Origin of the sequence: Lewinella sp. (assembly GCF_050633125.1) — a bacterium.
In the GTDB taxonomy this organism is placed as follows: domain Bacteria; phylum Bacteroidota; class Bacteroidia; order Chitinophagales; family Saprospiraceae; genus Lewinella.
This window is the reverse complement of the sequence record NZ_JBOEFX010000025.1, coordinates 57,672-115,342: the sequence shown is the minus strand read 5'-3', so window position 1 is coordinate 115,342 and position 57,671 is coordinate 57,672. Positions and strand designations below refer to the sequence as shown.

Here is a 57,671-nt window from a genome sequence, read left to right as displayed (position 1 = left end):
ACGAATTGATACTGTTATCACTTTCGATCCCGCTACCCTTACCGAAGATATGGCTATTGTAAAAACTAAAATTTACGAAAAAGTAGATCAGATGCCCGTTTTCGGTAAATGCGAAGGCTATACTGGGCGAGAGCTGAAGGACTGCTCTAGTAAGAATTTGCTCACTTTCATTTTTGAACATCTTAAATATCCCAAGGAGGCTATTGAAGCAAATCAAGAAGGGCTGGCTGTGACAAAATTTGTAGTAGACACCCAAGGCCGCGTAACTGATGTTCAACTTGTTACGGAAAAGACCACCGAACACGCCGCGCTGAACGAAGCGGCACTAGCTACCGTCCGACAATTACCTGATTTTACCCCTGGTCAACATAACGGAAAACCAGTGAGTGTACAAATAGTACTGCCCATCAAATTCAAATTTTGATCGTTTTAGAAATTGTTTGTAAATTTTCCAACATCAGCTTTTTTAATCGAAGTTGGGAATTAATTCCTAATCGTTCACTATCCCTCTACCCTTTACCTTGAGGGCGCGAAGCAGCCCGCATCTTCTCTACGGACTTTTGCCGAAAGTCCAGACTTATATTTAAATGAAATCACCTGACTAAGTTTTTAACGGAATAGATATGAACGAATCTATTCCGTTTTTTTATTTTTGATAATTAAATCTCTAACTTAAAAACAACATCATGAAACAATTATTCGCGCTCTTGCTTATTCTCTCCTCTTTCACCTTGACCGCTCAGAATTTTGCAGAGTTTATCCGTATTGGTGATCAACAATACAGCGAAGGTAACTTTGAAGCCTCGGCACAATCTTACGAACAGGCATTCGCCCTGGAGGAAGGTAATGCTTCGCAATATTACAACGCCGCCTGCTCCTGGGCACTGGCTGGTAACACCGACAAAGCCACCGTCAATCTGATCATTTCGGTAGACAAGGGCTGGATCAATCTAGCCCATCTGGAACGCGACACTGATCTGGAAAGCCTCCATGATCTACCCACTTGGGCGCCCATTCTCGCAACGGTAGCGGAAAAGAAAGCCGAATTCGAGAAAGATTTCGATTTCCCGCTCAAAGATCAACTGGAAGAAATTTCTATGAAAGACCAGACACTTCGTGGTATCTATGAAGAAATCACCAAGAAATATGGTTTCGATTCTCCTGAAAAGGAATATTTCAATACGCTCTGGGCCCAGGAAGACAGCCTCTTGTTGCTAGAGTGCATCGACATCATCGAAGAGCATGGCTGGGTAGGCCGAAGCAAGGTGGGCCGCAAAGCAAATACTGCTCTATTTTTGGTAATCCAGCATGCCCCACTAGAAGCGCAGGAGAAGTACATCTCACTTTTGCAAGCCTCCGTAGAAGCAGGCGAGTCGAGTGGTTCCCATTTGGCTTTGATGCAGGATCGCATCCTGATGCGCAAAGATCAACCCCAGATTTATGGTTCACAGGTGAGCTACAACCCAGAAACCGGTGAAGGCAGTGTGTTCGAAATCCAAGACCCCGAATACGTCAACCAGCGCCGCAAATCCATTGGTTTGGGGCCCATTGAGGATTACCTAAAAAACTGGGACATTGAGTGGACGGTGCCGCAGAAGGAGAAGTAGTGCCTGTTTTAGCAAAGAAAATTTGAACCATATAAGGAAATAGAAGGTCATATAAGTACCATCGCTCAATTGGACGCCAATCGAGCAAAATATAGTATTTTTACAAACACACATTTTTACACCAATAACACAACCATATTCAATGACTACTGATGATAACCTAAACATCCCAGCAGGATGGGTAGGAGGCTTCGCTGCCTCAGAGCCTGAGTTTGCCTATCCTGATCCTGACCTTTCATGTTTGGAGATTTGCGACAACCTCGACAATATTGATCTCCTCCAACGCCAGCAAAAAGTGATATGGCCCGAGTTTAGTTGGGCTACCAGGCAAGACAAACCCGACGAAAAGCGGTGTTACCAAATGTTTGCGCCCGATATTTCCAGAATCGGCTACACCGATACGGGGAAAGTATACTCCATTATTTGCCCACAGCAGGGTATGACGTCTCCTTCACTAGGCTCCATGAATGTAGAAGTCACCGTTACAGGGCAACGCGGCTGGGTAGACGAAACCAGTAGAACCTTAGCAGCCGACATGTCCGTTGAAGGAAAAATTTGGTTTAGCCCAAGCGCCATGCAAAAACCCAAGGTAAAAAAGCTCTGGGATCGGTTTGCCAATAGCAAGCTGCCTTTTCCATCCGATAAAGCCAATGCCATAAGGGTGAGAACTCACCTTCCGGGTGACCGGAACCAAGTGCTGTTTCCGTTAAAAACCGGCGAAAGTGATTCTTTTCCCATTCCCGATTTTGCCCGACACCCCGAAGCCTGGACGGTAGGTAACCTCAGTGTACAGATTGGTGAGATTTTCCCCACCGGGAACATTATTGTCGACAAATTCAATCAACTGATCCTGGGAATTTTCAACACCGGAGCCGGAAACATGCTCAAGTTTGGTAATATTCTCACATGGAATGTATGGTTCACCCCACCCGAACTGGTCGACACCCAAGAGTGGAGAGATCACGCCGAGGTTTGGAGAACCTCCATCAATGCCGATCACGGCAGCCCTGAAGGAGAGGGCTCCAGCGCACGATATTATGACGGTACCGTCTTCAATGCTGCCACTGATTTATTCAACAGAATCCGTGGAAGAGGCCTTGATGAAGAGTTCGTCAGCGACGAAGAAATGCTGGAACAAGAAGAACTTGCTGAAATTGATAACTTCTTAAACGAAAATGAGATTTAGATTTTATGAAAAATTTATTCGCGCTCTCTCTGTTTTTACTACTGATTAGTACTTGTCGTAATGAAGATGATGATGTTCCTAGTTGCCCGGGGGAGCACCCCTCGTTTGAAGTGAGCTATACTATACCCACTTCGGAGAATAATCATATCGACCGTACTGATTGGACTTTTGTTAGCGATGCTAATGGAACTGTTCTCAAAGATTACCGTGCTGACTGGGGAACGACCAAGCGCATGATTCTTACCGATCATTGCACCGAAGACTTGGATTTTTCCATCGTTTATGCCCGCGATGGATATGGTTTTGAAGGTCTTGAAACAATCGTTGAAATAAACACCCTTACTTCCGTAGAAACGGGTAAGGACTTTTCCACACCGAATAAACATGGTAGTAATCGAACATACTCTCCTCCGGGCCTTCGAATTATTATCAATAATACCCCTGAAGATTTAGAGGAAATTAGCTTTGTCCGTAACAGTCTAAATGCAACTCCTGTATCACTGGATCACGACAACCATATCGGCTACATAAGCATATCGGGAAGTATTCCCAATCAAAAACCCATTTTTGTCACAACCAAACGGAGCAGTGAAACGATACAGAGAGGGTTTATTATGCCTCCACCTCCCTATTTCTATAACAACGAGTTGACCTTAGACTACCAGGACTTCACCGTTATTAGTGAGCCCCAAACCGTCCGCTTTCCTTATCTCGAAAACTGGAGATATGAATTGTATGGTACATACGAAGAAGCCCCAATCAAGGATTTATACATTAGTCACGGTTTAATCAATGAGGATAGTACCCAACCAGCAGATGAGGTAACATTGATGGTTCCCAATGATTCAACGACGACTCCCATCATCTTCAAAGCCTTCACTTCGTATGGAAACGGGGTTGGCATGAGTACTACGACGCTACCTGAGCAAATTGAACTAGCGCCTTCCGGCCTTGATGGCAACCTTAATAGTCGGAGTTGCGATTTTTTCAATACAGAGGGTCTAGACTTGGTCGTTGCAAGCTGGTATTACTTTACCATCAATTACGAAGGGCGTAAATATCGCTGTACTTGGAATGTATACCTGGACCCAACGGCTACCTCATCATATACCCTACCTGAATTACCTGTAGCCCTTCTTGAGCGCTTACCTTTCCTTAGTGAACTTGATAATCCAACGGGGCTCCACTTGTGTGGCACGCAATTTTCAGGTCCTTCTACTTACCGCGAAGTGTCTCCTCAATATTTTTACAACGAAAGTGATCGCTTCTGGCAAGAAAGAATCGGTTATCAACGAGAATGTGTGAACATCGAATAAAAATAAGCTGGGTAAGTACGCTGCTCCTTATTATACTCTCAATGCATCTTTTAGAATTGATTAACAGTAACTTGAGCTTCAGTGCGAAGCTCAAGTTACTGTTCTCGAATAGAAAACACTCGTTACTCCACCACCACTGCTTTGGTCAATTGTCCTTCTCTGCTGATGTACTGCACATAGTACAACCCTGCTGGCAGAGAAGAGGTGGCTACTTCCAAGCGGTTTTGTGTGCATGAGAGCCACTGTTTTACCACTTGCCCCTGGGCATTGTGTAAGCGTACAGTGGCGCTGGCGGTGTTGTCTCGCTGGATGATTAGGTAATCCGTGGCGGGGTTGGGATAAAGCTGCAATGCGCTAGCTGGTAGCAGCCCTTCCCGCGTGCTTACCGAACCTCCTACCAGTCCGGCGCGCTCGTTATCCAGTACGCTCCGCATGATTTCTATTTGCCCGAAGGTGAAACTATTCTGGCAATCTTCCTGCGCATAATCCATGAAATTCTCCCACATATCGGGCAAGTCGCCGCTGCCTTCTTCGCAGGTATTATTGGTAGGGTCACAACTGAATTGGCTGTTCAAACCTTGGTTGGGCGTATCTTCTACGCCATCATCTGCACTACAATCCGGGATACCAAAAATTGAAAGGAGGCCATCGCCCCAAATATGGCGTAGGCCCAGGTAGTGCCCAACTTCGTGGGTGATGGTACGGCCACGTACTGGGACGGTTATATCTTCTAAGCCAAACAAGCCACTGGTGGTAAAGGTGCCGGTACGCCGAAAAACTTCGTAATGAATGACGACTCCATCCAACGCTGGACTCGGTGCAGAAGCATCTTCTGGCCAATGGCTCAGGTCTGCTGGTGGGTAGGCATAACCCAAGAGTGCCCCCCCTTCGATGTTGCACACCCAAATGTTGAGGTGATGCTCAGGGTCCCAGGCATCGGAGCCGCCGGTAACCGTCGTTTTTACATTGTCAGGCAAGGTGCCTCCCAATATATCCAGCTCAAAAGTAGCCGTAGTAGAAACGCGCTCTACTCCCGCCAATTCAAACTGAATAAAAGGATCATCCACTACAGGTAGGAAATCTTCGCGCACCTGTCCAGCATCAGCATTCAGACGGCGATAATCTTCATTAAGCACATCCAAGACCGCCTCAATGAGGCTATCAGGCAAATTTTGTTCTTCATTTTGGTATACCAAATGCACCACCACCGGAATAGTAACCAGCGTAAAGTCGCGGGCCTGCCCCTGGCCACGAACCCGATCATACACCTGCCGAGTAGCGGCTTCAAAGCCGGGGTGAGTAGCCTCTAAATGATTGAGGTAATGCGCTGCGGCACAAGGTTCCTGAATTTGTGCGCTAGCGATTTGCACACTGCTCAGCACTAATGATAAGCCTAAGAAAAATCTCCACATAAAATGATTGGTTTAAACAAGGTGAAATTATGGCTGACTCAGTAACCTCACTGAGTAACCGGCAAAAGTGCATTCCTCCTTTCTGGGCAATGGAAATAAATAGACGTTGCAACTCAAAGGTAAAAAGAAGTTTAGAAAAACAGTAATAAGCACAGCCAGCTGCCCGAATTCTTAAAAAAGCGCCTTTTGAAAATAGCAATCTCCTCTCATCGTTCTAAAAAAAAGCCAAATCATGCTCCATAGACTCGCTACTCTCTTTTTATGCTTGTTTGCGCCCTTATTCCTTTGGGGGCAGGACAGGAATTACCCGCCACGCCACGAGATAGGCTTTGACCTTTTGCCGATTATCGTCACTGGCAGTACCAATAACAATGTAGGATTGGGTATGGAACTATTCTTTACACAACAAGTGAAAGAGGGGAAATTACGTCTACGCTATCTTACCAACCGGCGGGGAGCCAACTACCGAGACAATGGGATTTTGCGCCGCTATGAGAAGATGCTTTCCAACAACTCCCTACGCACGGTAGAAAATCGCTACTGGCAGCGCCAAAACCACGGTCTACGGCTTGGGTACGAGCAAGTATTCCGCACCAAAGTGATAGAATACTATTGGAGTTTCGACCTGTTTGGCCAGTACAATCGTGCCCAAATTGCCTCGCTGGCATTACTAGACAACCCGAATTTACCCGACAGCGAACCGGAAGAAGAATTCAGTGCCGTCAACGACTTCAACAGCTATGAATTTGGCATCATCCCTACCTTGGGCTTAGGCTTTTACATTGATGAAAAAATTCAGATCAGGGTAGAAATCGGTCCTAAACTCAGTATCCTTCACGAAGACCTACCGCTGCTGGACGAGAACAATGAACTTTTTTACAACAGCTATACCATCAGCAGTTCGGAGCTGTTTCTTCTGAATGATATTTTGATAACTTATAAGTTTTAGTTGGGCTTTATAAAAATGAATTGAACCATATAAGTGATTATAAGGTCATAGAAGGGATTTTTTCTAAAACAGCTTAAATCATTCAAAAAACCTAATATTTCAAAAACTTAACGGTTTTAATCACTTCTCCCCTTTTGCCCATTAGCTGCACCCAATAGACGCCAGCCGGCAAACCATTCATATCATAATACTGATTGGGTGTTACCTTAAATTGCCGCACTTGCTGACCCAACACATCATAAACCTGGAGTTGTTGAATTGCTTGTGTTTCCGTTAACTGAAAGAAATCAGCCGATGGGTTGGGGTATATTTTAAAAACTTCATCGTCAATTTCGGAGGTACTGGTAATACAGTTAACATCTCCTGTTACTGTAAAATGATAGGTTACCAGCAAAGTATCTGCGGCGTCATTAAGGTTGGTGATTTTCAGTACGACCTCTGCTTCTCCGGCGGTAAGACCATCTCCTTGTGGATCAACAAAGGTCAAAACATCGATATGCTCCGTACGATTGGGGAGTAAATTGAATTCCAATGAATTAACTGTTGGTATAGCTTGAATCCAAACCCCAAAAACAGACGTCACCCAGCAGTCGGGTTTATCATTGACGATGCGATCCCATTTCATGTAGAGCGTATCCGCAGTATTGTTGGTGATGAATGATTCCGCAATAAGTCCGCCCGGAAAACTGAGTGTCTCAAGGCCTGCTTCAACCGCAACAGGGTTTGGGCTCAGCGTGAAACTCTGAGATTGCGCAAGCGTCTGGAAGACTAGCATTGGAGCAAGAAGGAGGTATTTGAGCATGGCTTGGGTGTCGTTTTATGGAAGGCACTACTCAAAAGTACGAATTTTGATTTATAGCGTACTGGGCTTATTCCTGGGTAAAAAGAATAGTGGTAACACAGATTTAGCTAACCTCAAGCTCACCAAATGTCGCGTAATTATTTCATTTCTATTGCCGTATGATGCTCTCGGGTATAACCTTTTATTCTTGACCTTCCACATTCATAATTCTTGCGCTCCTTTCGGAATCTATTAATGAACAGTGCAAAGCTCTTAATTCCATCTTGCAAAATACTCCTTCAACATCTCCTTTTAGTCGACCACACAATAGGCAAAAAACACTTTTAGGCTTCCTCTTACATTTGTGCTATCAGCGATAAAAGTAGCAGTAGTCGTACTTTTATATTGAGATAATAGCAAGCAGGATTGCTATCTATATACAGTATTACGATGAATGGCAAGTGAGGTGCATAACCCCACTTACCATTTTATACTTTTCCGTTATTTGAAATATTATTTCTTGGAGTATAGACCTATTGTATTGCCGTCTAAATCCAGAAACAAAGAAATATAACCAAATTCTCCTATCGGCATTTTAGGCCTAATTATTTTGCCTCCTGCTTTTTCTACTCTTACCTCTTCAGTAACACAATCTGCTGAGGCAAAATATATTACAGTATTATTTCCATTAGCACTTATATCACTTTTTTCAACTAAAGCACCTGTCGCATTAGGCCCTTGTTCATCAAATGGGAAAGTGGATTGTTTTCCCCACTCAGCTGGTAAATCAGTCAGCTTTATATCGAATACTGATTCATAAAATCCTTTTGACTCATTTAAGTTTGAAACATTAATATCAAACCAACATACTGGATTTAAACTTTTCATTTTTACTTACTTTAGGTTCTTATTGTAATATCACAACGCAAAGATGCGATGAGTCTAAAACCCAAAATTGTAAAAATGGGACAACCTCAATTCTCTTTATCAAAAATCAAAGACATCTTTAGGTGATCTCCGTAAAACTCTTTAGGAGAGAACCCTGTAAATTCTCTAAAATCTTTGATAAAGTGTGATTGGTCGTAGTATTCATTTTCGTATGCTAAATCAGTAAGTTTTAAAGTCTTTTCTGTTAGTAATTTTTTAAGAGCACTCTGTAATCTTATAGTTTTTGAAAGCTGTTTAGGGCTTAAACCTATCGCTGAGGAAAACTTACGAACCAATTGTCTTCGATGGATATGATTTTCCTTGGAAATATCGGCAACTGAAATCTGTCCATCTGCCGTTAAAATCGTATCGACTATAGATTTTACAATCTTATCAATTGTTTTCATATCAGTCAGACGGTCGAGCAAGAATTTTTCGACAATACTAATTCTTTCTGTCGTTGTATTAGCGCTAAGAATATTTTCCTCTAATGCTTGTCCGTTTTTTCCATACAACTGCTTTAACGGAATGGGCGTGTTTTCCATTTCTTTTAAAGGTATCGTCGCAAATGGCAAAAATCCATTAGGGTGAAATCGAACTACAAAAGTCCCTGTATCCCCAGCGGGCTCAACTATGTAAGGTCTAGTTAGCTGCCCTATTAAAAAGCACCTTGGTTGCAAAAAACTATCTCCATTTTCGGGATGATGCCAGTATAAATCTCCATAATGAAAAATCAACTTCATTGTGCCGTCAGGAATGATGGTATTCATTTGTGGGGTCTCCTCTCTTGGAAAATCCAATGTCCAATAACATTTGACAAAATCTTTTAATTCTTGGTTAGGTTCAAATATTTTCCCATTCATGAATATTACCTTTTATCGCTTTGTTTTTTCTGGTGACGCATAACTCAAGTCGAGTATTTACGGCGAGGCGTACCTGCGGTGATCGCCCTTTCAGTCCTCAGAGTTCAACGCAGCAAGGCGAACTCCGAGGAACTTACGACCAGCAAAAAAGAGCACCTCAGATTCCGCCAATCTACTCGATTTTCAGGACAATACGGTTCTATTTTTTGATTTTAAATACTCGTACTTTTCCGGCTACTATGTAGGCACGCAGCGAAGCATAGACGTAGAAGCAACGCTTTTGTCTGAAATGGACATCATTCCCAAAACAGAGAATAAACTTAGAGAACCTCAATACGCTAGAAGGATTAAGTCCCTTAATAGCAAATTGCCAAAGCCGCCCCCCTTAATTCATCTTATATTTCTCTCTATACTCCGATGGACTTACACCTTCCTTCTTTTTGAATAATCTTGAAAAATATTGTGGATATTCAAATCCTAGTTCATACGCTACTTCAGAAATACTTTTATCCGGTTTCAATAAAATATTCTTGGCTTCATCAATCAAGTATAATTGTAAGTGTTCTGTTGTTGTTTTTCCTGTTTCTTTTTTTAGTGTGTCACTAAGGTAGCGTTGCGAAACCGACATCTTATCGGCTAATTGCTCTATACTTGGAATACCCTTTTCTTGCAGTTGCCCCGACTCAAAATATGCTTCTAATTGCTGGTTGAATTGCGCTAACAAGTCATTCGACAGTTCTTTTCGATTTAAAAACTGTCTTTCATAAAAACGGTTGGCATATTTTAAAAGGGTACTTAATTGAGAGATGATGATGTCTTTGCTAAACTCATCTTGGTTGTTGTGATATTCTATTTCAATATTCTCTACGATGGATTCTATCTGCTTTTCTTCTCTTGGAGAAAGGTGCAAAGCTTCATTTGCGGAGTAGGAAAAGAACCCATATTTCTTAATCTGCTGCGCTAATTCAGTTCCTTTGAGGAAATCTTCATGGAAGTTTATCGAAAAGCCTTTTTGCTCAAAAACTACGCTACTATCCCATTGCAAAACTTGTCTTGGGGCGATGAAAATCAAGGCGCCATTCGTAAAATCATATTTTGTTCGTCCGTAGTTTAAGTCGCCTTTTACAACCTTCTTCAAGCTAATAGAATAGCAGTCGTTGGTGATGGGAGGCGAACTCTCTTTTGGGCACGGCAAAAAACCATCGTCTATCGCAGAAAACACGCTCAACATAGGGTGCTCCGGGCGCGGAAGCTCCAGGTAATCGATGTAAGCCGATAATGTTTTGAAATGTTGCATGTTGAATCACTTATTTTTTCAAGGTTGATTCTACCGACATTAACTGTTGATTATAATCGTCAATCCTGGCATGAGCAGTACCGTCAATCAACAGGATAACGACCAGCATAGCAATAGTTGTAATCATACTTGCCCGCCAAACAGGTTTGTCAACGAATACGATGACAAGCGCACAGACCGCGATAATTAAAGGGATGGCCTTAAAAACAACGGTTTGATATTCCTTTAGGGTAGCTTCCGCACGTACCAATTCTAATTCTACAAAAGCTAATTTATCACTATTATAGGCAGTTTCAAACTGTGTAACTCTTGCTTTATTGGTAAAGAACAATCCCAGTCCTATTATCAACAGTAAAGATCCTGCTACCAAGGTAGGAATGATGTATGCTTTTGCCATGTCGGTTTTCCCCAATTGCCAAAACCCTATACTTGCCAATACAAATAGAAATCCGAAAAGAATAAAAAACTGCGTTGAAAAAACTTCCGCTTTTGCCCAATCGGTGGCTGTTTTTAGTATATCCATATCTTTATGTTTTAGTCTTTCTTTTCTGATTTAGACATTCCACTCCATACCGGTTGCCTGCTCTGATACCTCCCAAAGCTTTTGCATTACCGCTTTATCTTTTGCATGCGGTTCTAATTTATGTTCTCCAACGGGACCAGTCCAATTATTTCGTCCTGTTGGGCCATAAAAACCAGTTTGATCAAGATTTGGTTCTGTAGCACACATCAACATTGGGTACGCACCTTTTTCAGCCGATTGCACCATTGGCGTCAGCTTCATGATTTGCCACACGAACCTCGTCAATAAACTACCGCTGGTTTTGATGAGAGAAGTAGCCGAAGCACCTGGGTGACAAGCATAAGCTTTGACATCGGTTTTGCCTGCTTTTTTCAGTCGGTCTTGTAGTTCATAGACCGTCATAATTTGTGCCAATTTGCTTTGGCTATATACATCATTAGCACCATAATTTTCATCCCAGTTCATATCGTCAAACTGTATGGTTTTAATACCTAAATTATACCCCATACTTCCTACCGTCACAATACGCCCTTTCGATTCTTCAATTCGTGGGTAAAGCAGTGCTTGCAGTAAAAAGTTACCATAGTGGTTAACCCCCATTTGACTTTCAAAACCATCGACAGTCATTACTTGCGTGGGCACTTGGGCAATGGCTGCGTTAAGTATCAATGCATCTATTTGAGGAATTGTGTCAAGCACTTCTGCTGCAGCTTTTTTCACAGAAGCTAATTCTGCGAGGTCCATACTTATATTAGATACATCTATATTATTGCCAAGTTCTTGTTTCAAAATTGCGATGGTATCTGCTGCTTTGTTCGTATTACGATTAAGCATCACCACCTTTGCCCCCTTGGATAACAGTATTTTTGCTGCTTCAAACCCTGTGCCGCTCGTGGTACCTGTGATAAGGTATATTTTACCACTTAAGCTTCCTAATCTTTCAGGAGTCCACCCTTGTTTGCCAAATTCTTTCGTATTCATCTTTAATTATTTCTAGCTATTGAAAAGAATATCACAAAGGTAGGCGTGAAGTTATCTTAACGTCTTATACTAAATTTCGAATCTTGTATATTTTTTTGGAGTTTAATTGATACTAATGATTGGCTACGCACCAGCCCGAAGGAAGCCAAAGAACCGAAGGATACCCTACGTTTTTATCTTTAAACCTTAATTGTTAGGAAAAACTACTGACACACTTTATGCAATATTGAGGTGCTCCGGGCTAGGAACGAGCATTGTCGCACTAGCTAAGTTAGCGGAAATTCTTATCTATACCTCCATTGTAGATCTTCCAGTATTGCAAAGACCACTAAGTTGCCAATCAAATCCCATCTAAAGTGTACTGTCTTTTAAAAATGATAGACTCTAACTTTCACCTCATGAAGTATCAATCATCATCGTAGTACCATCTTCCATTCCTTCCATACACTTTATACGTAATATTAAATGTTCTAAACTTAACTATGAAGTCATCATCATTTATGTATTCGTATTGTATTCTGGAATTAAATCTGTGCTTTAAATCTAGATCTTCAAACTCTTTGCCTTCGATATTTTCTGGGTATTTATTATTTACAACTCTATACTCCTCAAGTCTTTTTACTAGCAATTCTCCTTTCCGTTCACCCGATTTTTCAATCTGATGTTTAGCAATTCTTTGTGAGGAGTAGCTTACCCAAAATATTGAAAAAACAACCAGTAACACTTTTGCTCTTTGCTTCCTACCTTTTTTATAATTTACAAATGCAATAATTGGTAGGGCGACACTAATTATAATCAATACTATATTAATCAGCCATCCGATAAACCACATCAATGTCGTAAGTCCAAAAATCATATTGAATACTACAAAACACGAGAGATACAGTACCAATATGTTACGTTTTTGTTTATTCATTTTGGAAGTAATGGATATTATTCCATGATATCATAAGTACAGAAAGCAACTCTTGAATTCTACAGATTTCCGCTAACTCACCTCACCGGATACTCCACATAATTCCTCGGCGTTTCCCACAGGCGGATGGTCAGTTCGTAGCGGTCTTCCAGCCGGGCACGTATTATTTGCCAGATCACATAGCAGATGTTTTCTGCCGTCGGATTGAGATTGCGAAATTCTTCCGTATCCAGGTTGAGGTTTTTGTGATCAAAGCGCTGCTCTACTTCTTCGTAGATGATGTCTTTTAGAATCTTCAGGTCGATCAGATAGCCGGTTTCGGGGTCTACTTCTCCTACCACTTTTACTTCCAGTTCGTAATTATGCCCGTGGTAATTGGGGTTATTGCATACTCCGAAAACCTCCTGGTTTTTTTCTTCCGACCAAGAAGGGTTGTGCAAGCGGTGAGCAGCGTTGAAATGAGCCCGGCGAAAAGCGGCGATTCGCATAGTTTATTCTGGTTTGATAACTTTCAAATATTCCAACAAGAAAACGCTTTTTAAGTTCTTGGCTGCTTTTTTGGCAATTGTCAAAGGAAGCATTAAATTTGGTGTTATTATTTAACCAAGAAAAGTATCTAATCGTTGTTTTCGGGCAGGAGGTTGCCGTTTTTATCTCCATATCCGTTTTCAATATTTGCTACTTTCAATATATCCTGTACATTTCCGCTGGCCAGTCGTTTCGGCCAAGTTGAAAACTTCGGGAAAACGATTTGACTTATCATCGGCTCAAGCCCTTGTTATAAATATCACCCTCACCGGTGAGTCCATTTTGCAAAAAGAAACAGCCTTGATGGCTAATGCTATCACTTCACAAAGGCACTTTCTTCTTGATCGTTTTCTTTCCGGCCCGGTTCTGCGGCAGGGATGTACAGTCTAGAATAAAAGGGTATGCTATTCGATGACGTCATCGGGCAAGAACAGCCGAAGTCCCTCTTTCGGCAGATGATCCGTTCGGACAGGATGCCGCACGCTCTTTTATTATTGGCTGCTACAGGCAGCGGTGGTTTACCGCTGGCACTGGCCCTCGCCCAGTATTTGCTCTGTGAGAAAAACGAGGAACAGGAAGAATCCTGTGGCGTATGTAGCCACTGCCGAAAAGCCACGAAGTACGTTCACCCCGACCTCCACTTCTCTTTCCCTACCATTGGTACCAAAGCCCTCTCCGATCACTTCCTGCCCCAATGGCGCGAAGCACTCTTCGCCAATCCTTATCTGGAAATCAACGATTGGCTCCAGCATATCGGTGCCGAAAACAAGCAGGGTAACATCAATAAAGACGAGTGTCTCAACATCATTCGTAAACTTAGTCTCAAGAGCTTTGAAAGTCCACGTAAAGTGGTCATTCTCTGGTTACCGGAATACCTGGGCAACGAAGGTAACCGTCTTCTAAAAATCATCGAAGAGCCCCCCGAACAAACGGTCTTCATTCTGGTCGCCGAAAATCAGGAGTTGATTCTGAACACCATCCTTTCGCGTTGCCAGTTGGTAAAAATCAACCCGCTTTCCGACGAAGATATTACAGCAGCATTAAGCCAACAGAAAGGAATACCCAACGAAGATGCTATGGCCATTGCGCAGCTTGCCAGTGGTAATTTCAATGACGCCCTGAAAGCTGCACAGCACGAAGAAAGCGACCAAGCAGTGCGTTTTCTAGACTGGATGCGGCGCTGCTACAAAGGGCTGCCCAAAGAAATGGTCGAATGGGCCAACGATTTTGCCGGACAAGGACGAGAGAATCAAAAACACTTTTTACAGTATGCCTTACACTTCTGGCGAGAATTTCTCGTTTTGAAGACCAGAGGCGAAGAAGTCGTGCGGCTTCGGGAGCGAGAAAAACAAACGGCTATCGGAATGGCCAAAGTGATACAACTCCCCCAATTGGAAGCCATTATACAATTACTGGATGATTGTATGTTTTATGTGGAGCGCAATGCGCACCCAAAGCTTTTGTTTCTGGATGCCAGCATCCAGATTAATCACATTATTAAACACTGGTCGGCCTACCAAGAGCAACAGAAAGCCCGCCTGGCAAAAGGCCTGGCTTAGAGAAACTCTTATGTAGCTGGTTTGTTTCTTAGAAAACAACCACCCGACTTAGAATATATAACAGCATGGGATGTACAGGATGTAGTGTAGGTATAGAAAACGGGACGCCAAGTGGCTGTGGTAGCAAAGGAAATTGCGACACCGGCGGCTGTAACCGTATGAATACCTTTGATTGGCTGACTCAAATGGACATATCCGACGTTGACCAGTTTGGCACCGTCGAGGTGAGCTTCAAAAATGGTTCCCGGAAAAGCTTCTTTCACCTCCCTCCTCACCTGCATTTGCATACAGGTGACATGGTGGTGGTCGAATCCAAAAACGGCTATGATATCGGGCGCATAAGCCTCTCTGGAGAGCTTGTTCGCTTGCAGATGAAGAAAAAGAAAATCAAAGAAGACAGTGTGATTCCCGCTGTTATCCGCCAAGCCAACGAAAGAGACCTGGAACGCTTGGAAGAAGCTCGGCGACAAGAAAAGCCATCCCTGATCCAAGCCCGGGCTATTTCGCGTTCGCTAGGCCTTGACATGAAGATCGGTGACGTTGAATTTCAGGGTGACAAACGCAAAGCCACCTTTTTCTACACCGCCAACGGGCGCGTAGATTTCCGCGAACTGATTCGGCATTTTGCCCGCGAGTTTAGGGTCAAGATTGAGATGCGCCAAATTGGTGCCCGTCAGGAATCCGCGCGTATCGGTGGCTTAGGGTCTTGTGGCCGTGAATTGTGTTGCTCAACCTGGTTGACCGATTTCAAATCAGTATCTACAGCGGCGGCACGCTACCAAAATCTGGCTATCAATCAGGCCAAACTTTCAGGCCAATGTGGTCGACTAAAGTGTTGCTTGAATTACGAGCTAGACACTTATATGGAGGCCGTTCAAGCGTTTCCCAAAAAAGCAGATAAGCTGCAAACTGAATCGGGTGCAGCCGTACTGGTGAAAACCGATATTTTCAAGCAGTTGATGTTCTACGCCTACACCGAAGGCCGTAACCGAGGCAAACTGTACGCCCTGAAAATCGAGCAGGTCGCAGAAATACAAGCATTGAATAAAAAAGGTGAAAAACCTATCGATCTCGGACTTTTGGCAATGGCCGCTATTGACGAAGAAGATCAGGAACCAGACTACGAAGATGTAACCGGCTTCATTGAACTTCCTCCTGAACAGCGAAAGAAAAAATCGCGTAACAAGCGCCGTAAGCCTTCTAACAGGAGTAATAAACCCGACGATAGATCTCGCAGAGAAGATCCTAAGAAAAAACCTGACGAAAGACCTCGCAGAGACCGCCCTAAGAAAAAAGAGGAAGGTCCTAAAAAGGAAAAGCCACAAGTTAAAGGCGAAGAAAAATCAGGTGACCAGCCTAACCAAAAACGGAGACGAAATAATCGTCGCCGAAGTAAAAACCGCAAACCTGACAACAGAAATAACAATAACCAACAAGGAAATAACCCCACCAAAGACAATTAAGTATGAAATATGATCTTACGATAATCGGTTCCGGCCCTGGCGGGTATGTTGCGGCCATTAGAGCATCACAACTGGGGCTTAAGACAGCCATTATCGAACGTTACGCTACCCTGGGAGGTACCTGCCTCAATGTAGGCTGTATTCCATCCAAAGCACTACTCGATTCGTCCGAGCACTACCACAATGCCGCTGAAAAGTTTACAGCGCATGGTATTCAGCTAAAGGACCTGAAGGTAGATATGCCCCAAATGATCAAGCGCAAGGATGAAGTCGTTGAGCAGACCTGCAACGGGATCGCATTTCTGATGAAGAAAAATAAGATCGACGTTCACCACGGCCACGGATCGTTCAAGGATAAGAATACCATCATCGTTACCAAAGACGATGGCACCACGGAAGAAATTTCTACCGATAAAACGATCATCGCCACCGGATCGAAGCCGATTGTTCCCGCAGCCTTTAATTACGATAAGAAGCGGGTCATCACCTCTACCGAAGCGCTTAACATTGACAAAATCCCTAAGCGTATGGTTGTCATTGGTGGTGGCGTAATCGGTTTAGAATTAGGTTCCGTCTTCGCCCGCCTGGGTACAGAAGTAGAGGTGGTTGAATACGCCGACCGTATTATCGCTACCATGGACAAAGACTGTAGCAAAGAATTGATGCGGTCTCTCAAGAAAACCGGATTAAAATTCCACCTCAAGCACGCTGTTACTGAAGTTAAAGCTACCAGCCGTAGCGTTACCGTTAACGTTCAGAAACGCGACAGCGAAGAAACCTTTGAAATCAAGGCGGATTATTGCCTAGTGGCTATTGGCCGTAGAGCTTATACCGATAAACTTGGTTTGGAAAATGTTGGCATTGCCACCGATGATCGTGGTCGTGTAGAAGTAAACGCCCATCTGGAAACTGCGGTACCTGGCATCTATGCTATCGGTGATGTAATCAAAGGAGCGATGCTGGCCCACAAAGCCGAAGAAGAAGGCACCTTTGTCGCAGAAACCATCGTTGGCCAGAAGCCACACATCGACTACAACCTTATTCCTGGCGTCGTTTACACCTGGCCAGAGGTAGCTGCTGTAGGCAAAACGGAAGACGAGCTCAAAGAAGCAGGTATCCCGTTTAAAGCAGGTAAGTTCCCGTTCAAAGCATTGGGTCGTGCCCGTGCCAGTATGGACACTGAAGGAATGGTAAAAGTACTCGCTCACCAAGAGACCGACGAAATCCTGGGCGTACACATGGTAGGCCCACGAACCGCCGATATGATTGCAGAAGCAGTGGCTTTAATGGAGTTCCGCGCGTCAGCAGAAGATGCTTCTCGGATGAGCCATGCCCACCCGACGTATACAGAAGCTTTCAAAGAAGCTGCACTGGCTGCTACGGCAGATCGGGCCTTGCATATTTAAGCATACATGAGGTTTGCCTTTAGATGAGCATGTTTATTCAAACTCCACAAAGGCAAACCTCATAGTATTAGGTACTTTATACAAAGTACTTGGATTAGACGCTAATAAAGTATATCTACCTCCCCTCTACACTAAGAAACAGTACAAAAACACCCTCATGTCAGCTAGTGCAGAAATGCCTTACTTCATTAAGCCATCAGTGAATCTTTCGGCAACGGAAAAAGTAACGGCATACGAAGAGGCCCTCGCGGCCATTACTGCGAACCTCACCGGAGAAGAAGATCGCACCCTTAAAATGGTGACGATCAACTGCTTGCTAAAGACTTATCTGCCCTATTTTTATTGGGTAGGATTTTATGTAGTTAGCGGCCCAGAACGACTTTCTGTGGGGCCCTATCAGGGTACGCTCGGTTGTTTACACATCGCCTTTGGGCGGGGTGTTTGCGGCAAAGCTGCCCAGACAAAGGAAACACAGCTCATTCCCGATACGCATGCCCTCGCCCAAGGCAGTGAACACATTGCCTGCGATCCTAATTCACGCTCAGAGATTGTCGTACCAGTCTTTGATCCTCAAGGGGAGCTTATCGCCGTTTTTGATGTGGACAGCACCTTGGAAGCGTCTTTTGACGAGACGGATCAGCGGTATTTAGAACGATTATTGAAGGAGGTTTTCGGGGATTAGTAGTGCGGAGTGCGAAAGGGTGCGGATATGTGCGGGGTGCGCAGGTTAATTCCCTAGCAAAACTGTTATATGTCTGTTAACCCTTTAGTCCTAAGAGCAAAATCAAGAAAACACACCTCGGAGGGGTGGAACATTGGTAGCAACGAATAAACAAGCGACAAACCGACCTCGGCAGAGGTCGCACATAAGGAAGTATCGGCCTCCATTTTGATTCTTTCTATCCAGTCATCCAATAGGTATTAGTGTTCAACCTCATCCGAGGTCGTTCCAATTCCAATCAACATGGTTCTATCTATAAATGACCTCTACCGATATCAAAACACATAAATATGTCCCAACAGTACGCTGGTTTGGGAACCATCCCGACCACGAAATGTCTTTACTTCATGATCGGGATAGCAGGAGGAGAACAATGCGCCTTGGCGCTATCAAAAATCCTAATACCAAGTACCTCGTACCCTGTACCTTTTCTTAAATAACGCCCAACTCCTTCCCTACTTTCACAAAGGCTTGGATTGCTTTATCCAAATGGGCTCTTTCGTGCCCAGCAGACATCTGTACACGGATTCTCGCCTTGCCCTTAGGAACAACCGGATAGAAAAACCCAATCACATAAATACCCTCTTCCAGTAGCCTGTTGGCATAAGTCTGCGCCAATGGAGCCTCATACAACATCACAGGAACAATAGGGTGATCTCCTGGAACAATATCAAAGCCAGCAGCCGTCATTTCTGCCCTGAAATACTTGGTATTTTCTTCCAACTTATCCCTCAATGCAGTGGTAGAACTCAGCATATCCAAAGCCTTGATCGATGCTCCTACAATACTTGGCGCCAGCGTATTTGAGAATAAATAAGGTCGAGAACGCTGTCTAAGTATATCTACAATTTCCTTACGGGCAGCCGTAAAACCACCAGAGGCGCCCCCCAGTGCTTTACCATAAGTCCCGGTGATAATATCCACCTTTCCCATTACATTGCAGTATTCGTGTGTCCCCCTTCCTGTTTTACCAATGAAGCCCGTGGAGTGACATTCGTCTACCATTACCAGGGCGCCGTATTTTTCGGCAAGAGCACATATTTTATCCAACTGCGCGATGGTACCATCCATAGAAAAAGAGCCATCTGTAACAATCAGTACCCGGCGACAATCAGCCGCTGACTTGAGCTGTTCTTCCAGGGAAGCCATATCATTATGATCGTAGCGAAAGCGTTTTGCTTTACACAAACGGACGCCATCTATGATCGAAGCATGGTTCAACGCATCCGAAATAATGGCATCTTCTGCTCCTAAAAGGGGTTCAAACAAACCACCATTGGCATCAAAAGCGGCTGCATAAAGAATACAATCCTCCATGCCTAAAAATGCAGCAGTCTTCTCTTCCAGCTCTTTGTGAATATCTTGTGTTCCACAGATAAACCGCACGGATGATAGTCCGAAACCATGGGTATCAATGGTTTCTTTAGCTGCTTTGAGGAGTTCAGGGTGAGAAGAAAGTCCCAGGTAATTGTTTGCACAAAAATTGAGCACACTGTCCACTGCTACTGTGCTGATTTCCGCCCCCTGAGGGCTAGTAATTACTCGCTCAGACTTGTAGACACCACTTTCTTTCATCGCATCCAGCTCCTGCTGTAACGCTTCCTTGATATTATACATGCTTATTGTTTTTTTACAAAGATAAATTTAGCGGCGAAGCTTCTCTATCATCGTTGCCGTCATTTTTTTCAAATCGTATTCGGCTTGCCAGCCCCAGTCGTTGCGTGCAGCAGAATCGTCTATGCTATTGGGCCACTTGGCTGCAATCTCCTGCCGATGGTCAGGGGCATAAATGATTTCAAACCTTGGATAGATTTCTTTTATAGAGGCAGCCACTTCTTTCGGAGAAAAACTCGCACCTGCTAAATTATAAGAAGTTCTGATCTTTATCTTTTCCCTTGGTGCCTCCATCAACTCTATCGTTGCGCGAATAGCATCCTCCATGAAGATCATAGGCAAGGTCTCGTCTTCTTTAAGAAAACAGTTAAATGCCTCTTCTTTTACTGCGCTATGATAAATTTCTACCGCATAATCAGTGGTTCCTCCACCAGGAATAGACTGATAACCAATTACTCCTGGATACCTTAATGACCTTACGTCCAAATCGTACTTATGAAAATAATAGTTTGCCCACATTTCTCCGGCAGACTTACTAATACCATAGGCCGTCAACGGATCTAAAAAGGTATCGTTAGGTGTATTTTCTAAAGCGGCACTTTCTCCAAAAACAGCAATCGAACTTGGGTAAAATATTTTTTCTACGCCATTAAGCCGCGATGCTTCTAAAACATTCAGAAAGGCCATCATATTCACATTCCAACTCGCAAGAGGATTTTTCTCTCCGTTGGCAGACAAAATAGCAGCCAGGTGATAAATTTCTTTTATCCCGTATTTTTTTATGATCGTTGCAAGATCTTCTTCGTTGGTGGCATCAAGTGTTTCAAAAATTCCGTCATAGTTAGGTGATGGCCTTAAATCAGAGGCAATTACCTTGTCCTTCCCATATTTTTGCTGTAGAGATGTTCTTAAAACAGTCCCTAACTGGCCATTAGATCCAGTAATTAATATTGCATTGCTCATCTAATATTGATCTAGACACTAAGTTAATAACGCGACAGCCAGAGGTTACCCTCTCCATATCTCCCGTAAAGCAACGAAATATTAACGGTATATTTTGAAGTATTCATTTTTTTATTCTGAAAAAAGACACCATACTTACAAATACAGTGATTTATACGGAGGCAACTCAACTTCCCCTTTACCAAGATTGCAGTAGTTTTATCACCAAATTAAGTCGGTTACGAACAATGATCCTTCTACCGGTGCTCGCCAAATGCAGGATAGCATTAAAAAAATCATAGCCCAGGTCGATTTTTCCGGGCACATTTACGAACCCCAAAGGAAGCTCACTGTTATTGAACCTCAGGTATTAGCGATGCAACAGCAGGAGCAGCTCACCGTCCCAGCTTACATTGCCTACGGAGAAACCCTTTTGGAAGCTGGCCGTTCGCAAGATGCCATCAACGTTTTTGAAGACCTGCTGGAGCGCTACCCAGTCAACAAAACAATTGCTGTTCAGAATAAAGGGCTACACGAGGCACTCGCCTTGTGTTACCTGCGGCTGGGAGAGCAACGCAACTGCATCGAAAATCATACCGGCCAGTCTTGCATATTCCCCATTGCCGGTGATGGTATTCACACCAACACCACCGGTTCGGCCAAGGCCATCACTATTTACGAAAACATTCTCCGCGTATTTCCTGATGATCTGCGTTCTCGTTGGTTACTTAACTTGGCCTACATGACCTTAGGTAAATTTCCACAAGAAGTGCCTAAGCAATGGTTAATTGACCCCAAGCTTTTTGCGTCAAAAAACATCATCCCTACTTTTGAGAACACATCAATGCACCTGGGGTCGATGTCAATGACCTGGCTGGTGGTATTGTCCTCGACGACCTGAATGGCGACGGCAATTTAGATATACTGGCATCCTCTTGGGATATAGAAGGTACCCTCCAATATTTCGTCAATAACGGTGACGGTACCTTCACCGATCAAACCCAAGCCTCAGGATTAGGCGGCATAACCGGTGGTTTGAACCTGATACAAGCTGACTATAACAACGATGGGTTGCTGGACTTTTACATCTTACGCAGCCCGTGGTATGTTAGCAAAACACTCGGACAATTGCCCAATTCATTGATCAGAAATAATGGCGACGGTACTTTTTCAGACGTAACCATCGCGGCAGATGTCTACAGAGCAGGCCNNATCCTGGACCGACTTAAATGCCGATGGTTGGTTGGATTTGGTCGTCACTTATGAAACAAGCTCTGCTGCCGAACCTCACCCCTGCCAGGTGTATATCAACCAAAAGGATGGAACCTTTACCGATGTTGCCCCAAAAATAGGACTCAACCTTCTTGGCTTTTTCAAAGGCATCACCGTAGGGGATATAAACAATGATGGTTGGCCCGATCTCTATTTCTCGGATCTGAATGGCGCTAACAAGCTCTTCCTTCACACTGGCCTAGCGCCTAATGGTGATATCGCTTTCCGCAACGTCAGTCAAACCGCTGGCATAGAAGAGCCACACAGTAGTTTTCCAACCTGGTTTTTTGACTACAACAATGATGGATTTGAAGATATATTTGTGACCAGTTTCGATCAGTTTCTCCTCAAGCAGCAAACCATCGAAGTAGCCGCTGATTACCTCAACTTGCCCGTCAGGTCAGCTCCCTCCTGCTTGTATAAAAACAACGGTGATGGCACCTTCACTAACGTCAGCCAGGCCGTAGGCCTCAACCATGTACTCCCTGCAATGGGTTGCAATTTTGGTGACCTGGACAATGATGGCTTCCTCGATTTCTACCTGGGCAGTGGTGCACCTGACTTCAGGGCTATTGTACCCAACAGGATGTTCAAAAACCAGGGTGGCCAACAGTTCGTGGACGTAACCTACGACGGTGGCTTTGGCCATATCCAAAAAGGGCACGGCATCAGCTTTGCCGATGTTGATAACGATGGTGACCAGGATGTTTACGCCGTCATGGGAGGCTCCGTTTCCGGCGATTTTTTCCAGAATGCCTTCTTTGAGAACCCCGGCAATGACAATGGCTGGGTTACGCTGCGCCTGAAGGGTACTACCTCCAACCGGTCGGCCATCGGAGCACGGATAAAAATCATGGCCAGCTATAGCAATGGCAGTACTAAAGACATCTATCACACCGTCAATTCAGGTGGTAGCTTCGGGGCCAACAGCCTACAAGCAGAGATCGGGCTGGGTGCCAATGTGAGCAACATCTCCCTCAGCATCGACTGGCCCGATGGCAAGTCTGGCTATGCCGATTATGGCACCATCTCCACCAATACCATCTATCAAATAGAGGAAGGCAACCCGGAGGTAAAGGCGGTAACGCAAGCCAAGATTGACCTCGTACGTACTGGGGGCAGCCATGAGCATCATGGGCATTAGGGAGTTTGATGGTTGTTGGGAGATCCATTTGTATAAATACATTTATGCATTTATAATCTTCGTCCTTGGTTTACGATGAAAGACCGGAACCCCGCGCTCCGGCCTAGCGGCCTGCGCATTGATTTGGGGCTTAAACCAAAGCCAACAGAAACACCACACTAATAAATAACGACTTTGCCAGAAATAACCTTTTGACCACTTACTAGCCGTACGATGTAAGTACCAGGGTGTAAATCATCTTTGGTGAAAAACCGTGATTGTTGGCCTGGCAAAAAGTAAGCATTGTCGATAAGTTTCATGCGTACTCCATTCATGTTGAATAACTCAATGGTAGCAAAGTCGGCTTCTTCTTGGTTCCAGAAAACTTGAAAGGCGCAGCAACCAGGGTTTGGGGAAACGGTCAGTTGCTGCTTGACGGCTAAGATATCATAAGACTCAGGTAGCATCCGCTTAGAAGAATGAATGATGTAGATTCCTTCACTTGCATTTACCCATATACTGCCCTTTTTGTCCCGTACTAATGCGAAATAATCACCATACAAGTCGTTTTCCTCGTAATCAGGAAAGGTAGACCACGATTCGCCATCAAAATGAGCTAAACGAGTAGTCAAATCATTATTGAAAGTCACCCAAATATCATTGTCGGCATAAGCGAAAACTTTTTGAATTCCGTTATCAGGCGATTCTTCTGATCCATGTATATCGAAAGAAGGTAAGTGCAGAATACTTCCATTCGTCCATTTGATCATCTCAAAGCGATTACTCAAAAATAAATTCCCCTCAGAATCCAAGTCAGATGATAGATTATTATTACCATTACTTTCGCTGGTCAACTCTAATTCTTCCAAACTGTAACTTTCGTAATACCCGCCGTCCCGCACAACCAATTGAGCATCACCAGTAATAAATATTCGCCCTTGATGATCAACCTCTAAATTATTAACCCTAGTGGAAGATCGGGGAAAATAATCACTCAGAAAGTCGTGCCACCAACGCTCGTGCTCCCACCTACTGAAGCTACTGGGTGAAAGATGCCATATCCGATTAAAAGCATCAACATGTATTTTGATTCTGGAATTTAGCGGTGGTACTAAGATATCACTAGGAAGTCGTTGCCAATGATTGTTGATATACTGCTGAAAATTGTAACCATCCGGTCCGCCAACTAGAACAACAGGTATAAAAGGTTTACGAAACTTAAGATCCCACACCCAGGGAAAAGGATAGTCAGGAAAAAGTTGCTCAACAGGTTCCCATCGCCCTCCACTAAAAAACATAGTCCTAACTCCGGCACCCCATATTCTTCCCTGAGGATCATAGGACAATGACCTAAATGCTCCTTTTATAAAAGGTGATGTTACTATTGACTTCAATTCTCTATCATCAGAGAGACGAGATAACCGTGGTACTTTGTTATTGATGTAGTAGAGCATTCCGCTGCGAGAGATACCCAGCGCAGATTTGCAGCACTCCGCTCCTAGCCAATTAAGTGCTTCGATCTCTATCGCAGCGTTGTCCACAATTTGAAGTTTGTATATCTGTTGATCCGTAAAAAAATAGGCTTTATTTGGGGAGGAAGACAGGAATGTTGCTTGCAGTACATCTTCCGTTGTCAACTCTAAAGGCAAGCTCAACCAATATGTTTGCCACCCTTTATAAAATATCCCTTCTGGTCGACAAGCCCATATTTCGCCGTCTTGAGTAACGAGATTCCTTACTGGCGCCTGGTGGTCGCCCGGGATAATGAATGTATCCAGCCGTAGCGTTCGTTGTAAGAAAAGGGTATCATCGTAATTTGAAAATGCCCAAAGCCGGTCATCATTATCCAATAAATATTGACTACTTTCTATCAATACATCTTCTACCAATTGAAACCTAATGCTTGGATGATTAGGATTCCAACGGTAAATTTCGTTCCCCCCGCGGTCAACTAATAAACGACCATTGTTTTCTTTCCCTACAATGTTTCGCGGGTAATAAAAAGGGCCAAAACTAAACGGAATGTACTCCCATCCGTCACCATCTTGCCGCACAAACCCACGACCATCTGCCACAAAAGCACCTACTCGGTCATTATTATCTATCCATAATCCAATAAAACTGGATGGACGATCGAAAATAGACTTACCAAGCTCTTTTTTCATCGTCCCGTAGTGGTGAATTTTTACTTCCTCCGTTTGCAAATCAATTTCCAAAATGGCGTTATATGCATTGACCCAGAGTGTGGTTTCCGTTTCTAAGACTGCCTGCCCTCTATATAACTTAGGCATAAAATCCCATTCCCACTCCGTTTGGGCGTGGATAGTGAGGGCAAAAAAGAAAGAGAGAATAACTAAGGTAGCGCGTTTAATATTTTTCAAAAGCGTAGGGTTTTCAGAAAGATAGGCTTGTAAAATAGGTAATTAGAGGAAGGTTGCCAAATCCTGCGGCAAGAAGCTCAACGCCCTCCCAAGCGGAGCGAGCTGTGAGTCCGAAACCAAAGGTGACTCTGCGCTAGGGGTGGGAGCCAGCACCGGGCACCGGTGAGCCAGCAGGGCCAAGCGAATAGCGCGTGGCGGACGACCCGCCCCCAAAGGGGAGCGCCCAAAAAACTAATTCAACACACGACTTGATTAAATCTAAATCCGTCTACCCAGTACTAAGTACTTAATACTGTGTTGCTTGCCTGATACAAAAATCGCCTTTGGGCAATTCATAAAAGCAAGCCACACCTTTTACTTCAACTTCTCATTATTAGCGTGACGATCCTTGTCGCGGCTGGTTTTCTTTTCCAGGTTGTGCCGGAGGGCTTCGGTGAGGTCGATGCCGGTTTGGTTGGCCAAGCAGATGAGGACAAAGAGCACATCCGCCATTTCGTCGGCCAGCTGAGCCGGGGCACGCTTGGCGTCTTCGGGGCGTTTGAAGGATTGCTCGCCGTAGAGTCGCGACATGAGCCGGGCCACCTCGCCTACCTCTTCGGTGAGGATGGCGGTATTGGTGAGTTCACTGTAATAACGGATGCCGATGGTGTTGATCCACTCGTCGACAGTTTGTTGGGCGGTTTTTAAGGTCATTTTTTGATGGTTGTCCGTTGATGGTTGATTGTTGATGGTTTGGGGGCTAGAATGGGGACAAATTTCGGGATATTTTGGGAGATAAGACAAGGCAAGAAAACCCAGGAACAATAGCCAGATAAATGCTTGGTTATTAGTAGACAAAAGGCTACCTTTGCGCCGCAATTTAATTTATTCACAAGGGTTAATGGTGAAAAAACTTATAAGCTTTTCATTTTGAAGAACTTATTTGCCCCATTCCTAACTTAAAGCATTCTATTAGATGCTAGATGACAAGAACCTGGAAGAACAGGACAATCAGCAGGAAGAAGCCACTCCGGCAGAGGAGGTAGCTGAAACTGTAAATGACGCGGCAGAAGCCGTTGTTGAAAAGGTAGAAGAAGTAGCTGAAGCTGCTGCGGAAACTGTGGAAGAAACCGTTGAAGCGGTGACTGAGGCGGTAGAAGAAAAGGTAGAAGCTGCTGTAGAGGCTACGAAAGAAGTAGTAGCTGAAGCGACGGCGGATGCTTCTGACGAAGACGAAGACGAAGACGTAGAGATTGAAGTAGAGGTACCAACTGGTGCTACTGGTGAAGCTCACGACGACTTTGATTGGTCTATTGACAAGCGTGCCGATAACAGCTACACAGAAGCCGAGCGTGAAACCATGCTGGCGCAGTTTGACGAGTCGATGTCTGCTATTCAAGAAATGGAAATCGTTTCTGGTTTAGTAACGGCTATCAACGATGGTGATGTTGTATTGGACATCAACTTCAAGTCAGACGGTCTGATTCCATTATCGGAATTCCGTGACACACCAGACCTTAAGGTAGGTGATCACGTACGTGTTTACGTTGAGCAGCAGGAAGATGCTCGTGGACAGTTGGTACTTTCTCGCCGTAAAGCGAAATTGTTGCTGGCTTGGGAGTCTATCAAAGACAGCTACGAGAACGGTACCGTTATCAAGGGTACAGTTATCAGCAAGACCAAAGGTGGTCTGATCGCCGATTGTGGTGGTTTGGAAACCTTCTTGCCTGGTTCACAAATTGATATCAAGCCAATCATCGATTATGATAGCTACGTAGGTAAGACTATGGAGTTCAAGGTAGTGAAGATCAACGAAGCGATCAAAAACGCAGTTGTATCTCACAAAGCCCTTATCGAAAGCGACTTGGCCGAGCAGCGTGAAGCTATCATTGCCAGCCTTGAGCGTGGTCAGGTACTGGAAGGTTTGGTTAAAAACCTTACCGACTTCGGTGCATTCCTTGACCTTGGTGGTGTAGATGGTCTGTTGTACATTACGGACATCAGCTGGGGACGTATTTCTCACCCAAGTGAGAAACTCGAATTGAACCAGAAGATCAACGTTGTTGTACTTGACTTTGACGAGAACAAGAAGCGTATTTCTTTGGGTCTTAAGCAGCTACAACCCCACCCATGGGAAGTATTGGCAGAAGACATCAACGAAGGCTCTACCGTTACTGGTAAGATCGTTAATATCGAAGACTACGGTGCATTCTTGGAAATTCAGCCTGGTGTAGAAGGTTTGATCCACGTTTCAGAAGTAAGCTGGAGCAATCAGCCAATCAACGCCCGCGAACACTTCAAGCTCGGACAAGAATACCAAGCCAAAGTGGTTACTATCGACCGCGAAGATCGTAAGATGTCGCTTTCGGTTAAGCAACTACAGGATGATCCATGGGATAACATTGAAGAAAGATTCCCTGAAAACAGCCGCCACAGCGGTGAGGTGAAGAACCTTACTCCTTACGGTGTATTCGTGGAACTGGAGAATGGTATCGGTGGTATGATCCACATTTCTGACCTTTCTTGGACTAAGCGCTACGGCCACCCAAGTGAGTTTACGAAAGTTGGTGCACAAATCGATGTGATGATTCTTGAAATTGACAAGAACAATCGCAAATTGTCACTGGGTCACAAGCAACTGGAAGAAAACCCATGGGATACTTTCGAAACGGTATTCCCACAAGGATCTTACCATGAAGCTACTATCCTACGTAAGGATGACCGCGGTGCAATCGTACAGTTACCTTACGGTCTGGAAGCATACGCTCCCCTCAAGCACATCCGCAAGGATGACGGCACTTACGCTGAAGCTGATGAGGTATTGACTGTAAAAGTAATCGAGTTTAACCGTGATGACAAGCGCATCATGGTGAGCCACTTGCGTTACCTTGACGATATTCGCCGTGAGGCGGATGAGCAAGTTCGTAAAGAGCGTGACGATGAGCGTCAGGAAACTCGCAAAGCCGTTAAGAAAACACAATCAAGTGTTGAGCGTGATACGCTTGGTGACTTGGACGTGTTCAGCCAGCTCAAAGAGCAGTTGTCTGACGACGGTGGAGATGATGAGTAAACAGCGATACGCTTAAGCGTGTTTCTAAAATAGTAACACCCGGATCACTTGTAGTGGTTCGGGTGTTTTTTTTATGTCCTTTTCTTATCACATGGGTAGTGTTTTTTATCACATAGGTACATAGGCGGGTACTTTTTATCACATAGACACATAGTGGGGCTTAGGTTCCTCTAGGAGAAGTGTAATGCTCTGTGTCTATCTTGTGAAGTGTGCATGGGGGTATCACATAGGCACATAGGCGGTACTTTTCATCAATAGATACATAGAGTGGGGCTGGGTTCCTAGTTACTTTCCCAACCGTACCATATTTGATTAAAATCGACGGTAGAGGGTGCTTCTGAAATGGACTTGTACAGCCAGTGAGCTACACCATAATCGCCCCATAGCAGGCCGATAGCAGGATCGGTGTCTAGCTGAAGGAGGAGTTCGAGGGTGTCTTCATCGTTTTCGCTTCGGGGGTCTTCCTGAGCGAAGGCGGCATAGCCACCGAGGCGGTGTCCGACGGTGCCAATGGCCTTGCGGTAAGCGCGTAGCACCTCCCATTTTTCGTCACCTAAATCGTGAAAAACGTCGCCTAATTCTTCATCGAAGCGGTAATCGTCCGGTGGTAAGAGCATCGTATCGGCTTGGCCCGTGATGGCAAAGCAGAGGTTCCGCTGCAAGGGCAGGTCTTCAAAAAGAGGAAGGAAGGAAAAGTCCTCCACCAAGGTCGTCGAAGCCGGATCAGGGTCATCATGATAGATGACTCGGAAATTATCCTGCCGATGTGGGTCCATGGGGTTGGCTCCCCAGAAAGCATCATCGTTTACAAAAAACTGAAGGATGCCATGGCTGGGGAATGGCTCCAAAGAAGGCAACTCGGCCAAATTCAACTGTACCAGACCAAACAAAGGTCGGCCATTTTCATCAACGGGCCATGTTTCGGCTACTGGCCAATACTGTAGACTGCCGATTGCGGACTGCCAGCGATGAGAAGGCGCGGTATCCTTTATTTGCAACCGAATACAAGCACGCTCCGTCGTGAGGAAACGGTCTATAAAAGGTAATAGTGGGGTAGGAAGTTCATTGGTCCAATTCATGAGCGAAATTTACACAAAAACCTTCACGGAGGAAAACCCAAGTCAGTTTTATGAAACCGATCCGCTACAAAGTGATTTTGGATATATTACATCGCTTCGAAAAATTAGGTGTTTTCCATTAAACCATTGTACGTTTGCACCGTTCGGTAAATAATTAAAAAGTACGTATGATTCGCTTCCGGGTTCCTATTCTCATTTTGTTTGCAATTCTGGCCGGTGCCAGTGCTTATTACTCCACACAACTGAAATTCAGCTTCGATTTCGAGCAGTTTTTCCCGGAAGGAGATGAAGACCTGGAGTTCTTTCGAGACTTTATCGAAAACTTTGAAGCTGACGACAACTTCATGCTCGTAGCGCTGGTGCGTGAAGAGGGCGTCTTTGACAGTACTTTCCTGAACGAGGTGCACGACTTTACCCTCGAAGCGCGCGAAATCCCCTTTGTGGAAGAAAGCCAGTCGCTAACCAAATTTAACTATCCGCTTAAGACACCTTTCCTTATCACCAATATCCCGGTCATTCACCGCAATGACCCTGCTCGTTACGCTGCTGACCGTGAGCGAGTACTCGGCGATGAACGCTTTGTACACAACTTCATCAACGACGACGCAACAACCCTGATGGTTTACCTCAAGACCACCAGTAGCATGAGTCTGGCAGACAGTGAACAGCACATGGATGCCCTTGCAGCACTGGTGGCAACGTATAATTTTCCAGAGGTTCACTACATGGGGCGGCCCTACTTTCAACGGGAGTTGGTGGATATGCAGAAACGAGAAATTACATTTTCGGCTATCGTTTCGGGCATACTGGTAAGCTTGATCATGTTTTTGCTCTTCCGCCGCCCTTGGGGGATTATCGTCTCGGTAGTGTCTATTGGGCTAGGGCTTTTGCTCTTTCTGGGCTTTCTTGGTGCTGCAGGGCGAGAATTGAATGCCATCTCGGCACTCTACCCGGTCTTGATGATTATCGTGGGCACATCGGATGTCATTCACATCATGTCGAAATACATTGATGAGCTCAAAGCTGGCGCCAGCCGAGAGGATGCTATCCGGACGAGTATCCGGGAAATTGGAATGGCGACCTTGTTGACTTCTTTAACTACAGCTATTGGTTTTGCTACCTTGCTGACCTCGAAGATCATCCCTATTCGTGATTTCGGTATCAATGCCGCTATTGGCGTTATCATCGCTTATGTGACCGTACTTTGTTTCACGACTGCCGCTCTTTCTTTTTTCCGAACAGAGCAGATCATCAAGCTCGGCAAAGGCCAGGCCTTTTGGGAAAAGCTGATGGAAAAAACCTACCAGTTTACCTTGAATCGTTCGCGCGCCATCACCGTAGGGACTTTCATTATTGCTGTGCTATGTGCTTGGGGTATTAGCCGTATCACCACCAACTACAATATTATCAACAATATGCCTTCCGGCGCACCAATTACTGCCGACTTTAATTTCTTCGAAAAAGAACTTTCTGGCTTCCGCCCACTTGAGTTTGCCATTTTTACGCAAGGAGATCATAAAGCCACTGACTACCCGGTATTACAAGAGATAGACAAGTTGGAGACTTATCTCCATAAGTTCCCTTACATCCAGGCCATTGGCTCGGTGACGGCAATATACAAGAGCCTGAATCAGATGCACGCGAACAATCGTGCCGATGCCTACCACCTCCCTGAAACAGAGGGAGAGTATCGACGCTACCGACGAATGGCAGACCAGGTGCCCAACCTGCAACTCAACGTATTGGTGAATGAAACGCAAGACAAGGCCCGTATCACCAGCCGTATCTTTGACATTGGTGCTGACACTATTAAAGCCTTCGGTCAACGTACCGATCAATGGATTCTAAACAACATCGACCAGGATATCATCAAGGTCAAGCGTACTGGAACGGGTCTTATCATTGATAAAAATGCGGAATACATCCGCCACAGTCTGTTAACGGGCCTGTGCATGGCCATTCTGATTGTCAGCCTCCTGATGGCCCTGCTCTTCCGCAATGGCCGAATGCTCTTCATCTCTATTGCGCCCAATCTCATTCCGCTTTTACTGGCGGGGGCCTTACTCGGCTACCTGGGCATTGAGCTAGAAGCTGGAGTAAGTATCGTCTTCGCTGTCATCTTTGGGATTGCCGTCGATGATTCTATTCACTTTTTGAGCAAGTTTAAGCTCGCTCGTATGAGAGGGTTACCCGTCGAAGAGGCCATCCACCTCACGTTTCAGGAAACAGGAAAAGCCATCGTTCTTACCAGTATCATTCTCTTCTTTGGCTTTATGGTCATGCTTTTCAGTTCGCACCCGCCGAGTGTTACCATTGGCCTACTCATTAGCTTGACGCTGCTTAGCGCGGTCGCATCTGACTTGTTGTTGCTGCCTTTGTTAATTCGGTGGTTGATCAAAGATTAGAGGTGGTTGATTGTTGATGGTTAGGTGGGGCCATGCCGTCTCCCATCCCGACTTTTCTAGTCGGGACGGGATCGGCACCGGGCTATCCACTGCTCCTTCATGCAGGGTATAAAACCCTGCCCTGCGGAGCAGTTACTATCCCTTGTCCTCCTCGTCCCTGCGGCGAGCTCCAGGCTACGCCTTGCGCGCCAATACAATTCTTACGCATCTATCACGACTAGGCCTACGGAGCACATCTAGCCTCTATTTGTGAAGAATACCCAAAAGAAAAACCCTCCTTAAGAGTCCCCGGTCTCCTCGTGTATCACAAACCTTTACACTTAGGTTGTACAATCTGATGTTAAAGGAGTGAGACGCTTTTAGGCCTATGCTCACGCCCCACCCTCTAACTCCCTCCCTAGTGATGGAGGGAGAACTTGAAGTATGTAAAGTCTTGATTATGGAATGGTTTACGTTCTATGCGGAAGCCCCTCGCCTGGCTAGGGAGGGGTTGGGGTGGGTCGTGAATTCAAGCTAAAAACCGTAACGCGTATATCACGCCAGATTGAACAGCCTACCTTTACACTTACCCAACTTTTACACCGAATTCCTTTTACTTCAATAGATACGCCTGAAAATCGCGGCATTCGCTGATGATACGCTGGTAAAACTGGGTGTCTTTGTAATCCGTTTCGATGATGCTGAAGTAGTCGTAGGTTCTTCTTTCATGCTGGGTGTAAAAGTCATTGCGTTCGCATTTGGCAGCCATATAAGCGGCGGCAACTTGTATCTCTTTACTCTTGGCCGTACGACGGGCTAGGTCAAAATAGCGAAGGGCGCGATCGGTATTAAAATTCTCATAATTCCCCAGTGGTAAGCCAATATGAGAGAAGTTTTCTTGCCCTTTGTTGCGATAAGCACGGTCAGCACTAGAGCTACTGCGAAATAGATCGGTCGCTTTCCAGGCCTGACCAAAGTAAGACATGTTATAGAACGCCTCGCCCAAATCAAAATAGATAGAGGCGGCTTGATCTGCAGACTCGGCTGCGCGAGCATCGAACTCCATTTCTAGCATCAATTCAATCAGCTCTACCCGGTTATAGGTCGTCACAGTATCAGGGAGAAGGCAATTGACACAATCCTTGAACCTGCGCACAAATGGATTAAACTGTCCAAAGTTATCCTGCTCCGCGAGGGTGACTTCCTGCATTGCTTTAAGGGCAGATTCCAAAAAGCCCTGTCCAAGCAGGTGAGCCGATTTAATGTTCAGTAATTCATTTTCGATAGTGGTACCATCTTGCAATTCCACTAATTCCTTCTCGAATCGAGTGCGCTCTTCTTTACGACACAAGGCAATCAATCTATCGACTATATCCAGGTCAGGATTTGCTTTTAATTGAGCCAAGCTATACTCCATCAAGTAGGCCTTTGCGTCGTCACCTTGTTCGCGGTAAAGTAGACGCAATTTATCATTGATCAGGCGGGGGAAATCCGGATAGTTTTTATAAAATTTATACTGCCGCCCTAAGCTGGCCAAGTACCGTTCTTCTTCGTCTCCTACTTCGTCGAGCGATAAAATCTCCAAAACCAGTCGAAAGACCGACAGCTGCTCCTTTAGGTGTTTGTCTTCAATCATCTCATCGGCCTCCTCCAGTGTACGTTCTGCAAAATAGTAATTGCCTGCCAACACTTCCAGATAGCCCTGGGCCAGTTTCCAAAGCGCTGGTTGCCGTAGTTTACCTTCTTTGAGCCAGCTGCGCACCTGATTTTGTAGTTCAATAACCCGTTCGCCGGCGTAAACCCTGGGAATACCATGTTGGCGGACATTGTTTGCTCGATAGGGATTAATACTCTCTGCAAGTAGGTCTTTCTCCAATTGTTGCAACTCTCTGACCAGTAGCATTTCCAGCGCATGATGCTGAGGATCGTAAGCGTAGATATTCTGCATTTCCTCAACCAGTAAAGCATTGTTGCTATTCGCGCGAAGCACATAAAGGTTAGCGCGCTCGTGGTCACTTTTACACAACAAGAGACTCTGTTCCCACTCTTCATTGGTATCTATCCGGAAACTCCGATAAGCACTCTCTCGTTTCCCTGGGCATTTTTCAAATATTCTGGAATAAAGGTAAGCAGCCTCCGGCCTTTGCCCCAATGCTTGCAGTGCTCCGGCCTTGTGCCCCCATATCCAATACTCCACAATAGAAGGATCATAATCGATTTTAGGAAGGTAATAATCTACTAACTCCAGGACCTTATCATATTGCTTACTGTAGTGTGCCAGGCGAATCGCCTGAAAAGCATAACGCAGCTTGATGTAGTCGGATTCTGTACGCAAAAAGCGATCGTGAGCCTCATCAATCAAGCGACTCATCGCTACCACATCGCGGTTGATTTCTCGCCAACTGTCGGCAGGTGCCACTGCATGAGGTTCACAAGTTTTGGCAAACATCAGATAATCGACGGTTTCCCGGCAATTGTTTTTCACCATGTACCTAGCCCATCCGTTGCTCGCTAAAGCCCCTCCTATACGTCGAGAAGCACTTCCTGTTTCGCTTTCCATAGCAATGAGCAAATCCTGTAATTGGAAACGGGAAGCCTTGTACACGATGTAGCGAATATCTGCAATGTTGGCGTTTTCACAATATCGTTCCTGCCATTCTTTGGCATTATCCAGCTGGTAAATTTCCTGCTGCGTCTTGAAAAATTCTTTGTGGATTTCCGAAAAGTTTAAAAAGAAAGGCGCTAGTTCACTGTCAAACTTTGTGATCTCGGGATTAATAAAGCTGTACCCATAAAACGGAACATAGCCAGCACCACAGTCACTGCTGATCGTTAGCGGAAAGCACACCAAACCTGCCAGTAATAGTCCTAGCAATGTATTCTTACCGTAGAATTGTGATTCGTTTTCATTCATTAGTTAAGCTCCTTAATGTCTTCAAACACTTTTGTAAATCAGCCACCGGGAAACTGGAAATCAAGGTGCTATCCAGGTGGTAAAAACTGAGATACGCTTTTTCCCCTGTGGCATGGTCTCGCAAAAGTTGAGCTGCTGCCTCCAGCTGCTGTGGACGGATTGTTTCTAACCGTAGTTGGTCGCCACGGTACAGATAATAGCCTTCAAGATACGTACTTTTGGTAATCTCAAAACGGTGGCCACCTTCCTGCTCTAGCGGTATTGCATCAATATCTAGCAGGGCTTTCGCTGTCAATCCAGGCATTAGCTTAATCATTTTTCCTTTTCGGAATAAAACACCCCAATTGAAAATAGGTAACGCAAAATCCAAGGGGAGTGGATAAGCAGCTGTCGTTTGTAAATAAGGCTTGGCCTTTTCCAGATTGAGGATAGAATTAGACTCTTGCCAATCCGTGAGGTCGCCCATATTATAGAACATGAGCATGGCGCGGTCAGCGGGAGGTATGCCCGTTTGCTCGGGGTAACGATATTGGTGCAAGCGCAGGGTCACCGATAGCTTGGTGGTAAGCGGTAAACGCTCGCGGACCAGCTCCAGCAATTGAAAATAAGCTTCCCGCGAACGTTCTGTCCAATCACAATCCAGCTGAATTTCGACAGGTTCCAGACCTGGCCACAGTTCCTTTATTTTCTGTAGGACACGATCGGCCAGGGCTGCCCTTTGAGTTGCCGGAAGCTCCAGCATCGTCTGATTGGTAATAAAAACCGTTGGCACAATTTCATAGTCGGCCCTCTCCCCTACCCGTTCCAAACTCGCTTGGGGAGTTGCTTCGTTATTGGCCTCATTCCAAGCGACATCGAAAAACTTGACGTATAGACGACGTGCATCCAGGGCTTTCAAGTACCCCTGCTCCGTACTGTCGATATTCAATTCCGTTTGCCAATGATAAAAAGCAGGTTCAATTTGTGTGGGTTCAGGCGTGCAGGCGGAGAGTACGCCGAGAAGGAAGAGTAGCATCAAAGTCGGAAGTGGGAAAGCGGAAGTCGGAGGTAGTGAGATTCGCGAAACCTCAGAGGGAACCACCCCACTAGATAGTCCTGATACTTCCGACTTCCGATTTCCGATTCCCCACTTTCGATAGGGAGTCGCAATGTATCTATTGGTTGGAGGAGTCGCGATGCATCGCGACTTTACGCCTTTAGTCAATTCCATCGGCCGGGTTGTTCCAAGCTGACCCAAGCGATTTCAGGTAGAAGTTCTTGCATTTTTTGGAAGAGCACTCTTTCTTCGAAGCGGACATTGGCCGACAGGGCACGGCCCAACAGGTCGAGTTCTTGCGCGAGGTCTGCCTCTGGAGTTAACGATAGTTGCTTGAAAGCTTTCCTGATAGCATCGTGTTCTGTGAGCACCCGGGCAGATAGTCGCAGGAGCTTATCCCCATACCGCTTTGCCAGCGGGAGGAGGACCTTTTCTTCCCAAGCGAAATGAGGTTCGATAAGTTCTGCATAACGTTCAAGTGCATAGGCTCTTTGCTCAATGGGCGTAACGGGCATATTTTTGTAAGCCGGCACATCCTGTTTGAGTACCTGGGCCAACACTAAAAGCTGGTGATGCTCTCGAGAAAGAGGGGTAAGCGCAGGATGTCGTTTCATAAATAAGGGCTAAAATAAGAGGCAGCACAAAAAAAATAGATAGGCAGCAATATAGCCTATAATCGGGAACTAATAGCTGTCTGCAGCTGTTCTAAAAATACAGTTTGGCTCAAGAAAAATATTTTTTCCTCAAAGCCTTGCATACAGCTATAATTCGTCTTATATTTGCGTCGCTTTAAGAAATTAGAGCTGGTTTTAAAGACCTATGGTGTAATTGGCAACACAGCAGATTTTGGTTCTGTCGTTCTAAGTTCGAGTCTTAGTAGGTCTACAAAAGGATCATCGTTAATACGGTGGTCCTTTTTTCTTTTGTAGACCTACTAAGACGAGAAGTCTATCCCGATGGAACGGAGTACTAGCAAAGGTTCGTCGGGAAGTCAGTAGGTCTACAAAAAAGGCTCTTCGCATAACGCGGAGAGCCTTTTGTCGTTTGAGGGTATACCTCCCGATGGAACGGAGCGTTAGTGGGATGGCCTTCAGGCGTTTTTATCACTCTATCTTAAAGCATGAATGAGTACATCTAAGATTGTAATTGCTGGCCTCGTCGGGGGGGTATTGTAGCCCTGATTCTTGGTTTTTAATCTACAGCATAGCGATGATGCTCGGCAGGGAGAGTAAGTAAAACAAAATACAAACTTAGAAAGTGTAGCAGGAGTCGCCTCGAATAGCGACCTCATTGGAGGGCTAAAATCCGGGGTTATTCCTGTTTTCGTTAGTTAAAGATTCATTAAAACACCAACCTCACCCCACCAAACACCGCTCTATAGAGTTATTAGAAGTTAGTATAACTCATACCACAAAAAATATACCAATGAACTGGAAAAGAACAATGATGCTCCTGATCGTAGTCGCGCTGACGCTACCTGCTTTCGCACAAGTAAGAGGAGCGCTCGGCAAGCTCAAGCAGCAAGCGCAAGATGTCATCAGTGGCGATGCGGCACTCTCGCAAGATGAGGTGGGCGCAGGACTCAAAGAAGCACTAGACCTTGGTGTTGGAGAAGCCGTAAGCTTTCTCTCTGCCGAAAATGGTTACCTAGGTAGCTCCTACAAAATTATGGTACCGGAAGAAGCGCAAAATGTGATAAGCCGCCTCAAAAATGTACCTGGCTTTGGCGACGTAGAGCAAAAACTGGAAGAGAAAATGAATCGTGCGGCAGAACTGGCGGTAGCCAAAGCCAAGCCTATCTTTGTCGATGCTATCAAGCAACTCAGTTTCCAGGATGCTATGAGCTTACTCATGGGCGACAAAGATGCTGCTACCCGCTACTTGGAGCGTACGACTACCCAATCCTTGACCGATGCGTTCCTCCCAATAATTCAGCAAAGCCTCGATGAAGTCGGCGCGCGCGAGTACTGGCGTACAGCCGTCACGGCTTACAATCGTATTCCACTCGTCCAAAAAACGAATCCCGAACTCGACCAACACGTTACCGGAAAGGCCCTGACAGGCCTCTTTGGACTTGTAGAAGTTAAGGAGCTCGAAATTCGCGATAACCCGGCCTTGCGCACCAGCGAATTACTGCGCAAGGTGTTTTCGAAGCAGGATTAAATATTACTAAATTGGACTTTCGATATTCCGGGTAGCAATCCCTTCAGGCTTACCGAAAGTCCAATTTACATTATTGTTTTCTGCCTTGGCTTTGTACCTTTATCTTCTTCAAATGCAAGGCTACTTCATGAAGAATACAGGACATACAATTATCCATACTCTCTGTGTAACTATTGATGACAAGTACTATGATTACGAAGTAACGATTAGTCTTATCGGAGAAGTTCTTGCGGTAAACAGCCTGATTGAGCGTTTGCCTGAAGCGGCCCAAAAACTCACCTTGGGTGCTGATTACAAAAAGCATTTACAAGAAATTCATCTTTACAGTGAATACCTAAAATACGCCATTCCTGTTGAGTTAAATCCTATCAAGGAAAATGAAACTTACGCCTTTTTCAACCAACCATTAGTCATCGACCCAGCCGATCTTCTTTTTTCTCATGAAAGCTTGGCGGATATAAAAATAAAGCTAGCGGCGCTACGGGAAGAGCTGGGGATACAGAACAAAGAAGATACGACCACTCTGCCTCAGTCAGCATGGATGAAAAGTTATTGCCAACTCCTCCATAAATATGAGCAATCAACACTTAGTAAAGAAGAGTTTCTGGCTATACAAGGCCTAAGAATGTTGTTCTTGAAGGATATTAACAAATACCACACGGCATTTTATTATTTAACACCCTTAGTGCCCGAAAATGCCGACGGGTACTTTAAATTATTTTGGGAGCTAATCCCTCGGTTATACGCTCTCCACTCTCCTAAAGGTGATTCTAGCCATCTGCGTCGAAAACTCTTTGAGGTGATCATAAAATACGAGAGGAATTCAACGAAAGAATGGTTGTTAAGTATTTTTCAATCTCCTGAACATAAAGTTTATCACACCATAGCATTAAACGCCTTGGCCGTGTACCAAGAACCAGAACACTATCAATTAATCATTGATTACTGCAATGAGAATTTGAAGGCCAACTCCAAGGGAAATGGCATCCCACAAGCCTTAGAAGGCATTTTAAAACTAGCTCCTTTTATTGATCGCTGGGCAATTGAGTTAGCCCGGCATTTTATCGGTCAAAAATCGGAGTATGAAATTAGCTATATCGCCTATTGTGTCTTACGAAAAGGGGGGCTTAGCGAAGAAGCTATTATGGCTGAAGTACTTCCTTCTTTTTTAAACAAAACACGAACAAATGCTTTATTGAGTAATATGTGTGTATTTGCGTTCTTGATTAAAAATGAAGACTTACTTCCTGATGCAAGTCAATTACTGGACATTACTATTCATCATCTTGAACAAATCAACAACAAGATTACCGCAGCTAGTTTAGCTATAATGCACTTTACCCACCTGATCCTTGAGAAAAAATGTACGTCCGAGCTATCAGACAGGCTATACCAACTTACCTTTCACGAGGTTGCTAAAGTAAGAGAGCTGGCTCTTGCATGGCAGGCTTACCTGACAAGAAGCAAAAAATGCGACTTTCTGCCACATAAGCAACTGAAAAACCGGTGCATTGAACTCTTAAAAGATGAAGATGATTACGTCATTACCAAAGCCATCAAATGGTGTGCTTATTACGGGCTTAAAGAGGAGGATAATACTTATATCACCAAACTGCTCCCCTTTGTAAACCACAAATACTGTTGTCTTCAAAAATACTCGCTACTGGGCATTAATACGCTCCTCAAAAAAGTGGAATTTGATCCGGTAATTCATGATGCTTATCTTGCTTTAGCCAATGAAAAATTTGGCTATTGTTATGATGGACAAGCCACCGTCATCCATGCTTTACAACTGTCTCCTTCGGAGACAATTCAGGGTAAGATTAAGGGAATAAAATTTGCCCCACAGGATCGTTTCCCTATGATTTATCCCGATGAACATGACACAAGTAAAGATGACTTAAAATTCTTACAGGAAATCAGGAAATATGCACAGTACTAAACGGTATCGCCCCCAAATCAACACCCCAGAAAGAGAATCTTAAAGCGCCAACAATAGCTACCATAAACCCTCAAAATTTCACCATACGAGTCCCCATCTTCAACCACTCCCCCTCATTCTCCGTTTATTAGCTAGCTCAATGTCTATAAAGATGATAAAGCAGGGCATTCTACCCTTTCTTTGTGCATCAACAAGCCAGACACGAGCATTTCTTTTCCAGCTACCTTTTCGCTTCATTTTTAGAAGCTAAATCGTCCATACTATGTTAAAAGTAACTACCCAAACCCCACCTACTCGTGACGAGGAATGCGCGCAGTATCTCCCGATAAAAGCGTTTTTCGAAAAAATGTCCCTTTCGAAAGAGGTCAATCCTTATTCGTCTACTTTTAGTTTTATGCCCTTTATTGAAAAAATGAGGGAGAAAAGAATTGGGATACACGAGACTATAGGCGTAGCCGATACTAGTGTTATGGAAGAGGCTGAACGAAATTTAATTGCTTTTTCCGATCCCGAAAAACTGGATACACTCGAAAAAAGGCAAGCGGTAATAAGTATGTTGTTCCCTGCGCTATTTTTTGAAGGCCAGATGGGTTTTGTATCGAAGCCATTCACAAAAGAGTTCTTTTACACAACACCTGCACTGCAAGAACTTTTTTCTTCAGATGATTGGGAAGTTGAAATATCTGGCGACTTAATCAAAGGAAAAATGGGGAGCCCTGCTATTGAAGCAGGAAAACTGATTCTTCATGATTTTCACGGACAACAAATTGAATCGAATTCCTATCAGACATTGACCTTCCGGCATCGGCAGACAAAGTTGGAAAGACACTTCAAAATAAATGTGATCTTGGATTATGTCAAAACTACACCGTTGAATACGCTTAAGCCTCTGGACCAGGTGCAAATCCACCAGCTTTTCGAGGAGTGGGGTAACGAACAATACTGGCTAGAAAACTTTCCACCAGAAGACTTTTCTTTTGAAGGCCTGGTCATTGGTTACATCCAGGACGTCACCGAGGTAGAGGTCCTTTCCAGGATGAAAGAGATGATGGTTACAGAAGTAGACCAAGATGTTGACAACGCGGATAACATTCGCCAGCAGCTCAGTGGCATGATCTGTTCTTACCTACAGATGCCTGATGTTGTTTTTGGCAGTGTACTCAATCGCGATTTCAAGTACGCGACCTTAGCCTCCTGGAGTATTCTTGGCGGTCTCCCTACTTTGGCTCAGTTTACCAAAGGAGATTTTTGCAACGACAGTACCTACGGTAAAACTATGAATGATGGCCAAACCATTATCATCGGTGATTTGCAACAAATAAAACAGCCGGGCAAAGTAACCTCACACCTGATTAAGCAAGGGTACCGAAGCCTGTTGCTTGCGCCACAAAGAAATAGAAATGGCCAAATATTTGGTGTCATGGAGCTTGCATCCAAACAGCCTTATCGCCTTAACAACCAACTCTTGGGTAAACTGGGGGAGATCATCTCTTTGTATTCATTGGGCAGCAATCGCTGGATACAAGAAATGGATAACACGATCAGTTTTTTCATTCAAAAGCAATTTACCTATATCCATCCTTCTGTGGAATGGAAGTTTCAGGAAGTGACCCAGCAGTTTCTCTTGTCGCCCCACGAGAACGGTAAAGCTCCAATCCTGGAACCTATCGCTTTCAAAAATGTATATCCACTTTACGGGCAAGCCGACATTGTTGGTTCCTCTAAAATCCGCAACCGTTCTATTGAGGCTGATATGCTCGATAACTTGCAACGGGTACAAAAGGTGATCAAAGCCTTTAGAAAGCTATTGGAATTTCAATTATTAGATATTTACCTGGCCAAAACCGAAGCCTTCATTCATCGGCTTGAGAATGACGGCTATGTATCCAGTGATGAATCGCAAATTGTAGAATTGCTCACAGAAGAGATTCACCCGCTACTGCGAGAACTCTGTGAAAGGTATGATCAACTCCCTAAAGAAGTGTTGAAAGAATATTTCGATTACCTCGACCCAAAATTGAACGTTGTTTACCGCAAGCGGAAAGATTATGAAGACAGCGTACATGAACTCAATGATCTTATCTCCAGATATATTGATCAGGAGGTTACTAAAAAGCAGGAATTGTTGCCGCACTTTTTTGAAAAATACGTTACCGATGGCGTAGAATACAATATCTATCTCGGGCAATCTCTTTTACCTGAAGGTAATTTCAGCCACTACTTTCTCAAGGATTTTCGCTTATGGCAACTCATGCTCATGTGTGAAGTCACCCGTTTGGTAGAAAAGAATAAACAAAACTTGCGGGTGCCGCTCTCGACAGCCCAACTGGTATTTGTTTACAACAATGCGCTAAGTATCCGCTTCAACATGGATGAGAAGCAGTTTGATGTAGACGGTGCCTATAATGTACGTTACGAAATCCTGAAGAAGAGAATCGACAAAGCAGTTATCAAAGGAACCAAAGAACGGCTTACCCTCAAGGGCAAACTGGCCATCGTATGGCTCCAGGAAAAAGACAGGACGGAATACCTGGAATACATTCATCACCTCCTTCAGCAGGGCTACATTACAGATGAAATTGAAGAACTGGAACTGGAGCGCTTACAGGGTGCCGATGGATTGAAGGCCCTGCGGGTAACGGTGGCGGTTTAACGTACGTAATGAAGGCATTAAAAAGCTGCCCCATCAAAGCGCTTGCGCTAAACTTCTTCTTTAAAACCGAGTGCCTCAAACGCAGCACTACTGGCCCTCCCATCGTTTAACGATCATGCCGACTTTTTCTTTATTTGATGCACTTTTGATCCTTGGCGGAACACAGGGCTTGTTCCTGGCCATCCTTTTGCAGCAACGGAAAGTAGCCAACCGGCCAGCGGCTAATTATTTGGTAGCGCTCGTTTTATTGGTTTCCTTTTTGTTGTTTGCTCGCCTGAGCTATCGTTCAGCGTGGCTTTACAGCTATGCAGAAGTCATCTTGTTGCCCGATGTGATCTTGTTTGTGCTCGGGCCTTGCTTATGGCTATTTACACGTCATTTGTTGCACTTGCCGATGTTACCCAAAAGCCAGTTGTGGTGGCATGCTATTCCTGCGTTTGTTCATGTTGTGGTGGCCAATACCGTTTTGGGGCAGCACCTCAATGGGCATTGGCATTTTATGGATGGGCAGGCCGTCTACCTTAGCTTTTTACTTATTGAGGGCGGGGCTATCGTTAGTTTGATCGCCTACCTCTTGGTCAGTTTTCGGTCAGCTAAACATGCTTTCCTGACGGGACAATTACAGGCTAGTGAAGCAGCCCGCCGATTTTTGCCGACATTTTTCCAGGTGGGCTTGGTGCTAGCAGCCTGCTGGACCTTTTCTTTTGGGTACAGAATTTTTGTTCACGATCCTATCTATCTCATGTATCGCGTTTTTTGGTTCCTGATCGTTGGTTACACCTTTTGGTTGGCCTATACGGTATTGCTCCAAGATGAACTTTTCACCCTTCCCTCCCCTGTCAATGACAAAACACTGAGCCCCGAAGAAGAAGCAACCCTTAACCACATCATGGAGTACCTGGAAGAAGAAAAACCTTACCTGGAACCTCAGCTCAAACTCGCTGATCTGGCCCAAGCTACCGATTTGCCCCGCCACGAGTTATCACGCATCATCAACACCGGTACCGGCCAGAGCTTCTTTGACCTGATCAACACTTTGCGGATTGGTACTTTTATCCAAGCTTACGAGGCTGCTGCCGAACACGAAAGATCCATCTTGCAACTGGCTTACCAATCGGGCTTCAATTCCAAATCGGCTTTCAATCGCGCTTTTCGCAAGGTTACGGGATCTAGCCCCAGTGAATATTTTAGAGAGGTAGTTACATCTTAGCTTTGTACTCATCCAGTATCAAGAAAACCGCGCAAGGCGGAGCCTGAAGCGCGAGGCCCGGAGGGAGCCTGCCTGCTCGGCCGCGCCTCGCGGGCAGGCAGGTAAGGATGAGCTGGTTCCGATCTTTCATCGGAATGGTAGTGCGCGCCTTGGCAAGCACTAGGAATGGAACAAGCGGTAGCCAGCGAAGCGCCGCTACAGCCCCTATAAACAGCGAAGCCCTTGATTTTTATTAAAAAAAGCGTCCCACTTTGTAAAAGAGGTCGATATTTTGTGGGTTTTGCGGGTATTTGCGAGTGATTTTCAATTTTATCACTCGAATTCAAAGACCTCCAAAAATGTTTACAAAGTACTTCTCGCTTGCGCTGCTGATCTTTTTCTCGCTTGCGCTTAACGCCCAGCAAGTCACCACCGTCGTTACCAATTCTGGCATTGACGATGCGCTGGTTATCGACGCCACAGGGCAGCTTTTTGGTGTTCGCTACCAAGGTTCTGCCATTTCGCGGTGGGTCCCCTTCGAAGCCAGCACGACGGTCTTCTCTGATGGTTTTAACACCCCCAACGGCATGGCCTTTGGTAATGACGGCACCCTCTATATGGCCGACAATGAGGGCAACAAGATTTATAAAATTGACACGGAAGGGAATGCCACCATTTTTGTTGATGACTTCAACAATCCCTCCGGCTTGATTTTCGAACTGGACAGCGACACGCTTATTGCCACCAGTTATACCGGCAACCGTATTGCAAAAATCGCCCCCAACGGCGAGTGGTTTCCCTGGAGCACCGGCGACCAGCTCAACGGCCCTGTGGGCCTCTGCTACGACGATGAGGGTCGCTTGTATACCGGCAACTTCAACAACCGCAAGATTATCCGACTTGGAGACAATGGCGAACAAACACTCATTGGGCAAGCCCCAGGAAACAGTAACCAATGGCTGGGCTTTATAGCTTATGCCAAAGGCTATATTTATGGCACGCTCTTTACTCAACACGAAATTTACCGCATGGACCTCGATGGCAATGGCACCATCATCTTGGGCTCCACTGCTGGCACGGTAGATGGCGATGCCAGTACGGCCAAATTTAATGGCCCCAATGGCATTGTGGCTACCCCTTCACAAGACACCCTTTTTGTATCCGATTACAATACCAGGGCGCTACGCATGATTACGGGCCTCGAAGATGGTACCACTTCAGCGTCGACAGCACTGGCCGCTTCTCTCCACTGGTCTTTATCCCCCAACCCCGCTACTGATACGAGTACACTGCGTTTTGAACTACAAAAGAGCAGCAGCGTATCTATTCAGGTCTTTGATCAGCAAGGGCAGTTATTGCTTCAAGTGCTGGACCGTCAAAATCTGCTGGCAGGCCCTCATCAGGTGCATATCCCAATGGCGAAGCTGCCCAAAGGAAGTTATACCATTCAGTTGTCGGTGGACGGGGGAAGACCAGTGAGCAGAGGGCTGGTGAAGCAGTAAGGGGTGCTATATAGTCCTCCAAGACAGACTATAGGTTGGCATCCAGCAACACCTGCCAAACCCCAGACGTTTGTTCCTGCCAAACAATAAGGTATTTACCACCGTAGCTGCCGCTGCATTGTCCCAGCTCCAGCACCAAGTGCTCCGATACCGGCTCCACGAAGAGTGGCGTCAGCGTGAGCTGGTAATCGGGGTTTTTCATATAAGCATATTCCTTTTCCAGCGCGGCACGGCTACGCAACAAAGGGCGATGATTGTAGTAGAGGGTGTTCGGCGTATACATCTCCTGTATCAGTTTCGCGACCTCATGGGCATTACAGTATTCCATCCATCGGGCACGTGCCGTATCAATGACGTCAGTGTCCGTCAATAGCTTGTTATAAGCAGCAGTAAATTGAAGGGCTCGGAGGGGTTCCGTGCCTTGGTTGTCCCAAATAATGACTTGTGCAAAAGCTTGATCATCCGCGGTTTCAAAGCGGCTAATTTCGTAGACGTACTGACCATCGCTACCTACAGGAACACTGCCTACCAACTGTCGGCCCGAACTCTTCGCGACCGACTCCCAATGCGCAGCTATTGCAGCAGAGCCTTCCTGTACAGTGCCGTCGGCCAAAATACTTACTGCAGCAGATGTATACTGCTCCGCACTCATGTCTTGCGAAAGTAGGTGCTTGCTGCTGTTTACTCCGCCACAACTTGTTAGAATGACGGCCGTAGCGATCAGGATAAATAGGTTTTTAAGCATAGAATAGACTTTAACTTCCACTTAGCGCCGTACCAAAAATACCAACGGCCAGCTCGGCCCAAACCAACAAAAACACAGCTAAGATAGCCAAACAAAGAAGAACTCGCTGACGGGGCTCGGTGACTTTACGCAATACCAACTCTATGGTTAAACCAGCGGTAAGCAGCAGGAAACCTGCAACCATAAAGTCGAGTAAACCCCACTGAACTTCGGCAGAAAATTGCATCGCAACTAACGGGATGAGCAATAGCAGCGGGATACTCATCAAAATCCGAACAAGCCTTGTGATTTGAATAGTCATAGCTAAATTGTGTTTTTAAAAGTACTTTGCTATTCAAAGTTATTGGCAATTACCATACAATGCAAGTATTCGCTGACTATTATACCCATAAAAATCAGTTAAATCTTCATGGATGTGCTTAAACTCGACGTTATACCATGTACCGTGAGATTTTAATTTCTCTCTACTCGCTTGTTATAGCAAGGCGGCAATCCGCTCCCTTTCTGCGGGTCTTTTTTTACACACAGGCAAGGTAATCGACGGCCTTTGATGATGTTCGACTCGCGCCCGATAGTTTTGGTTTGGGTATCAAAGTAGAACGTCCATGCAGTGGCGTCATTGGCTTCGGTGCCTGTCCAGAAGTCGATGCGCTCGTTGGGAGCTTGGGCGGGATTCATGAGATAGCACTCGCCGCTACCCGTCAGCATTTGGTAGGCGCGACTGGTTTGCCCACGGTAGATGTTGTCGATTAGATAATCAACTTCGCCGATACAAGGCAAGCGCCAGCCTTTGGCCTGACAAGCATCCAGAGCTTCCTCCCAGGCGTAGGGGCCACCTGCCAGCGGATCAGTCATAAACCACAGTGGGCCTACCTGTTTGAAGTTGGTGCCGTTAAAATCCTGGCAGGGCGGGTTGCTGCCGGTTCGGCTCACGCCTCCGGTTCCTGTGGGTAGTCGGCCTCCTGTTGTATTAAATCCATTGGGGGTTCCACTGTAGATGGTATCATGAACAGGGACCTCTACGGTATCGCGCACCATTGGGCATTGCCATTCCAGTAGGTAGCGTTGCACCCGTTCGGTAGAGACGGCTGTGTTGCGGTACTTGCGGAAAAAATCCTGGTAAGCACCGCAGGTTTTTGTGGTTTGTAACATTTGGTAATCCTGCCAGAGGGTGCCACATTGCCTGGTGGCGAGCAGCTCGCGAAATTCGGCAGCACAAGTAGCATCTTCGCCGTATTTGCTGAGGTAATTGACGTAAGCTTCGCAGGTATCTGCTTGCTTGGCTGCGTAGCAGGGATCTTGCTTTTGGGACCAGTTGCTGAGCAGCCAATAGGCCAAAGCACCAAAGAGGAGGGCCAAAAGGGCGATCAGTAACAACCAACGCAGGTTGCGGCTGCGGTTACTTACACCAGCACCTACCACTGCGGCAGCTACGGGCATCACCGCTTTGGTATCTCCACAGCCGCAGCATTGGCGACTCTCCTGTAGATCATTGATTTTTTGTAAAACCTCGGGATCAGCAGGACTACCATCTTCGGGTAGTAGTGACTCCAGGCGAGTCATTTCTCGGTTTACGTAACCTTCGATCACCTCGCGGCCAGGCCCCATTTTATCGATCAGGCTGGCATCAAACGCGGGGACTTTTCCACCAGATTCTGCGCAGCTTGTTTGGTGCAGTTCCTGCATATAAATTTGCAGACACTGAAAAGGTACTTCTCCTTTGTCATTGGCCAACTCCGAGCATAGCTTTTCTGCAATTACTTCCGGATTATCAATATCCATCTTGCCTTTGGACTTAAACAAGTCCAGCAAATTCAGAGATACATCAATCATTGACTTTTTGCTCAAGGGCTGCACCCGATAACGGTGAGTGAGCAACGAAGGGAGCATTTCCTCGTATTCCGCCAAGGGAGCCAGAAAGGTTTCGCGCAGGGATAAGATAATCCGATAAGGCAAGCTTTCTTCGGAGGTCAAGTACCGGATGAAAGCGAAAAACTCATTGCGTTCCTCTTCTGTGACTTCCGTTTCAAATAGTTTTTCCAGTTGGTCAAAAACCAGAAAAACGGGCTTTTGAACTTGCTCATGCAGCAGGGGCAACAAATCCATAGGGTCTGCTGCTTCGGGAGTAGGCTTATTGGTGAGGCTGGCAATTTCTGTACGTAGGGATTCCACCAGAGAGGGGAGCATTCCTCCGGCACCACGACGGTGCACAAAGAGTTCGCCCGGCACAGCCTCCATCCGGTTGGCGAGGCCACACTGAATGAGGCTGGTTTTGCCTACACGCGGTTGCCCGTAAAGAAGCAAAAGTCGGTTGTTGCGCGTCATAGCGTAGAGGTCTTCCACCTCCTGCTTACGCCCCATAAAGAGCGGAAGATCAGCTGCTACCTGTGGCTGCAAGACATTGAAAAGTGGCTCACAAGGGCCACCACCAGAAAACGGGGAAACGCCCATGGAGGGCGACATTCCAAAGGGTGCTCCCATCAGGGTAGTGCCGCCTCTTTCTTTGACACCTACTCGTAGCGTACTCGTATTTACTTCCACCCAGGGATAGTTGTCCATACCAGCCCGCAACCCCAAATCACCGATAGAAGCAATGCCACCAATCGCTTCCGGCAACTCCATAAAACTAAGCGGAAAACTATCGGCAGCGGCGGCATTGAGTACTTCTTCAAATACTTCAATGGCAGTCATCTTGTCCGTAAAAGCAGTGCTTGGCCGTACTACCTGTGTATCGTTACCAAAGAGTGCAATGGTATAAGCGGCATTGTTTTTGGCAATTGACACCTTGGTTTTCTTGCGATTTCGCAACTTCAAAACCAGCTCTTCCATGGCCAACAAGGCGGCGCTTTTGTCCGAATAGACTGGGCTGTAAAAAGTAGCCTGTTCAGCGTGCAATTCGTAAAAACATTCTGCCGAAACATACTCCGGGCCTAGGGATTTCAGGATGAATCTCATGTATCGTGTGTGTCTGCTCAAAAAAGCTATTTCGTTTTCTCTCTCCTAAAAGTAGGGAATGTTTGGTATTTGGTGAGAAATTATTTTTTGAACCACCACAGGCACCGAAGGTTTTTTGAACCATAAAAGGAAATATAAGGGATTATAAGCGCTAGACTAGCTAGAGTGAATTCATGAATTTAACAGGAGGAGAGCCCTGTACCACTTATCAAGCGCAAAGCGCACATTACCCGTTCAAGTTGTTCTCTAGCATTGCTGGTGTTTCAAAATGGGGTCAATGCCTGGAACTTGCTGCCATAATAAAACTTAATACTAACTATCATGGGAGCTCATCACCATCAGCACGACTTACAGATTACGCTTGATCCTAAGCTGTTTAAGCCGCTATTCAAAACCAAGGCATATCGTCACGCTTTGGGTATGGCCTTTGACTGGTTGGTTATCGCGGTCACTATCTATGTTTGTTTGCAATTCCTGAATCCCCTTACCTACCTTTTGGCAGTCGTTGTCATTGGTGCGAGAATGCACGCTTTAGCGATCTTGATGCATGATGCTACCCATTTTCGTTTCCTGAAAAATCGCTACTGGAACGATATGGTTTCCAATCTCCTGACGATGTACCCCTTGTTTACCTCTATCGCCATTTATCGTCAAAATCACCTGCGTCATCATCAGCACCTGAATACGGATCACGACCCGGATTGGGTGGCCAAGTTTGGCAAGCCGGAGTTTACGTTTCCTAAAACCAAGCGGGAATTTATTGGCACACTTCTCTCTTATCTTGTGTTGTACCAAGGCACAAAAGATGCTGTATGGTTCTTGCAGCGTTTCCAGGCTCCTGATGCTAAAACCCATACGGTACAAGAGGCGCGTTGGCCCAAGTTGTTGTTTTACGTGGTGCTGTTTGCAACCCTTACTTTCACCGGCACCTGGTTGTACTACCTGATGTTTTGGTTCGTCCCTTACCTTTCGTCTTTCTTCATGTTTCAGTACATCCGCAGCGTGGCCGAACATTACGGCGAGATGGCCTATGATGATATGCTGTCTTCTACGCGCACCGTTAAGACCAATGCTTTTGAGCGCTTCCTCATTGCGCCGCACCAGGTTGCGTATCACCTGGAACATCACCTCTACCCAGGAGTGCCTTACTACAACCTGCCAAAACTTCATAACCTATTGATGGAACAAGAGGAATACCGGGCCAAGGCGCATATCACGGAAGGGTATTTAAGCGGGTTGCTCAACGAATTGGGCGGAAAAATGATAGTGGAAGCATAGCCTATTTGGGGCCATGCCGTCTCCCGACTGATGCAGTCGGGAGACGGCACCTGGCTATCCGCCGCTCCATAGAGCTGGGTTTCATGCCCAGCCCTACGAAACGGCTTCTATCCATTGTCCTGCTCTTCCGGTGGATCGGGATACGCCATGATCCAGCTACGTCTTACGTCCCGATTTCGGAACGAATTGGACTTGACGCAAACTTAATCAGTTCGCCAAAGGAGAGAGCACTCAGAAATCGATATGCCATTCTACTGAACAACCAGTTTGCCATTAGCCAACCAGCCTTGTTCGTTACTGATGGTAAAGAAATACATGCCGGCCGGCAAGTTTCCACGCTGTAGCCAAAAGCCGTCATCGTCTCCGGCCATCGTTCTTTGTAGCTTGCCGCTTGCATCAAACAATTGAAGATGTAAGTCTGTCGATTGCGCAGACAAACCTTCTACCCATATTCGGGCACCATCTTTTATCGGATTGGGAGCAATATTCACAGTTAGACTTGGATCAGCCACTACTACCGTTTCATTAATAATGTCAATAAACTCTTTCACTGTATGAAAGACGGTATTGGTAATAATGGGCGCATTGAAATCAAAGTAAATGCCAGCACTGTTTTCAATACGCGTCTCGGCTGGCAAGCGATCATCTTGATCGATTCGGAAACTTACAAAACCCTGGGAAGCAGCCAGGTTTGCGCTACTGTCCGGCAGTTCAATATTAGGGAAATGGAATACCACTGCCTGGTCTTCAAAGTACCATTCGTAAGGGTGGCTAGAAGGCCCAGGACGAAGGGTCGAAGGATCTAAAAACGGAGAGAGCTCGTCTTTGATCACTACCCGAAATGCCGTATCTGTGCCTGTATTCTGAAAACGTATGGTGTATTCAATTGGGGTGTTGGCTGAAATACCGTGGTCTTCGCCAAAGCCTGCGGGGATGGCCTGCTTGTCGTTGGGGTCATACGAACCTACCACAATGGGGCAGTAAGTCACGGAATAGGGATCACCTGTATACTGTGCAAACTCGTTGAGTTCCGGGCTCCCTTCATTGGGGCAAGCATCAGCACCAATACTGATCAACTCCGCCCCAGGGGCACCGGGTTCTTGCTGCGCTATCAAAGTATAAGTCGAGCCGTTTTGGGGCACCACATCAGGAAGCATCTCTTGATCCGGGTCTAGGTTATAAATACCCTCACGGAGCAATACGGCATCTTCAATAATAACATACTGCAAGTCTGTGGCCATGCTTTGGGTACCTACGTTTTCAATTTCAAATTGGATGTTGCCATCGGCGCAAGTGTAGCGGGCATTCAAAAGAGCCCCCGTCCAATTCTCTCCGGGAACGGGACAAATTGTATCCGGATAAACATGGGCAGTGATGCACGATGCCTGCCCCAGCAGCATAGTATCACAAGCTAACAATGCCGTGATCATCAAGCTACCGCAGTCGTCAATTGCTAAATCGTCTAGATCAAAGGTATAAGTGTTGCCCATGATCTGAGTAGGTACGGAGGTAGCTGTAACAAAGGTGAGATCATCATTGAGTTCGACCTCCATGTATGTATCTTCGGAGGTAATCGTCCCAATATTGCAATAGTCAATCGCAATCTCCGTCGTGTCACAGGGGCGAAAATTGGTGCTGCTAATGTGTGTTTCTATTAAAGAGCATTCTACCACCGCCTGGAGTGCAAAATCAACGGCCAGCGTATCCAGGTAATCAATGGTAACCGGAATATCATTCACGCAAGGTTCCCAGTAGCTGCTGAGCGGAGTGATGGAAACGGTATAGTTTACGGGATTGCCATTGGTGACAAAAACGGGGATGGCATAATTGCCCTGCGCGTCGGTATTCCCAAAGAAATTGAGGCTATCGTTACTGACCTGAACAACCCAGTCTTCCAAGTTCAAATCATCGACACCAGCGGTACAATCGAGATCTAGATCATGAAAAACATTACCTCGGATATTACCGCCTTTGGTAAGGCCGAAAGTGTCGGTTTTTACAAAATAAGCAAAGGTCGTCCCTGGGTTTGAACCCGAAAAGCGGGCGCCGCCCATCAGGTATTGCCCCGCAGGGGTAAGCGTAAGGTCATTGAAAACATCTGCTACAAACCCTGCCGCGTTGCCGCTACGTGGATAGTCGCGCTCCCAGAGTGGTGTGCCGTCGCTTTGTAGCTTTACGATGAAGGCGTTTTTTATACTCGTGCTGAGGTAGGTCAAGCTGCCAGAAACCACCAGGTTTCCTTGTGCATCTTCGATAATGCCAAGTCCTTCGGCGGTGTAGCTATCGGAGGTATAATCTTGTCGCCAGAGGATGTTTCCTGCCGCGTCTATTTTGAGTACATAAAGCGCCTCGTCAGCCGTTTGTCCGCAAATGGCGAAACCACCGTCAGCTGTAAGGATCATGTCTTGAACATCATCACCTTCGGTCCCTGCCAGCATCGTTTCGGACACCGTTTCGCCAAACTCATCGGTCTTGACCAACCAACTTGTTGTTGTAGGCCCTGGCAAAAACACTGTGTTTTCTTTTAACACCCAATAGCCACCGTCAGCTGCCGGAATAATTTGCACTGCCCTATCGCCTCCAAGCGTCATTTGGATATTGGACCACAAAACATTACCATCGTAATCTACTTTCACCATCAGCATATCTGTGCCATCATCATCAGGCGTCACATCGCTGGTAACGGTACCCAAAGCCATGATTTGCCCGTCATTTGTTTTCACCAAGGAAGCTCCGAATACATAGTCTGGAAAAAGATCGTAAAGTGGCTTGTGCCAATCCATCACATAACCAACTGACCCAGCGACACGTACCATCTTCACAAGATACAGTGATTGGCCCGCTGCTAGTTCGTCGGTTCGTTCGACTAATACGTAGACGGTATCAGCAGTATTGGTTACTCCAGCAATAGGGTAATAGTCCAGTTCATCCTCCTCCCCTGTAGGGAGATTAACGCCCGATTGACCAGACACTAAATTCTCGTCACCAGCAACCGTATAAAGCGTAAAAGAAGCCCCTGCCACGCCACCAGTAGCTTGAGCAACTACAATCGCCAGGTTATCGGTATAGCCGATAACGTCAACAATGTCGTTCTTGGCAAAGTCGCCACCACTACCAAAATAAAACCACGTTTGCCAGCCTTGCGCACTTACAGCTCCTGTAGCCGCAAGTAGCAATAAACAGGAGAACACAACTTTGGTCAGGGAGAAAAAGGGGAGATTAGTTTTCATCATTATGTTCCGTTTTATCTTTTGGATCTGTTCTTTCGTAATACGTTCCTGACAAAGGTGCTTGATGAGGCCCGCAAACACAAGAACAAATAATACCATTTGTGGAAATTATTATTATTAAATTAGATCTTAATTAGCTTATTTAAAGATTAATAACTATTTATTTTGTAGAAATAAAAAACGCCCCTTGTGCCTCTTTTATATCAATTACTGGAAAAACTGGACAAAACAGCGCTCCGAGAGCTCAAGAAATTGGTACGATCTCCTTACGTAACCCACCGCCAGGATATCCCCCTACTCTTCAATACACTTGCCAGCTACCGTTACCAAGGCAAACCATTCCCTACTAAGGAACACTTGTTCAAATCGATTTTTGATGACCAACCTTATGATGACCAACTGCTAAGAAGCCTCATGAGCGACCTGCATCTGATCATCGAAAAATACCTCACGTGGAATGCGGTGACAGCCGATGAAGTCTCCAGTCACCTCGCCCTGGCAGGGTTTTATCGGCAACGAAACCTTACAAAACACTACGGTAGGGCTATAAAAAAAGCAGATCGAAAACAAAGCCAGCACCCCTATCGCAATGCTGATTTCTTTCAGAATCAATTAAAATTCCAGCTAGAAACCAGTAAGTTTCAATCTACCCAAAAGAGGACAGGGCATCTTAACTTACAAGAAATAGGCGATACGATGGACGTGCTCTACCTCGCCCAAAAACTCCGCCATGTTTGCTCTCAACTATCACATCGGGCCGTGTATCAGACAGACTATCAGTTTGGTTTACTCAAAGGATGGATCGACGAATTAGAAGGCAGCCCTTACCTGGAGGTGCCTGCTATTGCCTTGTACTATTACTGCTATCGTTTTTTGACGGAGGCCTATAGTCAAATGTACTTCCGCAAATTCCGAGAGCACCTGCTTATCCATTACTCGCAATTTCCGCAGGAAGAACTCAAGGATTTGTACCGGGCTGCTATTAATTTCTGTATCCGAAAACTCAATGAAGGTAGCCTCGAGTTTACTCGCGAAGGCTGGGAGTTATATCAGGAAGGGCTCCTGAAAGGCTTTTTTATCGAAAATCATCAGTTGTCGCGATTCACTTTTGACAATATTGTTGGTTTTGGCCTGCGGCTAGAGGAATTCCTGCCTGTGGCGCAATTTATTGAAAGTTATAAAAGCTACTTACCTCAGGATTATCAGGAAAGTACCGTCTATTTCAACCTGGCTCGGCTGGAATACGGTCAAAAAAACTATGATCAAGCCTTGGCCCATCTTCAGGTTGCCAATCCTAAAGATTTGGTCAATCAGCTGATCGCTAAAACCATCCAACTAAAAATCTATTACGAGGCCGAAGAATTTGACCTCCTGGAGTCTCATCTCGATAGCTTTCGTTTGTTCATCCGCCGAAGAGAGGTAAGTGATTACCATCGTAAAAACTTTCAAAACATAATAGCTTACACCCGTAGGCTCATCACCAGTAATCCTTACGACAATGAGGAGAAGCAAAAAAACAAAGCGATGATCCTGCAAGAAGAAATTCTGTCAGAACGCAAGTGGTTACTGCGCAAGCTGGAGGAAATTTAGCATCCCCACTTCAAAACCTCCTTCGTATATTGGGAAGCGATTACATAAGTAAACAACAAAGCAAGATGAAAAAGCTCAACAAAAAGGAAGTAAACCAAGAAGTCTTTGACCTCTACGACCAGTATGCCCACAACAAAATAGACCGGCGTACTTTTGTCGAGCAACTATCCATGTACGCTGTAGGTGGGCTTACTGTTGCCAGTTTAATGGACTACTTGATGCCTAAATACGGGAGCAAACTACAGGTACAAGCCAATGATCCGCGCTTGAATTCGGAGTATATCCACTACGACTCTCCTGAGGGAGGTGGTAGTATTAAAGGTCTACTTAGCCGCTCTTCGGAAAACACAGAAAAGCTGCCGGGCATCATTGTGGTGCATGAAAACCGGGGCCTCAATCCTCATATCGAAGACGTGACCCGTCGGGCGGGGCTGGCAGGTTTTATTGCTTTGGGCCCTGATGCGCTTACGCCGCTGGGTGGCTACCCCGGCAACGATGATGATGGCCGTACCCTGCAACGGCAACGTGACAAGCAGGAGATGCTCGAAGATTTCATTGCTGCTTATCACTACCTTAAAGAGCACCCGGAGTGTAATGGCAAAGTAGGCGTGGTAGGTTTTTGCTTTGGCGGCTGGATATCCAACATGATGGCCNNCGTTCGTTTGCCGGAAATGCAAGCAGCAGTCCCCTTCTACGGTAGCCAGCCCAAAGTAGAAGATGTGCCTAAAATAGGAGCAGCGCTACTCCTTCATTTTGGTGAATTGGATGAGCGCGTCAACGCTGGCTGGCCAGCCTACGAAGCTGCACTTAAAGAACACGGCAAAACATACACCGGCCATATTTATCCTGGCGCCAACCACGGTTTCCACAACGACACCACCCCGCGCTATGACAAAGACGCTGCGGAATTGGCCTGGACACGTACCATCGATTTCTTTCAGGAACACCTGCAATAAGCTGGGCTTACTATGTTAACGATAGCCCTCCTGATTGTCACCGTTACGGTCGCGGTTGTATTTTGGCTTGATCGGCAGAAATCTGCACCGATCAGGAAGCTACTGGAATGGTTTCCTGCCATTCTCTTTGCTTACGTCATTCCTGCTTCGATCACGCACCTTTTTCAACTGGACTTGGCCAGTGTTCAATTGCACCAATGGAGTAAGGATTTCATCATCCCGTTGGCTATTCTTTTTGTCATGAGTGCCCTTTCGTTTCGGCAGCTCAAAATCATTGGCCTGCGGCCTATCCTCCTGTTTGTGATCGGTTCGTTTGTGATTGCAGTACTCGCTCCTTTGTTGGTACTGTTTTCCAGTCTTTTTTCCGATCAATGGACACAGTTGGTCATCACGGAAGAATACTGGAAGGGCCTCGTTCCTATTGTCGGAGGGTGGATTGGAGGAAGTACCAGTCAGTTAGTACTCAAAGAAGTAGCCGAATGCCCGGAAGGGCTCTTTCTGGCCATTTTGGTTTTGGACAATGTATTGGTGAATATCTGGACCATCCTCATGTTTCAGATGATCAAGCGCAGCGACCAGTTCAATAGTTATTTTGGCATTGACGATAAGATTCAGGACTTTGTTCCCGACGAGATCGACCTTCAGAAAAGCAGCCGCTATAGTATTGTGATTACGGCTGTCACTTGCCTGCTGGTGATGTTGGTCACGACTTATTTCGTAGAAGCTTTCCTATGGAAAATCGTTTTCTTGTCGGTTGTCGGCCTCTTACTGGGCAACTTCGTACGGAGCTGGAACCATAGTCTGGTGCTCAAAGCCGGTGGCCTGTTCATCATATTGATCATGGCCATCCTGGGGCTAAAACTCAACTTCGGGGGCTTCTCGCTGCCGCTGTCAATCATTGGGCTGGTAGTCATCTGGCTCCTGTTGCATTACCTTTTTATGATGCTAGCGGCCAGGGCGCTCAAGCTCCACATGGCATGGGTGCCTATTGCGAGCATGGCCAACCTGGGAGGAATTTCCACCGCACCGGCCGTCACTGCTGCTTATAACGAAGAGTGGATGCCCCACGCCATTGTGCTGGCTATTCTCAGTATGGTCAGTGGTACGACCTGGGGCTTGCTCACTATCCTTCTTTTTCGGTGGATGGGAGGGTNNAACTATGTGCCTATGTGATAAAAAGCACTTTCTATATGCCTATGTGATAAAAACTCAGCATCCTTACTTAAAAGTATTATTACG

General features: G+C 45.6%; 44 protein-coding genes, 1 tRNA gene and 3 pseudogenes (2 of these 48 cut by a window edge). 25 read left to right on the top strand and 23 right to left on the bottom strand.

All coding sequences use genetic code 11. The features are described 5' to 3' along the window. The 4 genes from ACRBG0_RS07755 to ACRBG0_RS07740 all read left to right on the top strand — a co-directional run. Positions 1–424 carry the 3' portion of a TonB family protein gene (locus ACRBG0_RS07755; protein ID WP_431486335.1) on the top strand. It extends 926 nt beyond the left edge of the window, so 424 of the gene's 1,350 nt are visible here — the last part of the coding sequence; its start codon lies beyond the left edge, outside the window; the stop codon is at positions 422–424. 262 nt (positions 425–686) lie between these two features. Beyond that, entirely contained in the window at positions 687–1,607 is a 921-nt protein-coding gene (locus ACRBG0_RS07750; RefSeq protein WP_431486334.1) for a DUF6624 domain-containing protein, read from the top strand. A 142-nt stretch (positions 1,608–1,749) separates the two neighbouring features. Next, positions 1,750–2,793 (top strand): hypothetical protein, encoded by a 1,044-nt coding sequence (locus ACRBG0_RS07745; protein ID WP_431486333.1) that lies wholly within the window; start codon positions 1,750–1,752, stop codon positions 2,791–2,793. A 5-nt stretch (positions 2,794–2,798) separates the two neighbouring features. After that, positions 2,799–4,109 carry a hypothetical protein gene (locus ACRBG0_RS07740; protein ID WP_431486332.1) on the top strand — a complete coding sequence of 437 codons (1,311 nt, stop codon included), beginning with the start codon at positions 2,799–2,801 and terminating at the stop codon, positions 4,107–4,109. Positions 4,110–4,231: 122 nt separating this feature from the next. Here the strand turns inward: ACRBG0_RS07740 and ACRBG0_RS07735 are convergent, their stop codons facing one another. Continuing rightward, complete coding sequence (locus ACRBG0_RS07735; protein WP_431486331.1) at positions 4,232–5,521, bottom strand: M43 family zinc metalloprotease; 1,290 nt, start codon at positions 5,519–5,521, stop codon at positions 4,232–4,234. Positions 5,522–5,753: 232 nt separating this feature from the next. On the opposite strand from ACRBG0_RS07735, the gene ACRBG0_RS07730 reads away from it, so the two are divergent. Next, complete coding sequence (locus tag ACRBG0_RS07730; protein ID WP_431486330.1) at positions 5,754–6,470, top strand: hypothetical protein; 717 nt, start codon at positions 5,754–5,756, stop codon at positions 6,468–6,470. A 91-nt stretch (positions 6,471–6,561) separates the two neighbouring features. Here the strand turns inward: ACRBG0_RS07730 and ACRBG0_RS07725 are convergent, their stop codons facing one another. From ACRBG0_RS07725 to ACRBG0_RS07685, 9 genes are all read right to left on the bottom strand, one after another. Next, positions 6,562–7,272: a T9SS type A sorting domain-containing protein gene (locus ACRBG0_RS07725; protein ID WP_431486329.1), complete on the bottom strand. Its 711-nt coding sequence runs from the start codon at positions 7,270–7,272 to the stop codon at positions 6,562–6,564. Between the two features lie 492 nt (positions 7,273–7,764). Then, a complete protein-coding gene (locus tag ACRBG0_RS07720) occupies positions 7,765–8,139 on the bottom strand; it encodes a VOC family protein (RefSeq protein ID WP_431486328.1) in 375 nt (124 codons plus the stop codon). Positions 8,140–8,225: 86 nt separating this feature from the next. Beyond that, the gene (locus ACRBG0_RS07715; protein ID WP_431486327.1) at positions 8,226–9,041 is read right to left on the bottom strand and encodes a DUF6597 domain-containing transcriptional factor; all 816 of its coding nucleotides are present in this window, start codon (positions 9,039–9,041) and stop codon (positions 8,226–8,228) included. A 385-nt stretch (positions 9,042–9,426) separates the two neighbouring features. After that, positions 9,427–10,338: a helix-turn-helix domain-containing protein gene (locus tag ACRBG0_RS07710; RefSeq protein WP_431486326.1), complete on the bottom strand. Its 912-nt coding sequence runs from the start codon at positions 10,336–10,338 to the stop codon at positions 9,427–9,429. A gap of 10 nt (positions 10,339–10,348) precedes the next feature. Further along, positions 10,349–10,861 (bottom strand): hypothetical protein, encoded by a 513-nt coding sequence (locus tag ACRBG0_RS07705; RefSeq protein ID WP_431486325.1) that lies wholly within the window; start codon positions 10,859–10,861, stop codon positions 10,349–10,351. A 30-nt stretch (positions 10,862–10,891) separates the two neighbouring features. After that, positions 10,892–11,842, bottom strand: a complete 951-nt coding sequence (locus ACRBG0_RS07700) for an SDR family oxidoreductase (RefSeq protein WP_431486324.1) — start codon at positions 11,840–11,842, stop codon at positions 10,892–10,894. 406 nt (positions 11,843–12,248) lie between these two features. Beyond that, positions 12,249–12,758, bottom strand: a complete 510-nt coding sequence (locus tag ACRBG0_RS07695) for a hypothetical protein (protein WP_431486323.1) — start codon at positions 12,756–12,758, stop codon at positions 12,249–12,251. Between the two features lie 77 nt (positions 12,759–12,835). Beyond that, a complete protein-coding gene (locus ACRBG0_RS07690) occupies positions 12,836–13,246 on the bottom strand; it encodes a 6-pyruvoyl trahydropterin synthase family protein (RefSeq protein WP_431486322.1) in 411 nt (136 codons plus the stop codon). A 128-nt stretch (positions 13,247–13,374) separates the two neighbouring features. Further along, positions 13,375–13,521, bottom strand: a complete 147-nt coding sequence (locus tag ACRBG0_RS07685; protein ID WP_431486321.1) for a hypothetical protein — start codon at positions 13,519–13,521, stop codon at positions 13,375–13,377. A gap of 166 nt (positions 13,522–13,687) precedes the next feature. On the opposite strand from ACRBG0_RS07685, the gene ACRBG0_RS07680 reads away from it, so the two are divergent. From ACRBG0_RS07680 to ACRBG0_RS07665, 4 genes are all read left to right on the top strand, one after another. Beyond that, positions 13,688–14,845 (top strand): ATP-binding protein, encoded by a 1,158-nt coding sequence (locus tag ACRBG0_RS07680; protein ID WP_431486320.1) that lies wholly within the window; start codon positions 13,688–13,690, stop codon positions 14,843–14,845. Between the two features lie 65 nt (positions 14,846–14,910). Beyond that, positions 14,911–16,308 carry a PSP1 domain-containing protein gene (locus ACRBG0_RS07675; protein WP_431486319.1) on the top strand — a complete coding sequence of 466 codons (1,398 nt, stop codon included), beginning with the start codon at positions 14,911–14,913 and terminating at the stop codon, positions 16,306–16,308. A gap of 2 nt (positions 16,309–16,310) precedes the next feature. Further along, on the top strand, positions 16,311–17,714 hold the full coding sequence (gene lpdA / locus ACRBG0_RS07670) for a dihydrolipoyl dehydrogenase (RefSeq protein ID WP_431486318.1): 1,404 nt from the start codon (positions 16,311–16,313) through the stop codon (positions 17,712–17,714). A gap of 157 nt (positions 17,715–17,871) precedes the next feature. Beyond that, entirely contained in the window at positions 17,872–18,396 is a 525-nt protein-coding gene (locus tag ACRBG0_RS07665; protein WP_431486317.1) for a GAF domain-containing protein, read from the top strand. A gap of 471 nt (positions 18,397–18,867) precedes the next feature. Here the strand turns inward: ACRBG0_RS07665 and kbl are convergent, their stop codons facing one another. Both kbl and ACRBG0_RS07655 read right to left on the bottom strand, forming a co-directional pair. Further along, positions 18,868–20,052: a glycine C-acetyltransferase gene (gene kbl, locus ACRBG0_RS07660; protein WP_431486316.1), complete on the bottom strand. Its 1,185-nt coding sequence runs from the start codon at positions 20,050–20,052 to the stop codon at positions 18,868–18,870. Between the two features lie 27 nt (positions 20,053–20,079). Further along, positions 20,080–21,012: an NAD-dependent epimerase/dehydratase family protein gene (locus ACRBG0_RS07655; RefSeq protein WP_431486315.1), complete on the bottom strand. Its 933-nt coding sequence runs from the start codon at positions 21,010–21,012 to the stop codon at positions 20,080–20,082. Positions 21,013–21,265: 253 nt separating this feature from the next. Between ACRBG0_RS07655 and ACRBG0_RS07650 the strand changes: the two genes are divergently transcribed. From ACRBG0_RS07650 to ACRBG0_RS07640, 3 genes and pseudogenes are all read left to right on the top strand, one after another. After that, positions 21,266–21,892, top strand: coding sequence for a tetratricopeptide repeat protein (locus tag ACRBG0_RS07650; RefSeq protein WP_431486314.1), 627 nt, complete (start codon positions 21,266–21,268; stop codon positions 21,890–21,892). Next, a pseudogene (locus tag ACRBG0_RS07645) lies at positions 21,832–22,201 on the top strand (FG-GAP repeat domain-containing protein); the annotation flags it as partial. The gene ACRBG0_RS07650 and the pseudogene ACRBG0_RS07645, both read left to right, overlap by 61 nt. Before the next feature lie 2 nt (positions 22,202–22,203). Continuing rightward, the coding region (locus tag ACRBG0_RS07640; protein ID WP_431486313.1) for a CRTAC1 family protein at positions 22,204–23,407 on the top strand (1,204 nt) is incomplete at its 5' end. 158 nt (positions 23,408–23,565) lie between these two features. Here the strand turns inward: ACRBG0_RS07640 and ACRBG0_RS07635 are convergent. Together ACRBG0_RS07635 and ACRBG0_RS07630 are read right to left on the bottom strand one after the other, a co-directional pair. After that, the gene (locus ACRBG0_RS07635; RefSeq protein WP_431486312.1) at positions 23,566–25,767 is read right to left on the bottom strand and encodes a T9SS type A sorting domain-containing protein; all 2,202 of its coding nucleotides are present in this window, start codon (positions 25,765–25,767) and stop codon (positions 23,566–23,568) included. 354 nt (positions 25,768–26,121) lie between these two features. Next, a complete protein-coding gene (locus tag ACRBG0_RS07630; protein WP_431486366.1) occupies positions 26,122–26,460 on the bottom strand; it encodes a nucleotide pyrophosphohydrolase in 339 nt (112 codons plus the stop codon). A 262-nt stretch (positions 26,461–26,722) separates the two neighbouring features. On the opposite strand from ACRBG0_RS07630, the gene rpsA reads away from it, so the two are divergent. Continuing rightward, on the top strand, positions 26,723–28,816 hold the full coding sequence (gene rpsA, locus ACRBG0_RS07625; RefSeq protein WP_431486311.1) for a 30S ribosomal protein S1: 2,094 nt from the start codon (positions 26,723–26,725) through the stop codon (positions 28,814–28,816). 281 nt (positions 28,817–29,097) lie between these two features. Here rpsA and ACRBG0_RS07620 read toward each other — a convergent pair whose 3' ends face one another. Beyond that, a complete protein-coding gene (locus ACRBG0_RS07620; protein ID WP_431486310.1) occupies positions 29,098–29,895 on the bottom strand; it encodes a YwqG family protein in 798 nt (265 codons plus the stop codon). A gap of 167 nt (positions 29,896–30,062) precedes the next feature. Between ACRBG0_RS07620 and ACRBG0_RS07615 the strand changes: the two genes are divergently transcribed. Next, positions 30,063–32,300 (top strand): efflux RND transporter permease subunit, encoded by a 2,238-nt coding sequence (locus ACRBG0_RS07615; protein WP_431486309.1) that lies wholly within the window; start codon positions 30,063–30,065, stop codon positions 32,298–32,300. Positions 32,301–32,892: 592 nt separating this feature from the next. Here the strand turns inward: ACRBG0_RS07615 and ACRBG0_RS07610 are convergent. From ACRBG0_RS07610 to ACRBG0_RS07600, 3 genes are read right to left on the bottom strand one after another with little or no spacing between them, the layout of a single operon-like run. After that, the gene (locus ACRBG0_RS07610) at positions 32,893–35,193 is read right to left on the bottom strand and encodes a hypothetical protein (RefSeq protein ID WP_431486308.1); all 2,301 of its coding nucleotides are present in this window, start codon (positions 35,191–35,193) and stop codon (positions 32,893–32,895) included. Next, positions 35,186–36,403: a hypothetical protein gene (locus tag ACRBG0_RS07605; RefSeq protein ID WP_431486307.1), complete on the bottom strand. Its 1,218-nt coding sequence runs from the start codon at positions 36,401–36,403 to the stop codon at positions 35,186–35,188. The genes ACRBG0_RS07610 and ACRBG0_RS07605 overlap by 8 nt, the downstream gene beginning before the upstream one ends. Then, the gene (locus tag ACRBG0_RS07600) at positions 36,394–36,843 is read right to left on the bottom strand and encodes a hemerythrin domain-containing protein (protein ID WP_431486306.1); all 450 of its coding nucleotides are present in this window, start codon (positions 36,841–36,843) and stop codon (positions 36,394–36,396) included. Before ACRBG0_RS07600 ends, ACRBG0_RS07605 begins: the two co-directional genes overlap by 10 nt. Positions 36,844–37,042: 199 nt before the next feature. Here ACRBG0_RS07600 and ACRBG0_RS07595 point away from each other — a divergent pair. The 6 genes from ACRBG0_RS07595 (at position 37,043) to ACRBG0_RS07570 (ending at position 45,678) form a co-directional block, all read left to right on the top strand. Then, positions 37,043–37,114: transfer RNA gene (locus ACRBG0_RS07595), tRNA-Gln, on the top strand. 540 nt (positions 37,115–37,654) lie between these two features. Continuing rightward, positions 37,655–38,392 carry a DUF4197 domain-containing protein gene (locus tag ACRBG0_RS07590; RefSeq protein WP_431486305.1) on the top strand — a complete coding sequence of 246 codons (738 nt, stop codon included), beginning with the start codon at positions 37,655–37,657 and terminating at the stop codon, positions 38,390–38,392. A 127-nt stretch (positions 38,393–38,519) separates the two neighbouring features. Next, positions 38,520–40,334, top strand: coding sequence for a hypothetical protein (locus ACRBG0_RS07585; RefSeq protein ID WP_431486304.1), 1,815 nt, complete (start codon positions 38,520–38,522; stop codon positions 40,332–40,334). 262 nt (positions 40,335–40,596) lie between these two features. After that, positions 40,597–42,987: a hypothetical protein gene (locus tag ACRBG0_RS07580; protein ID WP_431486303.1), complete on the top strand. Its 2,391-nt coding sequence runs from the start codon at positions 40,597–40,599 to the stop codon at positions 42,985–42,987. A gap of 115 nt (positions 42,988–43,102) precedes the next feature. After that, positions 43,103–44,197: a helix-turn-helix domain-containing protein gene (locus tag ACRBG0_RS07575; protein ID WP_431486302.1), complete on the top strand. Its 1,095-nt coding sequence runs from the start codon at positions 43,103–43,105 to the stop codon at positions 44,195–44,197. A gap of 338 nt (positions 44,198–44,535) precedes the next feature. Next, positions 44,536–45,678 (top strand): T9SS type A sorting domain-containing protein, encoded by a 1,143-nt coding sequence (locus tag ACRBG0_RS07570; RefSeq protein ID WP_431486301.1) that lies wholly within the window; start codon positions 44,536–44,538, stop codon positions 45,676–45,678. Positions 45,679–45,706: 28 nt separating this feature from the next. Here ACRBG0_RS07570 and ACRBG0_RS07565 read toward each other — a convergent pair whose 3' ends face one another. The 3 genes from ACRBG0_RS07565 to ACRBG0_RS07555 all read right to left on the bottom strand — a co-directional run bounded on the left by ACRBG0_RS07565 (position 45,707) and on the right by ACRBG0_RS07555 (position 49,378). After that, entirely contained in the window at positions 45,707–46,423 is a 717-nt protein-coding gene (locus ACRBG0_RS07565; RefSeq protein ID WP_431486300.1) for a hypothetical protein, read from the bottom strand. A 10-nt stretch (positions 46,424–46,433) separates the two neighbouring features. Next, on the bottom strand, positions 46,434–46,724 hold the full coding sequence (locus ACRBG0_RS07560) for a hypothetical protein (protein ID WP_431486299.1): 291 nt from the start codon (positions 46,722–46,724) through the stop codon (positions 46,434–46,436). Positions 46,725–46,876: 152 nt separating this feature from the next. Next, on the bottom strand, positions 46,877–49,378 hold the full coding sequence (locus tag ACRBG0_RS07555) for a hypothetical protein (protein WP_431486298.1): 2,502 nt from the start codon (positions 49,376–49,378) through the stop codon (positions 46,877–46,879). Between the two features lie 321 nt (positions 49,379–49,699). Here ACRBG0_RS07555 and ACRBG0_RS07550 point away from each other — a divergent pair, with 321 nt between their 5' ends. After that, on the top strand, positions 49,700–50,656 hold the full coding sequence (locus ACRBG0_RS07550; protein ID WP_431486297.1) for a fatty acid desaturase family protein: 957 nt from the start codon (positions 49,700–49,702) through the stop codon (positions 50,654–50,656). A 251-nt stretch (positions 50,657–50,907) separates the two neighbouring features. On the opposite strand, the gene ACRBG0_RS07545 is transcribed toward ACRBG0_RS07550, so the two are convergent. Further along, a complete protein-coding gene (locus ACRBG0_RS07545) occupies positions 50,908–53,889 on the bottom strand; it encodes a T9SS type A sorting domain-containing protein (protein ID WP_431486296.1) in 2,982 nt (993 codons plus the stop codon). Positions 53,890–54,075: 186 nt separating this feature from the next. Here ACRBG0_RS07545 and ACRBG0_RS07540 point away from each other — a divergent pair, with 186 nt between their 5' ends. From ACRBG0_RS07540 to ACRBG0_RS07525, 4 genes and pseudogenes are all read left to right on the top strand, one after another. Continuing rightward, the gene (locus ACRBG0_RS07540) at positions 54,076–55,476 is read left to right on the top strand and encodes a hypothetical protein (RefSeq protein ID WP_431486295.1); all 1,401 of its coding nucleotides are present in this window, start codon (positions 54,076–54,078) and stop codon (positions 55,474–55,476) included. Between the two features lie 65 nt (positions 55,477–55,541). Next, a pseudogene (locus ACRBG0_RS07535) lies at positions 55,542–56,129 on the top strand (dienelactone hydrolase family protein); the annotation flags it as partial. Positions 56,130–56,131: 2 nt separating this feature from the next. Continuing rightward, a partial coding sequence (locus tag ACRBG0_RS07530; RefSeq protein WP_431486294.1) for a dienelactone hydrolase family protein occupies positions 56,132–56,432 on the top strand: 301 nt, incomplete at its 5' end. Between the two features lie 12 nt (positions 56,433–56,444). Next, a pseudogene (locus tag ACRBG0_RS07525) lies at positions 56,445–57,585 on the top strand (DUF819 family protein); the annotation flags it as partial. 65 nt (positions 57,586–57,650) lie between these two features. On the opposite strand, the gene ACRBG0_RS07520 reads toward ACRBG0_RS07525, so the two are convergent. Beyond that, positions 57,651–57,671: the end of a right-handed parallel beta-helix repeat-containing protein gene (locus ACRBG0_RS07520; protein ID WP_431486293.1), read on the bottom strand. Its footprint extends 636 nt past the window's final position; 21 of the gene's 657 nt are visible here — the last part of the coding sequence; the start codon falls outside the window, past its right edge; it ends in the stop codon at positions 57,651–57,653.

Excerpts from the sequence above, each read along its gene's own strand:
- ACRBG0_RS07615 (WP_431486309.1), top strand. The coding sequence starts at position 30,063 with ATGATTCGCTTCCGGGTTCCTATTCTCATTTTGTTTGCAATTCTGGCC.
- ACRBG0_RS07700 (WP_431486324.1), bottom strand. The coding sequence starts at position 11,842 with ATGAATACGAAAGAATTTGGCAAACAAGGGTGGACTCCTGAAAGATTA.
- rpsA (WP_431486311.1), top strand. The coding sequence starts at position 26,723 with ATGCTAGATGACAAGAACCTGGAAGAACAGGACAATCAGCAGGAAGAA.
- ACRBG0_RS07545 (WP_431486296.1), bottom strand. The coding sequence starts at position 53,889 with ATGATGAAAACTAATCTCCCCTTTTTCTCCCTGACCAAAGTTGTGTTC.
- ACRBG0_RS07725 (WP_431486329.1), bottom strand. The coding sequence starts at position 7,272 with ATGCTCAAATACCTCCTTCTTGCTCCAATGCTAGTCTTCCAGACGCTT.
- ACRBG0_RS07590 (WP_431486305.1), top strand. The coding sequence starts at position 37,655 with ATGAACTGGAAAAGAACAATGATGCTCCTGATCGTAGTCGCGCTGACG.
- ACRBG0_RS07715 (WP_431486327.1), bottom strand. The coding sequence starts at position 9,041 with ATGAATGGGAAAATATTTGAACCTAACCAAGAATTAAAAGATTTTGTC.
- ACRBG0_RS07675 (WP_431486319.1), top strand. The coding sequence starts at position 14,911 with ATGGGATGTACAGGATGTAGTGTAGGTATAGAAAACGGGACGCCAAGT.
- ACRBG0_RS07695 (WP_431486323.1), bottom strand. The coding sequence starts at position 12,758 with ATGAATAAACAAAAACGTAACATATTGGTACTGTATCTCTCGTGTTTT.
- ACRBG0_RS07600 (WP_431486306.1), bottom strand. The coding sequence starts at position 36,843 with ATGAAACGACATCCTGCGCTTACCCCTCTTTCTCGAGAGCATCACCAG.
- lpdA (WP_431486318.1), top strand. The coding sequence starts at position 16,311 with ATGAAATATGATCTTACGATAATCGGTTCCGGCCCTGGCGGGTATGTT.
- ACRBG0_RS07720 (WP_431486328.1), bottom strand. The coding sequence starts at position 8,139 with ATGAAAAGTTTAAATCCAGTATGTTGGTTTGATATTAATGTTTCAAAC.
- ACRBG0_RS07610 (WP_431486308.1), bottom strand. The coding sequence starts at position 35,193 with ATGAATGAAAACGAATCACAATTCTACGGTAAGAATACATTGCTAGGA.
- ACRBG0_RS07570 (WP_431486301.1), top strand. The coding sequence starts at position 44,536 with ATGTTTACAAAGTACTTCTCGCTTGCGCTGCTGATCTTTTTCTCGCTT.
- ACRBG0_RS07680 (WP_431486320.1), top strand. The coding sequence starts at position 13,688 with ATGCTATTCGATGACGTCATCGGGCAAGAACAGCCGAAGTCCCTCTTT.
- ACRBG0_RS07690 (WP_431486322.1), bottom strand. The coding sequence starts at position 13,246 with ATGCGAATCGCCGCTTTTCGCCGGGCTCATTTCAACGCTGCTCACCGC.
- ACRBG0_RS07655 (WP_431486315.1), bottom strand. The coding sequence starts at position 21,012 with ATGAGCAATGCAATATTAATTACTGGATCTAATGGCCAGTTAGGGACT.
- ACRBG0_RS07740 (WP_431486332.1), top strand. The coding sequence starts at position 2,799 with ATGAAAAATTTATTCGCGCTCTCTCTGTTTTTACTACTGATTAGTACT.
- ACRBG0_RS07735 (WP_431486331.1), bottom strand. The coding sequence starts at position 5,521 with ATGTGGAGATTTTTCTTAGGCTTATCATTAGTGCTGAGCAGTGTGCAA.
- ACRBG0_RS07560 (WP_431486299.1), bottom strand. The coding sequence starts at position 46,724 with ATGACTATTCAAATCACAAGGCTTGTTCGGATTTTGATGAGTATCCCG.
- ACRBG0_RS07605 (WP_431486307.1), bottom strand. The coding sequence starts at position 36,403 with ATGGAATTGACTAAAGGCGTAAAGTCGCGATGCATCGCGACTCCTCCA.
- ACRBG0_RS07750 (WP_431486334.1), top strand. The coding sequence starts at position 687 with ATGAAACAATTATTCGCGCTCTTGCTTATTCTCTCCTCTTTCACCTTG.
- ACRBG0_RS07630 (WP_431486366.1), bottom strand. The coding sequence starts at position 26,460 with ATGACCTTAAAAACCGCCCAACAAACTGTCGACGAGTGGATCAACACC.
- ACRBG0_RS07550 (WP_431486297.1), top strand. The coding sequence starts at position 49,700 with ATGGGAGCTCATCACCATCAGCACGACTTACAGATTACGCTTGATCCT.
- ACRBG0_RS07650 (WP_431486314.1), top strand. The coding sequence starts at position 21,266 with ATGCAGGATAGCATTAAAAAAATCATAGCCCAGGTCGATTTTTCCGGG.
- ACRBG0_RS07665 (WP_431486317.1), top strand. The coding sequence starts at position 17,872 with ATGTCAGCTAGTGCAGAAATGCCTTACTTCATTAAGCCATCAGTGAAT.
- kbl (WP_431486316.1), bottom strand. The coding sequence starts at position 20,052 with ATGTATAATATCAAGGAAGCGTTACAGCAGGAGCTGGATGCGATGAAA.
- ACRBG0_RS07685 (WP_431486321.1), bottom strand. The coding sequence starts at position 13,521 with ATGATAAGTCAAATCGTTTTCCCGAAGTTTTCAACTTGGCCGAAACGA.
- ACRBG0_RS07710 (WP_431486326.1), bottom strand. The coding sequence starts at position 10,338 with ATGCAACATTTCAAAACATTATCGGCTTACATCGATTACCTGGAGCTT.
- ACRBG0_RS07565 (WP_431486300.1), bottom strand. The coding sequence starts at position 46,423 with ATGCTTAAAAACCTATTTATCCTGATCGCTACGGCCGTCATTCTAACA.
- ACRBG0_RS07620 (WP_431486310.1), bottom strand. The coding sequence starts at position 29,895 with ATGAATTGGACCAATGAACTTCCTACCCCACTATTACCTTTTATAGAC.
- ACRBG0_RS07580 (WP_431486303.1), top strand. The coding sequence starts at position 40,597 with ATGTTAAAAGTAACTACCCAAACCCCACCTACTCGTGACGAGGAATGC.
- ACRBG0_RS07730 (WP_431486330.1), top strand. The coding sequence starts at position 5,754 with ATGCTCCATAGACTCGCTACTCTCTTTTTATGCTTGTTTGCGCCCTTA.
- ACRBG0_RS07585 (WP_431486304.1), top strand. The coding sequence starts at position 38,520 with ATGAAGAATACAGGACATACAATTATCCATACTCTCTGTGTAACTATT.
- ACRBG0_RS07575 (WP_431486302.1), top strand. The coding sequence starts at position 43,103 with ATGCCGACTTTTTCTTTATTTGATGCACTTTTGATCCTTGGCGGAACA.
- ACRBG0_RS07745 (WP_431486333.1), top strand. The coding sequence starts at position 1,750 with ATGACTACTGATGATAACCTAAACATCCCAGCAGGATGGGTAGGAGGC.
- ACRBG0_RS07555 (WP_431486298.1), bottom strand. The coding sequence starts at position 49,378 with ATGAGATTCATCCTGAAATCCCTAGGCCCGGAGTATGTTTCGGCAGAA.
- ACRBG0_RS07705 (WP_431486325.1), bottom strand. The coding sequence starts at position 10,861 with ATGGATATACTAAAAACAGCCACCGATTGGGCAAAAGCGGAAGTTTTT.